Source organism: Plantactinospora sp. ZYX-F-223 (assembly GCF_039649625.1).
Lineage (GTDB): Bacteria > Actinomycetota > Actinomycetes > Mycobacteriales > Micromonosporaceae > Plantactinospora.
The window spans coordinates 1-46,167 of record NZ_JBDJAV010000060.1 but is presented as its reverse complement, the minus strand read 5'-3'; the positions used below and the strand labels follow the sequence as shown (position 1 = coordinate 46,167).

Here is a 46,167-nt window from a genome sequence, read left to right as displayed (position 1 = left end):
TAGAGCCCTCTCAGTGAACCTTTTTCAACCTCCCTTGCGGTCCGGCGGACCGCAAGGTCGGACGCGGTGCGTGAGCGCCGCGCGGTCCAGGTTGAAAAAGGTTCAATGTTCCCGTCCGTCGTGGCCTGTGGCTCGATGGCGAGTAGGACCCACGATGAGCAGACTGCCGACTGCAGTGGCGAAGGTGCCAGGCGATGGGACAGGGATTTCCTGGTCCGCTCCACCAGGGCCTACGCCGGCCGCTGGCCGCCGCGCCCGCGACGGGGGGAAAGACCGGCTCATCGGGGAGCACAGGTAACGGCTCTCGCAGGTAGGCCCTTCGTGCTCGCAAATGCGTGGACCTTGGGGTGCGGGGGGACGGGGTGAGCGGAGGCACAATTATTTGGCGATCGTTCCAGTTAGCCGTACGGTAGGCGCATGGCCCGTACCCGGGAGTTCGACTTTGACGCGGCGGTAGCCGCGGCCATGGAGGCGTTCCGGCGCAACGGCTACGAAGGGACCTCGATCCGCGACCTGACCAAGGCGACCGGCCTGGGCAGCGGCTCGATCTATGCCGCCTTCGGCAGCAAGGAAGGGCTGTACCTGGCCGCGCTCGACCTCTACCGGCAGCGGTACGCGACGCCACTGATCGACATGCTGCGCTCGGGCAACGACGCCCGAGAGGTCATCCGCGAGGTTTTCGTCGGCGCGGTGGATGAGATCGCCCGGGACGGGAAACGCCTGGCATGTCTGATCGTCGGCGCCACGATCGAGCGGACCCGGGACGACCCGCGGGTCGCCGAGCGGCTCCGGTCGACGACTCGATCGCTGGAGTCCGCCCTCTTCGACGTGCTCGCCGAGGGCCAGCTACGCGGTCAGATCCCGGCCGACCGCAGCGCCACCGACCTCGCTACGTTCCTGGTGACCAGCCTCCAGGGCCTGCGGGTGATGGGCGGGATCAACCCCGACCGGGCCACCTTGATGCGGTCCGCCGAGGTCGCGCTGAGTTGCCTGGACTGACCGGTTCCCCGGGCGCGGTCCGGCCTTTTGCCGTTCCCAAATCCTGTAACGCTCGCTCAAGATACCTTTTCGAAGGAAGAAGGATGAAACCGACAGGCGTAGGCATCATCGGGCCCGGCGCGTGGGCGTCGGTCTCGCACATTCCGGTGATCGCGGCGTCGCCGGCGTTCGAACTGCATGCGGTCAGCACGTCCCGTCGTAGCTCGGCGGAGGCTGCGGCGGCCAAGTACGGGGTGCCCGGATACGACGACCACCGCCGCCTTCTCGCCGATCCCCGGGTCGAGCTGGTCGTCGTCGCGGTCCAGGTCACCCAGCACTTCGAGCTGATCTCGGCAGCTCTCCAGGCGGGCAAGATGGTCTACAGCGAGTGGCCGCTCGCCAACGGACTGGCCGAAGCGGAGCGCCTCGCCGAACTGGCCCGCCGGGCCGGCGCCCGTACCGTGGTCGGGCTCCAGGGACGATACGCCCCCGAGGTCCAGCACGCCGCAGACCTGGTTCGCGACGGGTACGTCGGCGAGGTGCTCGGCACCACACTGGTCGGCTCCGGCATGGTCTGGGGCGGCGAGGTGGACAGCCACAACCAGGCCTACTGGTTCGACAACGCCAACGGCGCCACCCCGCTCACCTCCGCCACGCTGCACGCCCTCGACCCGCTGCATTTCGTACTCGGCGAGTTCGACACGGTCGCGGCCAACCTCGTGGTGGGACGCAAGGAGGCGACCGTCACCGAGGACGGCAGCAGGATCCCGGTCACGGTGCCCGATCAGGTCGCCCTGATCGGCACGCTCACCTCCGGTGCGGCCGCCTCGGTCTTCTATCGCGGCGGCGCGTCACGCGGCGAAAACCTCCGATGGGAGATCAACGGCACCGACGGCGACCTCGTCCTGACCTCGGCCTGGGGCAACATGCAAGTCGCCCAGCTCACCCTCGCCGGTGGCCGCGGCGCGGACACCACCGCCACCACCATCGAAGTTCCCGCGTCCTACTCGGACGGGATCCCCACGGACCTGGCCCAGACCCCGGCCGGAAGCGTCGCGCGGCTCTACGCGCAGTTCGCCCGCGACCTGGCCGACGGCACCCACACCGTGTCCGACTTCGAGCACGCTCTCAACCGGCACCGCCTCATCGACGCCGTCGAACGCTCCTCGCACACCGGCGTCGCCCGATCCCTGAAGGGACCAACCACCGGCCGGCGCCCTGGCGCCGGCCGCCCTGAACAGTCGGAGTCAATGACGTGAGAGCGATAGGGCTGCTGCGCCACGGCGGACCCGAGGTACTGGAGGTCGTCGAGCGGCCGACTCCGCACGCCGGACCGGGCGAGGTCCGGATCCGGGTACGCGCCGCGGCCGTCAACCCCGCCGACACCCTGATCCGGGCCGGCGTGACGCCTATCCGGCAACGCGGAACGGAACCGGTCATCCCCGGCCTGGACGTCGCCGGCACCATCGACGAGATCGGCTCCGGCACCAACCGCCGCCTCGCTATCGGCGACCGCGTGATGGCAATGGTCAACCCCACCCGCCCGGCCGGCGGCGGGTACGCCGAATGGGTCGTGCTTCCCGAGTCGTGGGTCGTCCCGGCACCGGCCGGGGCGAGTCACGCCGAGGCGGCCACGCTCCCGATGAACGGGCTCACCGCCCTGCATGCCCTTGACCAGCTACGCCTGACCCCGGGCAGCACCCTCGCCGTCACCGGCGCGGCCGGGGCGGTCGGCGGCTACGCCGTACAACTGGCCAAGGCCGCCGGGCACCGCGTGCTGGCCGACGCCGCCCCACAAGACGCCGACCTCGTCGCGTCGCTGGGCGCCGACCGCACCGTCGCCCGCGGGCCTGGGGTCGCCGATTGCTTCCGCGCGCTCACCACCGACGGTGTCGACGCGGTCGTCGACACCGCGATCATCGGCGCCCCGCTGCTCACGGCGATCCGCCGCGGCGGCTCCCTGGCCTACGTACGCGGCGTGCCGGACCACCCGGCGTTCGAGCGGGCGGCCGCGACGCGCGGCGTGACCCTCGTCTACGCCTACGTGCACGACTACGACGGGCGACGCGACAAACTCGACCTGCTCCGCCGGCTCGCCGACGAAGGACGGCTCAGCCTCCGAGTCGCCGACACCTTCCCGCCGGAGCATGCGGCGCAAGCCCATCGGCTCCTGGCGGCCGGCGGCGTCCGGGGCCGACTCGTCATCGAGTTATCAGGTTGACGAGTCGGTCGCCACGGCACCAGACCGGGATCGCGTCCCGGTGGCGGGACACCAGCCGGGGTCGACGCGGCCTACCGGAAGCCCTCCCATCGGGCGGGGTGTGCTGGCGGGTCGTGGTGGCCCAGTTCGCCGAAGGTGACAGGCCGCGACGGCAGCCCCGCCCGCCGACAACAACGCCCCACCTGCAACCGCCCCGGCTGCCACACAGGCGTCCAGCGGGGCGCCAGAGGCAGATTCCGGCGTGCCTTCAGGAACAGGTGGTAGCCACTGTCGCGGCGACGCTGCCGGTAGGCCAGCGGTTGCACCGGCCACCGGCAGCTTGCCCGTCGACCTCGTCTTTGGGCCGAAGGGTGGGGTGATCAGGCGGAGTAGCCGCGGGTTCCGATCCAGTTCGCCATGTTGATTGTGCTCATCCAGTAGCTGGCCGGACCGAACATCCCCGATGAGTCCGACACCTTCACCATGCGCCCGTCGTCGCTGTAGCCGACGAGTGCGATGTAGTGCCCGCCCGGGAAGTCATGCCACGTCCCGTCGGCATCGGTGGCGCCGCCGGCGATGTTCGCCACGATGGCGTAGCCGTTGCTGGTCGCCCGCACCACGTCGGCCTGGAGTCGATCCATCTGCGCGGGTGTCGCGTCCTGCCCCGGAATCATCCGGGTGCGGTACCAGTTGCTTCCGACCATCTCGTTGAGCACACGAGTCGTGTCCTCGGCGGAGTCAGTGCCGTTGACCGTGGTTCGCAGGCCCCGGGCAAGCTGGTCCTGGCTCACATCGATTCCACGAGCGCTGAGTGCGTTACGCACCGCGGCGGGCCCGCAGTAGTAGAAGTTGGGCTGATACTCGAAGGACGCGTCGAGCACTTTTTCTGCGGGAGCATCGGGCTGCGCCGGTTGTGACGGCTCGTCGGCAGGTGCCACCGAACGGGATTCAGGACCGGTCGACGCCCCGGTGTCCGGGTCGGCGGCGGCCGGAACAAGTGACTGCGCTGTGGCGCCGCTGGAGGTTCCCTCTGGCGGTTGGTTGAGCAGGGCTCCGGCTGTCGCGGCTGTCGCGGCTGTCACGACGGCGGCGGACAATAGGCCCAGCCTCTGTGCCCGGCGAAGGGCGCCAGGTCGGAACAGGCTACGCGGTGGTTCTTCGAGCATGCATGGTCTCCTTCCCATGCCGCCGACCGGGTTAGCTGACGGGTTCGGGCGGGGAAAGAGGATGCCCTACCTGGCCTCTTGGCCTACGGATTCACCCCAAGATGCGATGGGTCCCCGGCTCGCTGAAAGCGATTAGGCGGGCCCGATTCGACGCCATTGGTCAATGACTGACAACCGAATCAGGCGGCGCCGAGGCTACGAGGAGCCGATCAGGGATGCCAAACGCTCACCCAATCATGTGAGCCACCGCACTCACATCGCGTGCGTTCCCGGCCAGGTATACGCAGCGACGTAAAGGATGTTGGAAAACGTCACGAACGGGTCCTCCGGTGATACCGGCCGTGAAGGCGGTCGACCGTCTGCACGGCTTGGGTAGGCCGCTGTCGAAGCGCGAGTGCTCCTCGTCGCATGCGGCGTCGGTCCGTCCGGTACGAGATAGCGCCGCGCGGCTTGTACACGGACAGGATGGTGGTGACGAGCAGAAGCAGCAGCGCGGCGGTCCCGTGAAGCAGCGGCGAGGTTCCCAAGCCACGCAGGTCGTTTCCCGGCAACGCCGGGTCGGTGGCCGCTTGCGCGATGTGGCCGACTGTCTGCGTGTACATCAGCAGGACGGCGGTGGCCAGGATGTTCAGGATGAGTTTGAACAGAACCCAGTAGTGTCGGGTGAGGCCCCAACTGGTGCCTGATGCCTGGACGATTCCGGTCACGAGCGAGGCGATGCTCAGGGGCACGAGGGCGTACCAGGTGACCGGTTCCATCGCCAGGTAGGCGGCTCGTACCAGCTGCGTGTCCTGGTTGGCTAGCCCGACGGCGGCGAGGACGACGAAGACCAGGACGGCGCCGAGCCAGCCGACGGAGAACGTGACATGCGCGGTAAGCGCGAACCGGCGCAGGCGGGGACCCATCATCAATGAACCTTTTTCAACCTCCCCTTGCGGTCCGGCGGACCGCAAGGTCGGACGCGGTGCGTGAGCGTCGCGCGGTCCAGGTTGAAAAAGGTTCAATGGCCGCCCTCGGGCGGCATGTGACCGCCGGATGTGCCGGGCACGCCGGAGGTGGGGGTGTCACCGGTGGGCAGGTGACGGCTGGGGCCGTGGCCACCGCCGGCGAACATCCCGAGGAGGAGCAGCAGCACCAGCGCACCGATGCCGATACCGAACACTTTCACCCAGGCTGGGGTGGCTGCGCGGCTGGTGCCGGGATCGAGGGCGGCGTGGCCAGGTGAGTCAGGCATGGGTTCTCCGAGGCAGGGACGAGTTTGTCGTGATCCGGATTCGACCCCAGTTTTACGAGACAGACTGTCGCTGTCAAGCCAGATCGTCATCGGATCGTCATGGTGTATCCTGGTGACGTGCCTAGACTGTGGAACGAGACGATCGAGGCGCACCGGCGCGATGTCCGCGACGCGATTCTGGACGCGACCTGGTCGCTGGCGGCCGCGCACGGGCCGCTGTCGGTGACGATGTCGCAGGTCGCGGAGAAGGCCGGCATCGGGCGGGCGACGCTGTACAAGTACTTCCCGGACGTCGAGGCGATCCTGCGGGCGTGGCACGAGCGACACGTGGCCGGGCACCTCGACCAGCTCGCCGAGCGCCGCAACCAGCCCGGCCGGCCCGGCGAGCAGCTCAGCGCGGTGCTGGAGCACTACGCGCGCATCGTCCACGAGCGTGGGCGGCACGGCGGTGATCTTTCCGCGGTGTTGCATCGCGGAGAACAACTCGCACAGGCCCAGCGCGAGCTCCACGATCTGGTCCGGGACCTGTGTGCCGAGGCCGCCGCCGTAGGCGACGTTCGCGGAGATGTCGCGCCAGAGGAGCTCGCGGCCTACTGTCTGGGCGCGCTCACCGCAGCCGGCGGCCTGCCGTCCGAGGCGGCGGTGACGCGCCTGGTCACCGTCACCTTGACGGGGTTACGGCCGCCGGCGTGAACCACCGAGGCGACCGGTGATTCGGGCCGTACGGCTGCCCTGCGATTTGAGGTCGTGCGGCGCGGACAGGTCTCCGCCACGGTTGGTACCGAGTCAGCTCCGCCTGATCAGGTGTCCCACTGCGGCCATCATCTCCGCGGCCATCTCCTCCGTGCGGTCCTCGACGACGCCTTCGCGCATACAGTGCCGGGCGTGGCCGTCGAGCAGGCCGAGGGCCACCTTTGTCCAGTGCCGCCTGGATCGCGGAGATCTGGGTGAGCACGTCGATGCAATAGCGGTCGTCGTCGACCATCTTCTCGGGATTCGAGCCGCTGTCACCACCGCCGGCTAGGGCATCGCGAACGCGTGAGTTCCGCGCTGGGCTGGCGGTCCGCGACGCGGGTCCCCCGGTCCACGGCGTCGGCGGGCTCTTCCGGTCGACGTGCACCTCGCTGCCCGATCCGGGGTGACGTTGTCCGGAGAACAAGCCGGGCGGGTGGGCCGGGTACACCCGGCCCACCCGCCACTGAACCTTTTTCAACCTCCCCTTGCGGTCCGGCGGACCGCAAGGTCGGACGCGGTGCGTGAGCGTCGCGCGGTCCAGGTTGAAAAAGGTTCACTGATCAGCTACTTACCGCTGAGCATGCTCCGCATCTGGCCGATCTCCGCGGTCTGATCCGCCTTGATCTTCGCGGCCAGGTCCTTCGCGGCCGGGTTTTGGCCCTGCTGCAGTTCGGTGTCGGACATCTGCACCGCTCCCTGGTGATGCTGGATCATCATCTCCAGGAACATGCGGTCGAACTCGCCGCCGTCAGCCTTCTCCAGCGAGGCCATGTCCTGCTCGGACATCATTCCCGGCATCGCCCCGGTGGGGCTGCCGCCGTGCGTGCCATGCCCGCCACTCGACGGCGACGGCATGGGCACGCCCCAGTCTCGCAGCATGGCCGTCATCTGCTCGATCTCGGGCTGCTGCGCCGCCTTGATCTTCGCGGCGAGTTCCTTGACCTTCGGGCCGCTGGCCCTGGCTTCGCCGAGCTCAGCCATCTGCACCGCCTGCTGGTGGTGCGGAACCATCCCCTGAGCGAACGCGATGTCCGCCTGGTTGTACGCCACGGTGGCGGACGCGGTACCAGTGGGGCTGGCGGTGGCGGCGGCCTGATCGTCGCCGTGGCCGCCTCCGTGCGAGGCGCCGCCGCAGCCGGCGGCAAGGGCCACCGGCACGAGGGTGGCCACGACCAGCCCAGCGAGCCGGAAAACGTGTCGGTTGGTGCGCATGACGAAGTGACTCCCTGTAACGAGAACGAAAGATCGAAGGCAGGCGTGTCCGGCCGACCCGCCCGCAGCGGGCGGATCGGTACCGGCAGGGAGTCGGCCTAGATTCGCCAGATGGACAACGCGGTCAGTGACGGAGGGCCGCAGCCGCTGCCGTCCGCCGCGTCATTCGCCGCCGTTAGCGGTGACAGCGCTGGCGTGATGGATTGAAAGACGCTGGGTGCCGGGGTCAGAGCCGGTGCCGGGGCGGCCAGTCCGTGGCCCTGGGAGGTGAACTGGCACACCTGTCCGGGATGTCCATGCGGAGTCGTGGGACATGGGTGTTCCGGCGGGCATGCCTGGGCTCCGCGGTCGACCACCGCCTGCCCCACATCCCCGGGCGTCATCGCCTGGGCCACCGCCACGTCGGGCCCCGGCCCGCCCGAATCGTGGTGATGATGACCGCCGGGTGCAACCGTCCCGGCGAGCTGGTGCATGACGATCACGCCGACGAGGGCGCCGAGCAGGGCAAGCAGCCGAACCGATGACAGGCCCGCCGCAAGTACGCGGCCGAGCTGGTGTCGGGTCATGGCTGCCATCATGGTCATCGTAGCCAGCGGGGAATTCCGGCGTGCCGGCTGTCGCAACCACCACTCGATACGGGGATCGCTGTGGTCAACGGTAAGTCGATGTCGTAGCCGGCGCGGGCGTCGTCGGCGAGGGCGCTGCGGGCGTCGCGTGTACGCCATGGTCGCTGACCTGGGCGTCGAACCAGGCGTGCAGGGCGGTGACGATCGCCGGGTCGCTGGTGGTGTAGGTGATCCGGGCGATCGTCACCGGTCTCCTCATACTCGATAGTGATCTTCCCGGCGCTGTCGCGGAGGACGGCGAGTCCGGGAAAACGGCCGCCGTGGATGCTCGCGGGGTCGGTGAAGTCGCCGCGACGGAACCTGTCGGCTTCCTGCCGCAGGTGCTGGACCAGGTCAATCTGGCCGGCGTCCCGCGGGTCGTCGGCGACGACGGTCTGGACGCCGCCACCCTCGGCCTTGTGTGCCGCCGAGCCAGTCGTCGATCTTCACGTGCCGCGCGGTGAGAAGGGTGTCGCGGTCTGCCGTCACGAACCGATCGTCAACACCCTTCCCTCGCACCCACCGCCGGGACCCCGCCCGCGCCGCGACCGGCGCCATCGGTGTCCTGCGCGCGATCAGGCGGCGCGGCCGGCCTTGAGGCAGGCGGCGATGTCGACGACCCGGCGGGCCTGGTGGCGGGCCGCCTGCAGGATCACCTCACCAGGCGGGCCGTCGCCGACCACGTGGGAGGTGCCGTAGGGGTTGCCGGACTGGAACTGGATGGGGTCGGTGTAGCCGGGGGGCACGATGATGCCGCCCCAGTGGCAGAACGTGTTCGCCAGCGCCAAGAGGGTGGACTCCTGTCCGCCGTGAGCGGTGCTGGAGGAGGTGAAGGCCGAGTACACCTTGTCGGCGAGCTTGCCCTGGAACCACAGCGGGCCCGTGGTGTCAATGAATGCGCGCAGCTGGCTGGCCGGGTTGCCGTAGCGGGTGGGAGTGCCGAACAGCACCGCGTCAGCCCAATCCAGATCGTCGTGGCTGGCCTCGGCGATGTCGGCGGTGTCCTTCAGGTGTCGGTCCCACTCCGGCCTGGCGCTGACCGCCTCCGGCGGGGCGGTTTCGGCGACCTTGCGCAGTCGCACGGTGGCGCCGGCCTTCTCGGCGCCTCCGGCGGCGGCTTGCGCCAACGTGTGTATGGTGCCGGTGGAGCTGTAGTAGATGATCGCGACGTGCACGGGTTCCACGATCGGTTTCCTTCCTGTGCGGTTCTGACCGGTACGACGAGACAGCCCGACGAGATGTGAGGCGACGTGCGGACCTCACAATTCGGGGCGACGGTTCGTCGTGAGAGGTGAGCCAGATCGTCTGAAGGAGCCGGTGAAACCCATGACCAACCCGTCCGAGCCGGGACCCGGTCGGCCCGACCCGAGCCTGAGCGCGATCGTCGGCGAGCGGCGTCGGCTGACCAACCTCGCGTACCGGCTGCTGGGCTCCCTGGCCGACGCGGAGGACGTCGTACAGGAGACCTACGCCCGCTGGTACGCCATGTCCCCCCGGCAGCAGGAGGACATCGACTCTCCCGGCGCCTGGCTGACGACCGTTGCCAGCCGTATCTGCCTGGACCTGCTCCGCTCGGCGCGGATCAGGCGCGAGCGTTACGTGGGCGAATGGATCCCGGAGCCGCTGCCTGACCGGGCGGAGTGGATCAGCGGGCGGTCCGGCGGCGGCCTCGACCCGGCCGACCGGGTCACCCTCGACGAGTCGGTCAGCATGGCCTTCCTGGTCGTACTCGACGCGATGACCCCTGCCGAGCGGGTCGCGTTCATCCTGCACGACGTCTTCGGCTACCCCTTCGCCGACGTGGCCGCGATCGTCGGCCGTAGCCCGGCGGCATGCCGCCAGCTCGCCGCGTCGGCCCGCCGGCGCATCCGCGTCCCGCGGCCTGACCCGGGCTCGTCAGCCCGGCGTGCAGACGTCGTCCGGGCCTTCAAGCGCGCGTGGGAGGCCAAGGACATCGACGCACTCATCGGCCTGCTGGCCCCCGACGCCACGGCGACCGGCGACGGCGGAGGGTTGGTCACCGCCGCGCTCCACCCGGTCGAGGGCGCCGAGCAGGTTGCCCGCTTCTTCGTCGGCCGGCCCGCCGTGGCGGCCAGCGTAACGCTCCAGGAGTGCACGGTCAACGGTCAACCCGGACTGGTGGCTCAGCGGGACGGCGTCACCGTGTCGGTGATGGCGTTCGACGTCACCGACGACCGCATCAACCACATCTGGGCCGTACTCAACCCCGACAAGCTCCGCTCCTGGACCACTGAACCTTTTTCAACCTCCCCTTGCGGTCCGGCGGACCGCAAGGTCGGACGCGGTGCGTGAGCGCCGCGCGGTCCAGTTGAAAAAGGTTTACTGGCTGACAGCTCCGGAAGCGGCGGCCGTCGAGGCCCCGCGCTGGCCGCGTTGCCGGCGAACCTACGCGGCCGGATCCCCAAGTTCCCGCCGGCGCCCGCCCCGACCAAGGTGACGCTGCCCAAGGACGGGACGGCCAGCTTCTTCAGCCGCATCCCCACGACGCAGAAAATCGCTTTCATCACCATCGACGACGGCTGGGAGAAGAACCCGCTCGCACTGAAGCTGTTCCGCGCCGCGAACGTGCCGATCACGCTGTTCCTCGAGGTATCACTCTGCTGCCGCTCAGAAGCGCGAGGCCGGCCAACTAACGATCGCTGTCACAAACGACCCCACCAGCCGCTTCCAGGTTCAACTTCCGACGTGGATGCCCGGCCGGCGGCCGGGATCCGGTTCGTTCCGGCGGATGATTTCGCGTACCACCGGGGCCGTGTCGCCGCGGCCGAGGAGGAAGTAGCGGAACATGTGCACCAGGGGGCTGCCTTCGGCCCAGGCGAAGTAGCAGTGCGGTCGGACACCAGTGGTGTCACGCAGGGCGAGCAGGATCGCCGCGATCGCGTTCGGCGCGGCCGGGGACTCCGCACGCAGAACCCGGTGCCCGTCGACGTCGACACCCCGCACGGTCAGGGTGTCACTGAAGGCCGACGGGTCGACCACGTCGATCTCTAGGAACAGCACGTCGGCGCTGCCCGGCACCGGATTGTCGGTGCGCTGCTCGCGTTCCTTGCCGGCGTACTCGGCGGCGTCGCCAACCTGGCGTCGGTTTGCGATCAGGTTCAGCGCCCCGTCGTGCGCCAGGGAATCGGTGACGAACTGGCGGGCGGCCAGGTCGAACTCGATGCGGTCGGCCCGTAGCTCGGTGGTGCGGGATACCCGGGAGATCAGCGACACGACGATGATCCCGGCGATGAACACCCCGGAGATCGCGATCCCGTCGGGCTTCTCGACGATGTTGCTGGCCAGGGCGTAGAGCAGCACGGCGGTGAGCAGTCCGAACCCGGCCACGCCGAGGCGCTGCCGGCGGCGTGCCGCCGAGACGGTGACCGCGAAGGCGCCGGAGACCATCATCGCAAGGATCCCGGTCGCGTACGCGCCGGCCTGGGCGTTGACGTCGGCCCCGAAGGCGATCGTGATCGCCACGCAGATCACGGTGTAGACCAGCACCACCGGACGGACGGCGCGGCCCCACTCCGGCGCCATCCCGTACGACGGCAGGTAGCGCGGCACGATGTTGACCAGGCCGGCCATCGCCGACGCGCCGGCGAACCAGAGGATGAGAATGGTGCTGATGTCGTAGACGGTGCCGAACGCCTCGCCGAGCTGGTGGTGGGCGAGCCAGGCCAGCGCCCGGCCGTTGGCGTCACCGCCGGGCTGGAACTCGTCGGCGGGGATCAGCACGGTGGTGACGAAGCTGCTCGCCAGCAGGTAGACGCTCATGATGACGGCGGCGGCGGTGAGCAGTTTGCGGGTGTTGCGGATCCGGGATTCCAGCCGTTGCCGTTCGTCGGTGCCGTCCGCGGCGACCAGCGGCATCATGCTCACCCCTGTCTCGAACCCGGACAGGCCCAGCACCAGCAGCGGGAACGCCAGCAGGGCCGGCCCGGCCAGACCTCCGACGCCGTCGGTGGTGAGCGCGTCGGTCCACGCCGACAGCGCCGCGGGGGTGGTGACGACCTCGACCAGCCCGGCCAGGATGATCACCGTATTCATTCCGAGGAAGACCGCGACCAGCGGGATCGCCACGCTGACCGCTTCGCTGAAGCCGAGCAGGAACACTCCGCCCAGCACCAGTAGCAGGACGACGGTCAGCGCTACCTCGTGGCCGTGCAGGGCGGCCGGTAGGTACGGGTTCTCCACCACGTGCACGGAGGCGTCCGCCGCGGACAGTGTGATCGTGATGATCCACGACGTCGCGACGAAGCCGAGCAGGACCAGTACGAACAGCTTGCCCCACCAGAATGGCAGCAGGTTCTCCAGCATCGCGACCGAGCCGGCGCCGTGCGGGCTCTCCCGGGTCACCCGCCGGTACATCGGCAGCATTCCCAGCAGGGTCAACGCCACGATCAGCAACGTCGCCAACGGTGACACCGCCCCGGCCGCCAGTGCGGCGATCGCCGGCACGTAGGCCAGGCTGGAGAAGTAGTCGACTCCGGTCAGGCACATCACTTTCCACCAGGTGTGCGGCTGGGCGTGGGCCTCGCCCGCCGCCGGCCCGACCGGCTGTACCTGATGCCGTAGCAACCACCCCGTCAACCGGCCGGTCGGCGCCGGCTTGCTGCCGGGTCTTTCCACCACGTCCGGCACCGCGAGATCGCCGGTCACCCTCATCAGTCCTCCCCAGGACACGCACCCCCGCCGCGGCGGCCAGGACCGCCCGAGGCACCCGCTCATCGCCACATGCCGGTCCCTCGACGTGGACAGCCGTTTCGACCGGCTCGCCATGCTTATGGCAGTGGGCTGGCCTGGTCAACGACCACAGCCGTCAAGGAAGCGTCAAGATCGCCAGCACCGGGGTATGAGAGCTGTCAGACACCTTGCTTCCAGGGCGCTGGCACCTACCCTGCGACCGGATCGAGCCGTCGGCTTGTCGGCCGGGCCGGGCTACGTCTGGCAGCGGTAACCGGCCCGGGGTCCGGTATGCAAAGGGCGCCGGTCGCGGCCGGTCGCCTTCGGGCTGCCAGCGCGGCCGTGCCATGTCCCGGCGCCGTCGAGGCCCCGCCGGTACGAGCCACGCCGTGGCGACCCCACACCAGGAGCCGGTGGTGCCCGCTCGCGGTCGGGGAGGTCAGCGACGGGGTTATCCGACGTGTACCAGTGGCCGGCGGCTGGGATCGGGTTCGGCTTGGCGTAGTACCTCACGGGTCAGTGGTGCGATCTCGCCGTCGCCGAGGAAGAGGTACCGCAGCAGGTACATCACGGGGTTGCCCTCGGTCCAGGCGAAGTAGATGTGGGGTAGTCGGCCGGTGGTGTCGCGCAGGTGTAGGAGGAAGCCGGCGAGGGTGTTCGCGATGCTGGCGCCCTCGACCCGCAGGATGCGGTAGCCGAAGCGTTCCTCGCCGGTCACCACCAGGTCGGATTCGAACTCGGACGGGTCCCGTACGGTCACCTCCAGGAACAGCACCGGTTCACCGACGGGAATGTGGTTGTGCGCGCGTTGTTCGGCCTCCTTCTCGCGGTACTCGGTCTCGTCACGCTCATGAGGCTCGTTCGCGATGAGATGTAACTCGCCGCCACGCCTGATCACGTCGGTGGTGAACTGTCGGGCGAGGGCGTCGAGGCGCACGTCGGTGACGCGTAGCTCGGTCGCCCGCAGCGTCCGGGACAGGATCGAGGTGGCGATGATCGCCACGATGAACACGACCGCGATCCGCACGCCGTCGGGTCGTTCGATGATGTTGGCGATGGTCGTGTACCCGAGTACCACGGTGATGGCCCCGAACCCGAGCGCCGGGGCGGTCTGGTGGCGACGGCGGGCGGAGAGGGTGACAGCGAGCGCGGCCGAGCTGATCAGGACGAGGACGCCGGTGGCGTATGCGCCGCCCTGGGCGGTGACGTCGGCGCGGAAGATCAGGGTGATCAGGAACGCCACCAGGGTGAAGACGATGACGAGGGGGCGGATCGCCCGGGTCCAGTCGGGTGCCATGCCGTAGCGGGGCAGGTAGCGCGGGACGAGGTTGAGCAGGCCGGCCATGGCCGACGCCCCGGCGAACCACAGGATCAGCACGGTGCTCAGGTCGTATACGGTGCCGAAGCCGTTGCCGAGGTGGGCGTGGGCGAGGAACGCCAGCGCCCGGCCGTTGGCCTCCCCGCCCGCCTCGAACTCCTCATGCGGGATGAGCACAGTGGTCACGAAGCTGCTCGTGATCAGGAAGACGCTCATGATCACCGCGGCGGTGACCAGCAGCCGCCGGGCGCCGCGGATGCGTCCTTCAGGCTGGTCCGGGTCGTCGGCTGCCCGTCCCCGAATCAGTGGCATGACCGCCACTCCGGTTTCGAAGCCGGAGAGGCCCAGCGCGAGTCGGGGGAAGACCAGCAGCGCCACCACCAGGATCCCGAACGGGTCCGGATGTTCGTTGACCAGCAGGTGCCGCCAGTCGGCGACCAGGTGCGGTCGGCTCCACAGGTGTCCGAGCGTTGCCGTGATCACGATCGCGTTGAGTAGCAGGTAGGTCGCGACCAGGACGACCGCGATGCCGATCGCCTCCTTGAACCCCCTTAGGAACACCGCGCCCAGGGCAGCGATCAGCACCAGCGTCACCCCGACCTGCGCGTCCTGCATCGGCGCGGGCAGGTACGGGTTCTCGAGGATGTGGGCGCTCGCGTCGGCGGCGGACAAGGTGATGGTGATGATGAAGTCGGTGGCGGCGAAGCCGAGCAGCGCCAGTACCAGCAGCTTGCCTCTCCAGCGCGGTAGGAGGTGCTCCAGCATTGCGATCGACCCCTGCCCGTGCGGGCTCTCCCGGGCCACCCGGCGGTACACGGGCAGGGCGCCGAGCAGGGTCAGCGCCACCAGGACCAGCGTGGCGACCGGGGAGACCACGCCGGCGGCGAGCGCGGCGATGCCGGGCTGGTAGCCCAGGGTCGAGAAGTAGTCGAGGCCGGTCAGGCACATCACCCGCCACCACGACCGCTGGTGGGGAGTGTCCGGCGCCGTGTAGGGGCCCCGGACCCGGCCCGGTCGCATCCCCTGCAACAGCCAGCCGCGCAGCCCGGCACCCCTGGGCGCGCTCCGCCCCCGCACCGCCCGACCCATCCGCTGACAGCCCCCGTCCCCGGCCTTGTCGTACTGCCGACGCGCAGACATCGTGGCGCACATCGGTTCGACTTCGCCGGGAATCGGGTAAAGCGCCGCCGACGGCGCCGCCCATGATCACTCCCGGTGCGGCGGCAGCGCTCTGATCAATGACCCCCTCGCTACGAGAGCCCCAGGGGGTGCTGGCACACGCTTAGTTCCTGACCTCCACCCAGCACGATCCAGGCGCTCAGGACGCCGACGGTCTCCAGGTGCTGCCAGGAGTGGGCGACTCGAGGCCGACCGGGGCGTCCGGGGGAGGGCGGACCGCATGTCGGGGCCCATCCAGTAGATCGGACGGATCTGGGCGGCCGGCCCGCTTTGCCAGCGCGCAGTTGGCCGGCTTAGATGTCGAGGTCCTCCACGACCGGCTCGTCGTTGATGGTCCGCAGTGCGACCGCGTAGAGCTCTGCTGGCAGCAGCGCTTCGAGTTCCTCGACGGTGTCGACAACCGAGAACGTGGCCTGGGCCGGGGTCCGCATCCAGGCCTGGTCCGGCGACCAGTCACCGATCCAACCGCGCCAGCCGGTGGACCACTTCTTGCCGCGCTCCGCGTTGGGCCCGACCGGGGTGTGTAGCTCTGACCGGACGTGGTGCACGGCGAAGCGGCCCTTGCTGGTCCGGAACAGCGAGTATCTCTCCTCGCCCTCCCCGCTCGACGAGGTCCACTCGCCCAGCGCGGTGCCGAGGAAGCGCTTGACTACGGCGCGCCCGACGCCCACCTTTACGGTGATCTCATCGAAGCCGGCCTGCTTGGCCTCCTCGACCTGGACCAGTCGACGTAGTGCCGTGACGATCGCGGCCGACAGGTTGCTGCCCGTCAGTTCCTGGGCGCGCACCAGCAGCGGCAGGTCGTCGTCGGCGATGTAGATCGTTTTGTTCGGCATGTGCTCTTCACCTCTGGACAGGAGTCTACTCATACGTGTAAGACTACGTACATGCATACGTACACAGAAGTGCAGGCGTGCGTGGTCGAGGCCGACGGCCTTGCCGTAGCCACGGTTCGGTGGCCGACCCCGGTTCCCGTCTCCGCTATTCGTTGTTGCTAGGTACCGGTAGTCAGTGTTACTGTCTACCGGTAGTCAACACCGCTGACTACCTGGCGGGGAGGTGATCAATGGGCAAGCAGATGACGGAGATGCTCAAGGGAACGCTGGAGGGCATCGTCCTGGCGATCCTGGCCATGCGGCCCGCGTACGGCTACGAGATCACGGCGTGGCTGCGGGGGCAGGGCTTCTCCGACATCGCCGAGGGCACGATCTACGCCCTGCTGGTCAGGGTGGAGCAGAAGCGCCTCGTCGACGTGCAGAAGGTCCCGTCCGAGAAGGGCCCGCCGCGCAAGGTGTACTCCCTCAACGCGCAGGGCCGGGAATACCTCGAAGAGTTCTGGAGGACCTGGAGCTTCCTCACCGAACGACTGGAACAGCTCCACGAAGGAGGCAAGTAACGATGTCCGACGGTGAAAAGGGCGGCTTCATCTCGAAGGTGATCGGCCCGAAACGGCGGTGGCGGGAGTACAAGGCGCGGGTGAAGCAGCTTCCGCCGAATTACCGGACGGCGGTCGAGGCGATCGAGCGATACCTGATGCACTTCGGGCCGGTGACCGGCGAGAGCGCGGCCGCGCTGTTCGAGGATGTCGCCGATCTCTTCGAGCGGGCCGCGGCGGACGGGACCCCGATCCGCGAGATCGTCGGGGAGGACCCCGTGGAGTTCGTGGAGGAGTTGATCCGGAACTACCGGAAGGGCGGATACATCGACCGGGAGCGGGCCCGGCTGACCCAGGCGATCGAGAGCATCGAGCGGGCGGAGGAGAACAGGTGACGAGCACGCAGGTTCCGGGGCCGGCCATTCAGGTGCGGGGTCTGGAGAAGTCGTACCAGAAGTTGCATGTGCTGCGTGGCGTGGACTTCGAGGTGGCGCGGGGCAGCATCTTCGCTCTGCTCGGCTCGAACGGGGCGGGCAAGACCACGGTCGTGAAGATCCTGTCCACGCTGCTCAAGGCAGACGCCGGGACGGCCACCGTCAACGGCTTCGACGTCGCCTCGAAGGCGGCGCACGTGCGGGAGTCGATCAGCCTCACCGGGCAGTTCGCCGCCGTCGACGAGATCCTCACCGGGCGGGAGAACCTCGTCCTGGTCGCCCGGCTGCGGCACCTCAAGAACCCCGGCAGGATCGCGGACGAGCTGCTCGCCCGCTTCTCGCTGACCGACGCCGGGGCGCGGAAGGTGTCGACGTACTCGGGGGGCATGCGCCGGCGCCTCGACATCGCGATGAGCCTCCTCGGCAACCCGCCGGTCATCTTCCTCGACGAGCCGACGACCGGCCTCGACCCGCAGGCGCGCATCGAGGTGTGGCAGGCCGTCAAGAAACTCGCCGACCAGGGCACGACGGTGCTGCTCACGACGCAGTATCTGGACGAGGCTGAACAACTCGCCGACCGGATCGCGATCCTCCACGAGGGTCGGATCATCGTCAACGGCACCCTCACCGAACTCAAGCAACTGCTCCCACCGGCCAAGGTCGAATACGTCGAGAAGCAGCCGACCCTCGAGGACGTCTTCTTCGCCATCGTCGGCGCCGACGACAAGAACGACACCACCGATGACCGCGCCGTCGGCGCGGACAAGTGAAGGAACGACGATGACCAAACACTTCCTCGGCGACACCGCCGTCCTGCTCGGCCGATCCCTCACACACGTCACTCGCAGCGTGGACACCATCATTACCACCGCGATCACGCCGATCGCCATGATGCTGCTCTTCGTCTACGTACTCGGCGGCGCGATCAACACAGGCACCGACTCATACGTCAACTACCTACTGCCCGGCATCCTGCTCATCACAGTCGCCTCTGGCATCGCCTACACCGCGTTCCGACTCTTCCTGGACATGAAGAGTGGCATCTTCGAGCGATTCCAGTCCATGCCGATCGCCCGGTCGTCCGTACTCTGGGCACATGTGCTGACCTCGCTGGTCGCCAACCTCGTCTCGCTCGTGGTCGTCGTGGGCGTCGCCCTGCTCATGGGCTTCCGCTCCGGAGCGGGAGTACTGGCCTGGCTCGCGGTCGCCGGCATCCTCATCCTGTTCACGCTGGCGCTGACCTGGCTCGCCGTCATCCCCGGCCTCACCGCGAAGTCCGTCGACGGCGCGAGCGGCTTCTCCTACCCCCTCATCTTCCTGCCGTTCATCAGCTCGGCCTTCGTACCCACCGACACCATGCCCGGCCCGGTACGCGCCTTCGCCGAACACCAGCCGGTGACCGCCATCGTCAACGCCATCCGGAACCTGTTCACACAGCAGCCGGTCGGCACCGACATCTGGATCGCCCTCGCCTGGTGCGTCGGCATCCTCATCGTCACGTACGTCTCCGCCACCGCCATCTACCGCCGCAAGATCAGCTGACAGCGCCCTGACTCGCCCGGCCGGGCGCCGAGGTTCGTTGTCGACATCGTCGGACCGCAACCTACATCGCAAGGCATCTTTCACCAGCGGAGAACGCGCGGCCGGCAGAAACCGGTCCACCCGGTCAGGTCCGTATCATCACCGCCCTCGCCGCGACGGCGTCACCGACGCCGGCCCGAGCGTCACGACATGAAACAAGCGCTCGGTCCATCTGTGAATTAGGCGGCGGGCAATTCTCGTACCCCTACCCCGACAGCACCGAACCAGTGACGGGATTGTCGGTCGATACAGCGCGCGTCTTTCCAGAACTCCCGAATGAGCAGAAAGGACTACGTCATGGCAGGCACGACAAGCGGGGCCGCCGGACAGGAACACGATCGGCGCCGGACCCCGAACAACGGCGTGCGGGATGCCGGCGCACTCGCTGGCCCGGTTGGCTCGGGCAACGACTCCAGCACGGGTAATGGCGACTATGTCGAGGAGGGCTGGGGAAAGGTCGCCGACGCGTTCCACGCGAACTTCGAGGGAAACCCCGGCGAGATCGGCGCGGCGTGCTCCGTCTACGTGGACGGGCGCCCCGTCGTCGACCTGTGGGACGGCTTCGCCGACCGCGAGACGAAACGGCCGTGGGACGACGACACCATCGTCCAGGTCGCATCCACGACGAAGGGCGCGACCGCGATCTGTGCCCACATGCTGGCGCAGCGCGGTGAGCTGGACCTGGACGCCCCGGTCGTCGAGTACTGGCCGGAGTTCGGCGCTGCCGGCAAGGACCGGATCCCGGTGCGCTGGCTGCTGTCACACCAGGCCGGCCTGCCGGTCGTCGACGGACCGCTGACGTTCGCGCAGGCGTGCGCCTGGGACCCGGTCATCCGCGCACTCGAGGCGCAGAAGCCGCTGTGGCGGCCGGGCACCGAGCACGTCTACCACAGCATGACCTACGGATATCTGGTCGGGGAGATCGTGCGTCGGGTCTCCGGCAAGTCCCTCGGCACGTTCTTCGCCGACGAGATTGCCGCCCCTCTCGGACTGAGCGCGTGGATCGGCCTGCCCGAGGAACACGAGGAACGGGTGGCCAGGATCGAGTACGCCGCTCCGTTCACCATGGAGGAGTTCGTCGCCGGGATGATCGAGACGACCGGGCTCGATCCGGACACGGTCACCGCATGGATGACCGCCGTATGGGGTCCGGACTCGGTGCAGGCCCGCGCCGGCGAGCTCGGGGGCGCCCTGGACAACACGTCGGAGTACTTCACTACGCGTGCCTGGCGCGCGGCGGAGTTCCCGGCCGCGAACATGGTCGCCGACGCGCGATCGCTGGCACGGATGTACGCCGCCACGGTGAGCGACGTCGACGGTGTGCGGCTGCTCGAACCGTCGACGGTGGAGAGGATGACGGTCGTGCAGACGGACAAGACCCGGATGCACGGGCTGCCACCGGAGCTGACCGTCCCGGCCGACCGCTCCTTCTACATGTCACTCGGGTTCTGGCGGGCCTGCCCGCCGATGCCGATGCTCGGGCCGGGGTCGTTCGGCCATCCCGGATCCGGCGGATCGATCGCCTTCGCGGACCCCGATGCCGGGGTCGGCTTCGGCTACGTCACGAACCTCTGGTCCTTCCGTCAAGGCGAACCACGAGCATCGAACCTGGCCAAAGCCGTCCGATCCTGCCTCACCTGAACTGCTCCGGCCGGCCGCACCACGCCCCTAGCCTGTCGAACACCCCGACCCCTCGCTGAACGTCAATCCTGAAGTGGCGGCCACTGCCGCGCCTGGTCAGCCCATCCAATCGTCCAGGCTCGACGGTGGCCGCTTACCCACCCATGGACGGAACCGCACACCTGTGGCTCAGACCCTGCTGGTCAGGCAACCCTGCTTGCGCTACTGCCTCCGCTGCACCGCTTGCTGGGCACTTCCACTACCTCGTGTTACCGTATAGTGGTACTCGGTGTCACCGAGTACTGGTGTGGCCAGGAGGAACGGGGATGGACGACCTCACGGAGATGCTGAAGGGCACACTCGAGGGCTGTGTGCTTGAGATCATCGGCAGCGAGGAAACCTACGGGTACGCCATCACGCGTCGGCTGAACGAACTCGGCTTCGTCGACGTCATCGAGGGCACGGTGTACACCATTCTGCTGCGACTGGAGAAGAACGGACTCGTTCAGGTGACGAAACGGCCGTCCGGGATGGGGCCGCCGCGCAAGTTCTATGCGCTCAACGACGCGGGGCGCGAAGAACTCGGGAGGTTCTGGGTCAAGTGGGAGTACCTCTCATCACGAATCGACAAGCTCAAGGAGGGCGGGGAATGAATTTCTGGGAGACCATTACCGGCAGCGACCTCACCAGGGAATGGAAGGCGTTCGAAGCCCGGGCCGAGGCATTGCCGGCCGACTACCGGGCGGCATGGGGACAGATCGTGGTTCACCTCTTCCCCTACGGCGGCTTCACGGGTCGCAACCTGACACCGATCGCCGACGGCGCCCTGGGGCTGCTCGAGGAGACAGCGGCGGACGGGCAGAGCATTCACGAGGTGCTGGGTGACGACATCGCGGGCTTCTGCGCGGCGCTGGCCGGCGGCCAAGGAGCCCGGACCTATCGCGACCGGTGGCGCGAGCAGTTGAACAGGAACGTCGCAAGGAAACTGGGCCAGCTAGGAGGATGACGTGGGTATCCAGGACATCATCGAGGGCAAGAAGCAGTGGCGGGCGCACATGGCCCGGGTCAAGGCACTCCCACGGGACTACCAGATCGTCTACAAGGAGATACAGAGGTACTACTTGAAGGTCGGGCCAGTCGAACTGGTTGACGGGACGCTACTCTCGGGGATCCTCGATTTCTTCGAGGAGGGCGTGGCGGCCGGCAAGGGAGTCCTGGAGCTCGTCGGCAACGACGTCGCGGCCTTCTGCGACGACCTGGTGAAAGACTCGCGCACCTACGCGGACATCTACCAGGAATCGATCAGCGGTGAACCCGGTACGGCCGACAAGTAGCACCTGTCGAACCAGGCGCTGGCGGACGCTCCTCATCCACCGGGCTGCCCCTTTCTCCCGTATCCCCGCCAGCCCTGTTGCTCGGGGTGCACGCTATGCCGCCGCCCGCGCCTTCGTCAGCGCGGTCGGCTGGATCGCGACCGCTGTCGCCGACCATGTACCGGCCCGACATCAGAGGTACCATCGTGCGTAACGCCGGCGCCGTCGATGGCGATGTGACCCGGGGACAGCGACCGCACCTCCTCATCCTCCATGCCGGTACCGTGCCGCCGTCAGTAGTCGCCGGGCGACCGATTCGGCGCGGCTCGTTCCAGGGGCGACAATCCCGCGAACTGGTCCGAAGCCGGACCGTTCATGCCTAGTGTGGCCGGGTGGACAACGGCAAGCGATACGGGGCCGAGTTACTCGGCACGTTCCTACTGGTGTTCTTCGGCGCCGGGACCGCTGTCGCTGCTCTGGACACGGGTGGCGTCGTCGTGGTGGCGCTCGCGTTCGGGTTGGTCCTCCTCGCTCTGGTCTATGTCTTCGGGCCCGTCTCGGGTTGTCATGTCAACCCGGCGGTCACTCTCGGCGCGCTCCTCACCGGCCGGATCTCCCTGCCAGGAGCGATTGGCTACTGGATCGCCCAGGTACTCGGCGGCATCGCCGCCGGTTTCCTGATCTTCGCGTTATCGCACTGGGGCGATGTTCCCGACCAGACCGGCCACCTCGGCGCCAACGAATACGGCGCCACCATCAACCTGGGCGGCGCCCTCGTGTTGGAGATCGTGCTCACCTTCTTCTTCGTGCTGGTCGTGCTCGTGGTCACCAGCCGCACCGAGCAGGTCGGCGTGACCGGTCTGGCTATCGGACTCGCCCTCGGCACCTGCCACCTGGTCGCGGTCACCCTCGACGGCACCTCGGTCAATCCCGCCCGGTCGATCGGACCGGCCCTGTTCAACGGTGGTGCACCGCTGTCGCAACTCTGGGTCTTCATCGTCGCCCCGCTGATCGGCGGCGCCCTCGCCGCCGCAGCCTCCCCGCTCGCACTCCGCGCGGCCAGGACCGGCCCGCGCCGCCCGCAAGCCGGGGCCGACACCCCGTAGCGCCCGGCACCAACCGGCACCAACCGGTAGCAAGCTGTCATGCGGTTGTCGCATCCGCCTGAAGTTTGCCGATGACGACCGACCTGGCCAGCGGTCCGCAAGGTAGGTCCGGCCTTGCTCTGTGCCCGGTTGTCCGGATGTACTGTGCGGTTCCCGCTGCGGTCAGGGTTGGGCGGCTGGCGAGGCGAGGTCCGACGGCGACACCTTCTCGCCCTCGGTGATTCGGCGTTCGCTGACGAGCATCGGGCGCCCGCCCACGCGGTTGCCGGCGTGTGTGGTCCAGGTGAGGGCTCGTCTCGTTGGGTGTGGTCCGGCGCGGTGGGATCGGGCTGTCACCGCTGTTCGAGCTTGGGCAAGGTCAGGTCGGCTGCGGCCGCTGTTGACCTCAAGCCTGGTTGGGGTTGAAAGATCCAAGCCAGGACCACGATCTCTGATAGCCCATCCACCGGAGAGCACATGAGTACTGACACCGGCTTCTATTCGATCATCGACTACACGGTCGATGGACCTGACACGCAACGTGAACTCGTGGCTGCCTTCGCAGACATTCAGGAGCGGTGGGTCCGGTTCTATCCTGGGTACCGGTCGGCCCGGTTCCACGTCAGCACCGACGGCACCCGCGTCTACAACATCGTGCACTGGGCAAGCGAGGCGGACTACCGCAACTTCGAGGCGACCTCCGACACCGAAGGCCGGATGGCAGCTATCGGCAAGGCACTGGACGGCTTGTCCGGCAGGGCCGAACCCCGGATGAGCGGCGACCCCCGCTACGTCGTCGTCCGCGAGGTCGGTCCCGGTCCGCAGCAGACCGACGCCTGAACCCGACTCACCCGAGCATGTGCAGCGATCCAACGCTGCCCGCCATTCGAAGGTACCCATGAAGATCGAGATATACGCGGACATCCTGTGCCCCTGGTGCTACATCGGCAAGAGGCGCCTCGCCGCCGCTCTGGCCAAGATCGCCGACCGCGACCGGATACAGGTCGTCTGGCGTAGCTACGAACTCGCTCCGCAGGAAGGCAAGCTCCCCGGCCTGACGGCCGCCGAGGCGATGGCGGGCTGGTGGGGAGAACAGGCTTCCACCAGGATCATGCGGATCCGCGCACTTGGCGTGGCAGAAGGCTTGGAACTCAACCTGCACCGCGCGCGGCCGGTGAACACGTTCGATGCCCACCGGCTGTGTCACCTCGCCGCCGACCACGGTGTCGCCGACACGATGATGGAGCGCCTGCTCCACGCCTACCACACCGAAGGTCTCAACGTCGCCGAGCCGCAGACCCTCGAACGGCTGGGCAACGAGGCCGGGCTAGACCCAGCCGGCGTACGCACCCTGCTCCGAGGTGACGACTACGCCGAGCATGTTCGGGCCGACGAACGCCGGGCCGCCCAGCGCGGCATTACGGGCATCCCGTCGCTGGTGATCGACGGTCAACCGCCGGTTTCAGGTGTCCAGACCCCTGAGGAGCTACACCAGTTGCTGAACCAGCGCCTGGCCGCACTCGACTCCGCTGTACTTCGTAGATCGGACCATTCGTGAATGCCCGACGGAACGTCGCTGCGGACCTGCGTCCATACCAGACCGCGACGGCCACCGCCCGGCGACCGGCCTACACGACGACGGCCGCCGTCATCGAACCCGATCTCCGGGATTCGGAGAGCGAAACGCTCTCCGACCACCCGACCTCACCTAGCGTCATCCGACAAACAGCGAGAGTAGACATTGGACGGTGGTGACGGCACCGTAGGGGCCATCGTTAACGCCGAACGCGGCGCGCACTGGATCCTCACCGTCAAGGGCAACCAGGGGGCTGCGAAACCCGCTGCCCTCCTCGACGTGCGGGGAAGTGCGTCCGCAGGTCAACAGCGTGCGTCATCCGGCCGTGTGGGCGGTGCTGGACCGCGGTGCCTACGCCGCCCTGCGCGGCGAGTGATTCACCGACACTCCCACCCACACTTGGCGGAAGTCACTCGGCGGTCGCGTGGTGCCAAACCTTGATCGATGAGAGGACGAGCAGCGCGGCCAGTCCAAGAACGAGCACGGTATCGGGACGACGCCGAGCAGTAGGCCGCCCAGCACCGTCCCGGCGATCGAGCCGGCTGCCAGGACGATCGCGAGGCGGGCGCGCCGGCGTAGGACGGTGAAGCTGCCGTCGCGGCTGTAACGGGCGAAAGCGACAAGCATCGTCGGAAGTGACACAGCCAGCGTACGCGGATGCCGGGGTTGCCTACGCTCCCTGATGGCCAAGTTTCACCCACCTGGTATCCATCACGGGGCGCTCCGGCGAAACAGCCGCCGCCCGCCCAGCAGCAGCGCCGCTCCGCCGCCGAGCCCGGTCCCACCGATGATCAGCCCGTCCCGCAGCCCAGTTTCCTGCCGCCGCACCATTTCTTCGTAGCCGACCAGATCGGCGCGTCCATTAACGACGATGCGGCACAGGTCGCCTGGGCGCATAACTCCGCCATCACACGTCGGTGGTCCGCCATCGGCGCTAAGTAGCCCGCCGCACAACGCGACCAGTCCGGCGATTAGAGCACCGAACCCGAAGACCTGCATCAGCATGCCAACCGGCCCCATCCAGAGCCCCTTCGGGTATCGTCCGCCAGCCATCGCGACCCCCTCTGCGGCTAGGAGGGTCATCTGCCACTCCGGTGAACATCGACCCGCCGACGCCATGGTGACAACAACCGCTGAAATGTGCCACCTACGGCTCACAGTCACAGCCAGCCGCCGTGTGCGGCCACCAGCCGGACGCAGTCAGTCGCTGTGCCCGCCCAGCCGGATCGGGTGGACGGCGCCGTCGTCGTGGCGCAGCACGGCGATGTGGCCGCCGTGCTGCGCGGCAACCGTCTCATGCTCGTCGCCGAGCTCCAGGCTCGGCCGCGTCCGTCAGCAGACCACCTTCCTGGCCAACGGCTTGACCCCGACGATGCGCTGGAAGCTGGACCAGGCCGGCGGCACCACCACCGCGGACGCCGCCGGCAACAACACCGGCACGGTCGGCGGCGCGGTCACCTGGTCCGCCGAACGCAGCGGCGCGGCGTCGTTCACCGGCAGCACCGCGGCTTCGATCGTCGGTCAGCCGCCGGTCGACACCACCCGGGCGTTCACCCTGACGGCCTGGGCCAAGCTGGCAGTCAGGGGACCGATCGGCACGTCATCGCGATCGGTGGTGATCTCAACAATTCGGCGCTGAAACTCTTCTACGACAAGGCGGCCGACTCCTGGCGGCTGACCATGGCAGTCCGGAGAGCGGATGGCACGGTCGGTTTCCAGCCCAGCACCTCCACCACCGGGTCCGCCACCTCGGACTGGCAGCACCTGGCGGGCGTGGTCACGCCGGCGACCACGCCCGGCGGCACCAGCACCGCGCAGCTATATGTCCACGGCGCGGTCAAGGGGGCGCTCTCGACCACGGAACAGTTCAACAACCAGGCATCGATCTGCGTGTCGGCGCTCAAACGGCGGCGTCCGGGTTGTTCGCCGGTCTCATCGACGATGTTCACGCGTCGGGGGCCGTCGGTAGCATTGGCCGGTGCTGTTCGGAAAGAACCTCGGGAAGAGCTGCGACGAGCTGATCGACGCGGCGGCCAGGCGGGACGCGGACGGGTTCCACAAGACATTGGAGCGGATCGCCGGCGCGACGACGAAGGCGAAGCCCGGCGAGGTGCAGGAGGTGCTGGGCAGGCTCGCCCCACTGCTGGCGGAGATCCCGATCGGCATGGGCGGCGATCTGGCCAAGGTGGCCGGCGGCATGACGGACTTCGGCGGCGATCCGATGGTGGTGCTGCCGACGCTGGTCCGCCGGGCCACTGACGCCATGGAGCGAGCGGCACGGTTCGCGACGGCGTACGGCGAGGCATGCGGTGACCTGCCGGACGCCGAGGATCCGAGCCTGATCGAGGCGACCATCGAGCGGTTCGTCGGCGCGGCGCCGCAGGCGGGCCTGTCCGAGCGCGAGGCGTACGGCTTGGTGGAGGCGTGGTTCGCTGGCGGCGATTGGGTGCAGCCGGTGCTCTACCTGGCGCAGCGCAAGGAGGTGCGTACGGCGCTGCCCGAGCGGGCGCGCCTCACCCCGGCGATCGACGCCACCCGGGAGCACATCGGCACCGCGCACTGGTTGTACGGGCTGCTGCTGGTCGTGGACGACACGCCGCTGACCGTGCTGCACCGGCCGACCGGCCGGGGCTACCGGGTCACGATCAGCGGCATCGGTGACAACTTCCAGCTGCACACGCTCCTGGCCGCGAGCCTGATCGGTGACGAGTCGCGCGGGCTGCTGCCGGGCGAGCGGCCAAGCCCGGCCGCGATCGCTGCGGCCACCGACGGCGAGGACCTGACCCCGGCCGGTGGCATCCGCGGCCAGTTCAACCTTGTCGACGCGTACGGCGAATGGATCTGGCACGAGGGGCGCCCGGCGGACATCCCGCTGCTGGAGGGCGAGCGGATTGTCGTCCTCGATCCGCCCCCGTACGCAAGGTCATGGAACGCCGGCCGGCTCTACCCGCTGATGCGTCCGAGCCTCACCGTGGATCGCATCCTCGCTGGCGACGAGGCGGCGCACTGGCTCGGGATGGTCAAGTCGTCCCAGCGCTGAGGGCGGCCAGCGCCCATCAGGCGTCGGCCGTCAAGTCACGGACGTGGCGCAGCCCCGGTTGGCCGGCCAATACGACCTCGCCGACCGGGGTGAACCCGGTGCGCCGGAGCACCGCGAGCGAACCGGCGTTGTCCAGCGCGGCCCTGGCGACTAGCCGGCGCAGCCCGTACCCGTCACGGGCCAGCGCGCATACCCGGCGGACCCCGTCGGTGGCGATGCCCCGCCCGGTCGCCCGTTCGGCCACCCGGAAACCGAGCTCGGCGCCACCGTCGGCGACGTCGACCAGGTTGAACCGGCCCAGCACCGCTCCGTCGTCGTCCACCAACACGTGGAAGTGGTGCAGGCCGGCGGCCTGCTCGGCGAGAAGTTCGGCGTGGCGCTGGGCGAACCCGGTGAAGTAGTCGTCGCCCCGGTCCGGCACCGACCGCGCGAAGAACGCCCGGTTCTCCCGCTCGAACCGGAGCAGCGTGGGGGCGTGGTGGGCGTCGAGCCGCTGGAGTTCGGGCATCACGTCACCGTAGCCGACCGGCGGGGAAGGCCGCTCAGGACCCAGTTTCGAGGTGCCACACGTCCGCGCCGCCAGCGCGCGATCTCCGGCACCGACACACCCTGAGCGAACCACCCGGCCGCCTGCCGCCGTACCCTTCCCGCTTCGCCCGCCCCCGCGCAGACAGACCACCACCATCGGGGTATCTCATACCATCGATCTACCCCGGGTCTCACGCATTACACCGATCACCACATCGGCCGAACCTGGCCTTTCAAGATCTATATCCGCCGGACGACACCACCTACGCAACCGTTTCGGCTGGCGCCGAACTGTTCTGCGCGGCGGTGAGATTCTGGGTGGCATGACAGACCTCGACGTCAAGGCAAATCTCCATCGATACCTGCGGGAGGCGCGCGAGGCGCTGCTCGGGAAGCTCGACGGGCTGTCGGAGCACGACGTGCGGCGCCCGCTCGTGCCGACCGGCACGAACCTGCTCGGGCTGGTCAAGCACCTGGCCACGGTGACCGCAGGGTATTTCGGCGAGGTGTTCGACCGCCCCTTCCCCGAACCTGTCGTGGGTCTGGACGAAGACGCCGAGCCGAACAGGGAGATGTGGGCCACGGCCGACGAGTCCCGCGACGACATCATCGGCCTGTGGCACCGTGTCTGGGTACACGCGGACGCCACGATCGAGACGCTCCCGATCGACGCGCCCGGCTCGGTGCGGTGGTGGCGACACGCGCCGGTGACGCTGCATCTCATCCTCGTACACGTGCTCGCCGAGCTGAACCGGCACGCTGGGCACGCCGACATCGTGCGTGAACTGGTCGACGGCCAAGTCGGCTGGCGGTGGCCCGGCGACGACGTGGTCGATCGCGACGAGGCGTGGTGGGCCGCCTACCGCGAGAGGCTGGAGTCCACCGCGCGCGAGTTCGCCTGAGGACGCGGTCCTTGCGCAACCCGCCGATGCTGTCCAATCCGTCCGGGAAACCGTTTGCATCATGCCAGCGGCCGTCCCAGCCCGAAGCCAAGGTCACAGGCACGGATTGCCGCCGAGCGAACGTCACCGATCGTGAGGGCAGACAGCGCGGACGAGCCGTTGTCAGTTCGTTGTGCGACCTCCTGCCGAGGATGCTGCTCCGAACTACCCGTTCGCTGGCGGCCGATGTGCCACCTCGATGGCGTAGGTGTCGGTCATATCGATGTCGGTGACCGCCCGCATAGTGGCCGCGTGCCCTTCCCGCTCGTGAAGCAGGCGTACCAGGAGGTACAGGGCGCTCTTGTCACCGCGCTGGGCACGCTCACGTAGTTCACCGTCGCGGCCTTCCTCGTACAGAAACCGGTCCAGCCTGCGTCGTGCGTGCACGTCAATCTCGGCTCGATCGACCAACTCGCGCAGCAGCCCGGCCTTGACGAGCAGATCCATGTGCCACAGGTGCGCGTTATGCCGGTAAGGGTCACGGCTGTAACACTCGGCGAACTCACTGACCGCGGCGATCGCCGTAGCCCAGTCACCGCGCGCTTCGGCTGCTTCCGCCGATGCTTGGTCGAACCGCGATCTCACCGCATCAGTATGCCTCTGGTTGCAGTGCACTCATCTGCCACAGAGCGTGCGCGGCAGCCAGCCACAGACAGGTCACGCAGCGCGGCAGAGTTCGGCCGACATGCGGCGTTCGGTCGTGCCGAGGAGCGGATGCGGACTGGCTGGTCGTCTGCAGACACCGGAGTTCGCTCTGCACACGCTGGCCGACACGGTGCCGTTGGCCGGTCGTATCCTCGTCCGGTGACGGATGAGCAGGCTACGGAGAATGTCATCGATCGCCTGTTGCTGGCGTTGGCGGCGCAACTCGACACGTCTGCCCTGGCGCCTGGTGCGGTCGAGGCACTCGCCGATCTGAGCAGAGCCGAGGCTCATCTGATCTTCGGCCAGGCGGGCCATCTGGTGCACTACGGCGCGGACACCGAACCGCTGCAGACCCTCATACACGCGATCTCGGCCATGCAACGCCGTGAGGCTCCGGAAGATGCCGCGGTCAGGCCGGGTGATGCAGTACGACTCGTGGGTGAGTTGCCGGAGAGTCTCGCCGGGTATGACGAGACGTGGCTCCGCGAGACCGTATTCGTCGTCCGCTACGTCGGTAGGAGCCCGATGGTCGACGTGCAGTCGCAGCTGACCGAGGATTACGTGATCGCAACGGTGCCGGCCGCCAGCGTGGAGCCCTTGCGGAGGTAGCGCATCCCGCGGCACCGCCGCATCCGCTCGGGTGCGACTGTCGTACCCGCGTCAGGTCGATACGTCGGCGACAACCATCATGGCGGAGACGCCGACGAGGGTAAGGCGTGTCCGCCCACGTATCCGCTCATCAGCGTAAGCCGGCTTGAGTCACGCTCGGGGTCGGTGCCTCGTCCGTCGTCTGTCCCTGCATAGCCGTAATGGGGTTGGGCCCAGCAGCGCGTAATCGGATTGGTGAGACGACGGGTGGGGCTGCCCATGATGAGCGTCGAGGTGACCGTGGTCCCTCAACGCCGCGTGGGGCTCGCCCGACCCTGCTTGGCGGGCCGCCTTCTGATCTCAGGCGGCGAGGGGTGTCACCGTGGGATGTGTGGTGCCGTGGGCGGCGATGACTGGGTTCCAGGGTTGGCCGGTGGTGATGACGGCGTGCAGGTGCCGCAGGACCGCCGCGGCGATCACGGCTCGGGCCTGGGTGACGGTGAACTTGTTCTGCGCTCTGGTGGTCAGGTGGGTGAACCGGACGGCGTAGACGGGGTTGGCGCGTTGCGCGCTCCAGACCGCTCGCCAGGCCGCCAGCCGCAGTCCGGGTCGGCCCTGACCGGTCAGTTTCGTGCGGCCGACGAAGTTGCCAGACAGCTTCTCCCGTGGTGCCAGGCCGGCGTGCTTCACCAACGCGTGGGCGGTCGGGAACCTGTTCGGGTCACCGGTCTGGGCCAGGATCGCTGCCGCACCGATCGCGGATACGCCGGTGATCGAGGTGGCCAACTCGGTCAGCCGAAGCTCGTCGAGGATCGTCGTCATCCGCAAGGGGAGGTTGAAAAAGGTTCAGTGACCAGATGAGGCGCCGGAGCCGTCCGCTCGTGCCGAGTTGAGTGCGCTGCCGCCGATCCCGGGGTAGATATAGGCGCGACGCGGCGATACGGCCCGCACTACTCTTTACGCCGATGACGGATAACAGGTGCAGCGATTTTCCGGCCGATTGCGTCCAGCGTGCGTACCTATATCTGGTACGGAACGTCGAGGTGACTGGGCCGCCGTTCACGCCCAGCGATGCAGCTCTGATGGCGTTCAACCCCGACGAGGTAACAAGGCTGATAGGACTTCAGCCGACCGAAGCATGGTACTCCGGCGATCCGGTACCGGGAACATCAAGATCACGACGGTTCAGCAGTTGGACGTACGGCCTGCCAGAGGTACGCAACTACATCACGGAAGAGGTCGTCGTTTCCCTACTGGAGGCCATCGAGCCGTACGCCGGAGGTATCGACACGGCTTGCCGCACCTTGGGCATGCGTGCCGGCATCATGGTGGTCATCACCATGCACGGCGACCGCAACACCGCCGATGGTGGACTTCACGTGTCCACCGCGGCCATCACGTACACCTTGCAGACCCTGCGGCGGCTGGCCAAGCTGGGTGTGTCCGTAGAGCACGACCAGTACGTTCTCTTACCCGACTAGCGAACCCGCCGCCGCATGCAGCATTTAACTGCCGCAGATCGGGCTCGATGCAACGGGAGGAATAGTCAAGACCTGTGGACGAGCTGTTTGCCCGAGATGCCGCTCGGGGCTGACGGGAATGCTGGCGGCATCGACCGCCATCTGTGCCACGGGCCGTCACGAGCTCGACCGGTCAGGGGCAGTCCCAGACCAACGTGACGTGGTCGTGGTGCCGCGAACACTGGAGGACGTAGCCAACGCCGCCGTAGTCCCCGTCGCGCCATCGATGATCTTCGGTATCATGGAAGACCTGCAGAGCCTGACCCAGCTCAAGGTGCTGGAGGCGGTGCACCTGGCTAGGTGGGGCTGGCCGCCGGTTGTGGCTTGTCCCGGCGCAGCTCGATCGAGTAGAAGCTGGAGACCTGGATCATCGTGTCGCCGGTGCAGGTGTAGCGCTCCGGTTCGATGCTCATCGATATCTGTCCACCGTTGGTGTACCTGCCGTTGCGGGTGAACTTCCAGTTCCCCTTCACCTTCGGGTTGCTGTAGAGCAGGAAACCGTCGTCGGTGGTCCGGTAGCTCAGGGTGCCGCCGCCGGAGGTGTGCTCCTCCCAGCGTTCGCCCTTGTATACGGCCGCGCCGACGATCCGGCCATCGAAGGTGATGGTCAAGGTGCCGTCCGCCCGATAGGTCTTCTTCTGTCCGCCGCGGCTGACAAACTGCACCGGATGACCGTCGATCTTGAGGTCCCGCTGCTGCGACGTTGCCGTCCAGGAGCCGAGGACGCAGGGATCGATGCCGGGCGGCAGGGTCGGGGTGGGGGTGGCGGCCGGGTCGGTCGGGGAGCTTGTCGGGGTCGGGCCGGCGCCGGCCGGGGTGCGGCCCGGGCCGCCGTCGAGCAGGCTGAAGCCGGCGAAGGCGGCCAGGATGACGAGTACGAGGGCCGCGCCGACCATCGCCGGTCCGCGTACCCGGGATCGCCGGGAGGGCGGGATCTGCGTGGCCGGCGGCTGCTGGTCGGCTACCGGGAGGGTTGGCTCGCCGGCCAGGGCCAGGGTGACCGGGGCGCCGTCCGGGACCTGGGGGGTCGGATCCTCGCCGGCGGCAGGCTGCGCCGTGGTGAGCAGGCCGCCTTCGGCGACGACGAGTTCGGGCTGGTCGACGCTGGTGGGAGCGAGGTCGAAAGCGCGGTGCAGCGTGGTGGTCACGGCCGGCATGCGGGTGGAGCCGCCGGCCAGGAAGACCGCGCTGAGGTCGCTGGCGTCGATGCCGGCAGTACGCAGGGCGCTGCGGGCGGTTTCGATGGTGCGGTCGAGTACGGGTGCGGCGAGTCGGTCGAGTTCCTCGCGGCCGAGCGGGAGTTCGATGTCGAGCAGCGGTACGTGGATCAGGGTGCTGCTGGTCCGGGCGAGCATCTCCTTGCCGGCGCGGACGTTGTCCCACAGCTGGCGCCTGGCCCGCCGGTCGGACAGAGTGGACGGTTCGACCAGCTTGGCCCAGGCCTCCGGGGCCCGAGCGGAGAGCACCGTGCCGAGGTGGTTGAGGATGGCGGCGTCGATGTCAAGTCCGCCAGAGTCGGGGCGGCCCTCGGTGGCGAGGACGTCAAAGCCGTGGGTGGTGCGGCGGAGCACGGTGGCGTCGAAGGTGCCTCCGCCGAAGTCGTAGACCAGGGCGCAGGTGCCGACCGCGATCCGATCACCGGCCACCGCGATCAGCCGGTTGGCGGCGGCGATCGGCTCGACCATCAGCCGGACTCCGGGCAGTACGGTCTCGGCGGCGGCGAGCAGGGTGGCCCGGCGTTGGTTGCCCCAGGCGGCCGGGTAGGTGAGCACCGCCTCGTTGATCGGCGCGTCGGCGGTGCGGCTGGCCTCGTCGGTGACCCGTTCCAGTACGGCGGCGATCAGACGCTCGACCGGTACTTCCGTTTCGCCGAGCAGGACGATGCGGTCGTCGATGCAGCGCTTCGGGTGCGGTTCGAACCATTCGGGGTGGGCCAGGCCGGTGTGTTGGGCGTCCCGACCGACCAGCAGCCGGCCGGACTGGTCCGCGCAGACCGCCGAGGGCAGCAGGGGCGAGCCGTCGAACAGTAGCGGCCGGGGCTCGCGGCCGGCGTTGGAGAGCACCGCGACCGTGTTCGACGTGCCAAAGTCGATGCCGAGCCGGATCATGCCTACGCCCACCGGAACTACGTTATACGGTGCCGTCACTGGGGGACCCGGCAGAACAGGGCCACCTGAACCTGATCGTGTGTGGCCCACTCCACCCGTCCTGCATTGACAGTCTCGGGCGCTATGCCGGCGAGGTGTTGAGGGTCTCCCGGTCAGTAGGGACCGCGCGGTACAGGGTCACCCGTTCAACAGCCTGCCGTTGTGTAATAGATAGAAGCGACCGAACCCGGAGCGACACTCGGTACGTGCTGTCCGGGCAGGCGCGCAGCGGGTGCCGGTGGTGGTGCGGCGCCGGGATCTGGTGCACGATCCGGACGGTCGGCACCTTGCCGCCATGCGAGGTCCCGAAGACGAGGAAGGGCTCAGCACATGAGCGAGGACCAGGGCCTCACGCCGCTGCGCTACGACCAGACGGGTCTGCGAGGCAAGCTCGCCCAGGTTCTCGTCGAGGAACCCACCGATGAAATCGATTGGCCCGCCGGCCTACCGGCGGGGATCCGAACGGTTGTCATCCTTGACGATGAACCAAACCCACATCACACCTTGCGGGTGCACCCGCCGGACGACCCCAGGCGCATAGCCTTGGTCGTATTCGACCAGTTGGCGCTCCGCGAAAATCTATCGGAGACGTGAGGATCATGGACCCGCGACGCGTCGCGCTCAACCGCCGGCACAGCAGGGAGATGGGTTTGCTGTTCGCGGGATTCCTCGACACCCATCCAGATGTCGAGTCCGAAGTTGACGGAGCCGAGATGACGGCAGACCAAGATGCCGCGTGGAGTGCCTACAGCGCTGAACTTTTCGGTCGACAGCAGGCCGAGCGATCTGCACTCGCGGACGAGATCGAGGCCGAGCAGCGACGGCGTGGCGGCGGGTGTCCACCGGCGGCGGCCAGCCGTGGCGCTACGTCTTGAGGAGATCCAGCAGAGTCGATTGGTAGTAGGTCTGCCACGACGACGACCCGCTCCAGGCCGGCTTGCGCGTCCCGTACGCGCGTTCGAGCGTGAAAAGGCCGTGGCAGGTGGCCAGGATGCGCCGGGCCCGTTCCGGGCCGACCTGTTCGGCAGGCGCCGCGACGACCCGGTCGATCGCGTCGATGCGTACGTCGTCGGAGATCTCGAACTGGTCGAGCGGATAATCGAACACCAGCCGGTACGGCTCGTGATAGCGCATCGACCAGTCGCGTAGCGCCAGTGCCCAGTCCTCGACCAGGGCAGTGGGTCGACGTCCAGTGGGGGGCGTCACCTCGGCGACGAGATCCTCGACCAGGGCCTCGTACACGGCCTCGATCATCCCGCGTCGGTTTCCGAACTTCGTGTAGACGCACATGGTCGAACGACCCGCGGCGGTCGCGACCTTCCGCACGGTCAGGTCGGTGATGCCCGTGCTCTGCAGGACGTCCCGTGCTCCAGCGATCAGCCGATCGCGCACGCTCGGCTCGTCCGGTGGGTTGTCGACCCGCTGCCTGGTCATCTGCCGCCGCTTCGCCCTTTGGGGTCCGTTGCCGATTCGTGTCCTGTGCTTCCACCCGCCAGGCGCGAGCATAACAGGCGTTATTAATAACACTCGTTATGGAGGAAGCACATGCTCACTGCACGGCTATACCGGCTCGCCTCCGCCGCTGGGCTGACGAGCGCCGCCATCCTGCTCGTGAACACCGCCAAACGCGCCGGAGTCATTCCCATCACGGACGCCACCCAGCTGATCGCCCCGCTGGCCCAGGTTTTCGCGCTGGTGCTGATCACCGCACTCTTCATCGCGTACGGACGATCGAGCGGCCCGTTCGGCACCATCGGATTCGCACTGAACTTCGTCGCTCTCGCCGCCCTGGTCGGCGTCGAGTTCGTCATCAACCTCGTCTTCGCGCAACTGCCAGACGCGACGATCGCCGACCTGCGGGCCGGCCCGCTCGGCGTCGCCCTGACCGTGGCTTCTGTCCTGTTCCTCGTCGGCACGTGGACATTCGGCGCAGCGCTGTGGCGGATTCCCGGCCCGGCCCGGCCAGCACTGGCGCTGTATGCGGTCGGTGCCGTCCCGGTGGCACTGCGCGCCGCCGTACCCGAGGTCGCGCTTCAGCTCGGACTGCTGCTCCTCGCGATCACGATCACCTGGCTCGCGGTCGGCCTGTGGCGGAACGCCGAAGGCGTGTCCACCGCACCGGTATGACCCGAACCCGCCGGGCCGCCCCGACCAATGAACCATTTTCAACCTCCCCTTGCGGTCCGGCGGACCGCAAGGTCGGACGCGGTGCGTGAGCGCCGCGCGGTCCAGGTTGAAAAAGGTTCAATGACGGTCGAGGCGGCACCCCGACCCGCGGAACCGCCCGCTCGCTACACACCCACGGCCCGGATGGGCACCCCGGCGTCGAGCGCCGTGAGGCCCGGCGGCGGGAATCGCGGTACGCCACACGGGTGATTCCCCCGCCCCGCGCCTGCCGCGATAGGCGGCCTCCGGGAACGCATGCTGGCGGAATGTGGCCGGCTCCTCCCGTGGACCGCCTCACATATCGTGGTCCAGTCAGTTCGCCGGACGGGAGGCCGCTGTGTCAGAGGTACTTCTCGACCTGGAGCCCGTCCCGGGCATCCGAAGTCCGGCCGCCTTACGATGACCACCGACGGGCGCACGCACCTGGACCGATGCTGGTTGAGTCGACCATCACGTTCCAGACCGGCTCGGCCAACTCGCCCCACAGGTGGGCCCAGTCCGCTGCGATGGCTGACCAGCGCTCGGGATCGGCTCCGTTCATCGCCCCCCTCGGGATGTCCCGGGTGCGGACCCATCCCGGAGCCGTTCGGTGAGCCGGTCGATGCCGGATCCCGACACCGTCGACAGGCCCTCCGGCCTCCCCATCGCCGCGAGGAGCAAGTCTGCTGCCGGTCCTCGCACCTCGGCTGTCCCGGTCTCGGTTGCCCAATCCGCGTCGGCGGCGACGAGCCGCAGGTCGGCGACCCGTTTGGGTGCGCCGGTGAACCGGTTGTCCAGCACATAGTCGAGGGCCGCGACGGCGAGTGTGACGGGCATGGGAAGGGGCCGCCGGAGCGGTCGTGCGATGTCCTGGCCGTGAACCAACACATCGACCAGTGGATCCATCGGGCCGCTTCCGGGCATCCGGCGGTCTGATCCGGCAGTTTCGCGTAGCTGGGCGATCAGTTCGTCGGGAGTGAATCTGGCCGCCCTGTCCCGCGCCTGCCGGGCGGTCATCCGGTGGAAGTTGCCCCGCGCCCGGATCGCGCCGATGATCACGTCGGGCATCGTCGCCCTGGTCGGGATCGTCAGGTGGGCGACCAGGTCGTGTACGGTCCAGCCCTGGCACAGCGACGGCACGAGCCAGTCGGCAGGATCGAGTTGTTCGAGGAAGGCGCAGAGTCGCAGTCGTTCGGTTTCCACTGCGAGGAGAATGTCTTTCTGGTCCATCTTCACTCCCACTCGAGCCGTTGCTGGTATGGCGTGTCGTGGCGATGCATGTGTACGCTGTACACATCCGGATGTTCACAACGTACACATGCACGGAGAGGTGGTCAAGGCGTGGATCGGTACCACCACGGGGACCTCCGAGCCGCCCTGGTCGAGGCCGGGATGGAGATGGCCCGAGGCAAGGGCTCCAGCGCCCTCGGCGTCCGCGAACTCGCCCGCGTGGTGGGTGTGTCACCCAACGCCGCCTACCGCCACTTCACCAATCTGCGGGCGCTCGTCCTCACCGTCGCACAGGAGGCCCGGCGTCGCCTCTCCCGCGCGATCCTCGACCGAATGAACGCTACGCCCAGCGGAGCCGACCTCACCGAACGGTCACTGGCGCACCTGCGCGCCTTCGCCCTCGGTTACATCCATTTCGCCCGGTCCGAACCCGGCTGGTTCGCACTCACCTGCGAATCCCAGGAGCCACCTCCCGACGCGGAGACGGACACCTCGACCGACGCGCCACCGTCTCCCCACGAACTTCTCCTCAACGCCCTCGACGCCATGCTCGAAGCCCGCCTGATAAGCCCGGAACGTCGTGTCAACGCCGAATGGAGCTGCTGGTCGACAACCCACGGGTTCGCGATCATGGCGACCAACGGTCCGCTGCAAGCGGTGGACCCCGATACCATCGCCCGTCTCGCCGACCAGGCCATCGACACCCTGATCAGAGGGCTCCAGGCATGAAGTCCCGACAGCGAGCCCGGGCCCGGAGGACAGGTCTGTGGAGCCTCCTCCTGAGACCACCGGACAACACCCATATGTACGCACCCATCTAATAGCCGCCGGGCGGGCGTCACGGACCGTGACGGGCTACCAGGTGCCGCGATGCCCGGTCGTGCCGATGTGGGGATGCGTCGATTCGATCACGACTATCGACGATCATCCGTAACGGGCTCGCGACGTTGGCGGTGGCAGGACGTTCTCGGGGGATGTGCCGCCGTTCGGTGATGGTCCGGGTTGGTCGTGCGTCCTCGTCGTGATCCGACGGAATGTTCAACTCGTCAGCGTGGGCGCCGCGCGCCGAACTGTGCTCCGATTGCCAGGAGCGTGTGGCGGAACGCGGCGCTGCACCCGTCGGGACGTGGCATCCACCTTCCGGGACGCTGCCTATTGCCGGCGCCGGTACGCCAGCCATCCCATCGCGGCGAACCACGCATGGACTTCGACCACGCCGGCTCGCTGGACGAGGCCGGCGATCCCGTGTTCGGCGCCGTCGGCGGTGGCCTGGAACGTCATGAAGAACGCGACGAGTAACACCAGGGTGAGCGGGCCGCCGAGGAGCAGCAGGGTGCCGAACCGTCGCCAGTCGGGGATGCGACGGAAGTAGAGACCGGCGAGCGGGAAGCTGACGATCGGGGTGCCTAGCGCGAGGAGGAAGCCCAGCATGTGGGGCATGACTGCTTCGAGGTTGAAGACGCCGCACACCACCTGACCCGCACCAGTGCAAGCGAGCAGCACGAAGACGGTGCGGCGCAGTGTCGGCCGTCCTGCGGTTCGGGCAGTGCGGAAGACGCCGACGAGGCCGGCGATCAGTATCAGGCCGGTGACGACGAAGGCAGTGTTCAGGTACGGGGCGGTGGCGCCCATGCCCAGCCCGCTGATGGGCTGGCTGATCGGGGAGTAGTCGGTGAACCGGTGGTCGAACAGGGTGTAGCCGGTGCTCGCGAAGCCGAGGACGAGCCAGGCGAGCGTGAACAGAACCGGCCCGGCCACGGTGCCGAGTGCGAGCCACTGAGCTGATCGGACGGGCCGGTCGAGGACATCAGTACGGGGTGTCAACACAGTAGTCATGGCATGACTATACATTTTATGACTAGAGTCGTGTCAACGGCTACGCTCAACGGATGTCCGCACCGCGCCGCTCCGTCCTCGCACTGGCTCTGCTGTCGATGCTCGTCGAGGAGCCGATGCACGCGTACCGGATGCAGCAACTGATCAAGGAACGTCGCAAAGACGACGTGGTCAACGTGAGTCAGCGCAACAGCGTTTACCAGACCATCCAGCGGCTGGTCCGCGACGGTCTCGCGGAGATCGCATCGACCGAGCGCGCCGAGAACCGACCGGAACGCATCACGTACCGGATCACCGACGCTGGGCGGACGACGCTGGGCGAGTGGCTGCGCACCATGCTGTCGACACCGGCGCCGGAGTACCCGGAGTTCCCGGCTGCGCTGTCGTTCCTACCGAACCTCGCCCCGCCGGACGCTATCGCCGCACTGACCAACCGCGTCGCCCGGCTTGAGGAGCGACTAACCATCCTCGACGCGGAGATCGCCCAGGTCGCCAGGTTCCTGCCCAGGCTGTTCGCTATCGAGTCCGAGTACCAGCGCCAGGTCGTGGCAGCCGAGTTGACCTACGTCCGGAACCTGGTCGAGGATCTGCGGGCCGAACGAATCACCTGGCCGTTCGTCGACGGCGCCCCGGCCTGGCCCGGCTGACCCGAGCTCACGCGGTCGCGTCCTGCGGTCGCCAGCCATCCCTGCCACCAGCCATTCAAGATCAAAAGCGACTCTCTTGCCGCGATTCGCGCTGTCGCCCACACCCGGCCCGGTGGTCGGATGGGGCGATCGGGCAAGCGTCTGAGCGACCTGCCCCGATGTCAACTCTCGGGGAATGCGCCGCGATGGCGGCAAACGTCTGCTCTCTCGTGATCAGCTGGTCCCGAAGCAGTTCTGTCTCGTCCGGTTGAAGGTTGCAGATGATCAAGACACTGAATCTTTTTCAACCTCCCCTTGCGGTGCGGTGGACCGCAAGGTCAGACGCGGTGCGCGAGCGCCGCGCGGTTCAGGTTGAAAAAGGTTCGCCGGCCAGCGACCCGCAGGGTAAGTCCGGACGGTGCCGAGCGAGCGTGTCGGAACTTTACACTGCGGTTATCCGGGCGAGGACGAACTGTGCCCCGACGCCGTCTCGCTGCGAATTCCCTGGTTTGGGCGCGGGTGTAAGTGTCAGCCGCTGCGCCATGTCGATGTCAGTGGCCGGCGCCGACGTCCGGTGCGGGGCGCTGCGCCGTGATGGGGCGGTCAGTGTGCGTCGGCGAGGTCGGCGAGGCGAAGCCCGATGGTCTGGGCCCCAAAGGGCTGACGGTCATGGACCGGGGTGCGTAGCGGTCAGCTCGCCGTATCCGGGAAGGGCTGACCCTCGACGATGGCGCGCAGGGCGGCGACGTGGCCCTGGTAGGCGGCGCGGCCGACGTCGGTGAGGTGCAGCCACACCCGTTGCCGGGTGTCGCGGACGGCTTTGCGTTGGGCCACGTAGCCGGCGTCCATGAGGACGGCGACCTGCTTGCTGAGCACTGAGGCGGAGACATCGAGGTGTTTCTGGACCACGCTGAACTCGACTTCGCTGGCGGTGTCGAGCAGCGCGCAGATGCGCAGCCGGTGTGGTGCATGAATGGTGGTGTCGAAGTCGTCGATGGCCTCGTCGGAGGGCCGGGTCACGATCGTTTCCCGTGTACGTGTCCGTGTAGCAGGCGTAGGCCGATCATCAGCCCGGCACCCGTGATGGATGGTGGCAGCATGACGTAGACGCTGTTGGTGACCAGGAAGGCGATCCCCGCGGCCATGAGCAGCAGCATCATCCCGACGGCCAAGAACGCGACGCCACGGAGGGATACCTCGCGCGGCCGTGGTGCCATCCCCATTCTGTTGCGCCAGACGATCGCCGCCCAGGGAACCACCGCGCCGTACACGCAAAGCATGCCGATCATGATCAGCGTCCAGGCATAGTTGGGCAGCACCCAGGCGGGCTTGGCCAGCGCGCCGGCCAGCGTGAACGGCAGCACGGCGAGCACGAAGGCAGTGCAGGCATAGTGCCACCACGGAAACGGGGCCGTCATCGCAGAGGTGGCGGCAGTCTGGACCTGCGCGACGTCGGCGAGCGCAGCCCGCGCTTCGCCCGGAGTGGGATGAGGGGTACTCGTCTCCGTTTCCATGATGGAAACTCTAGCCGTCTGTTTCCAGCGTGGCAACTGTAGTCTTTCCGTTTTGGCAACGAACCCTGTTCGGGCCGTACCGGGTTGGGCACGGTGACCCGTACGCCGACAACAGACACCGGTCGGGCGGCCCGAGACCGCACCGCATCAGGCCAGCCGTGCAGGCTCTGTTGCGTTGGGTGGCAGCATGATCGAGTCCGGCTTGCCGGTATGGTCTGCTTGGCCGGGTGCGGTTGCTGTCTCGTGTCCGGGTCGAACCGCGAACGCAACAGCGCCGCGGTGGCATCTTTACAGCAACAAACAGGCAAGCCGGTACAGGACACTTTCCTGGAACGTCCCGGTGTGCCCACCAACGGCGGGCACACCGGGCGTGCGAGAGCAGCGGTCAGCTGACGCTGATGCAGCTGTAGGGGACCCAGCCCAGTACGCCGAAGAAGTAGACCGCGGCGTAGAAGTCACCACCACCGCAGAGGGTGTGCGGGGTGCCTACGGCGCCCTGGAAGAAGCCGCCGTAGCAGGGCGCCGACGAACCGCTACCAGGTCCGGGCCAGAGGTAGCCCCACGCGGCGCTGCTGGTGCTTGGCTGAGCGTGGACGTAAAGGATGTCGGTGGAGATGTTGGTGACTGTGCAGGCATCGGCGGCCGTCACCGGAGCCGGCGCTCGCCGGCTCTCATCGGCACCGCCGTCGGCTCGTGCCGGAGCGGCGCCGAGCAGTACGAGCGACGTGGCGAGTGCGGTGACAACCCCGCAGATCGTAGCTCGGTTCCGGAGGGATGATCGCTTGGTCATAAGTGCCTCCCTGGCTCTTTGACGACCGGTACAGCGAGTGGGTTAGGAAGATTCGCGAACCGAGGGATCGGTCCCGCTTTCCTACAGATGCTCGACATCGCCCCGCTGATGCGTCCGACAAGGATCGTTCCGAGCCAGCTTCTGGCACGGCACACCTTGACCGTGCATGACGGGCGAGGGTGGCGCGTTCGGCGTCGATCGGGTCGGATTTCGCCCGGCCCGGCGCGCGGCGGGCAGGTGAGTTCTGATCTCAGTGGTCAAGAAGGTCGTAACCAGGACGGACGAGGTTTTCGGCACCCGCAGGCCCGTACTGGGTGCCGACAGCGCAGGTAGCCGTGGCCTCACAGGGTCGGCGTTGTCGTAAGGTCCCGGGCATGGCTGACGCTGTCGTGGTTCCTGGCCTGTGGTTTGGACCGGCGGCGCCGTTGCTCATGTACGCCGGCGACGTGGCCGAGCGACGTGGCGCGGCGGTGCACCGGCACTCGTGGTCGCAGGAGCCGCCAGAGTTGTCCGACCCGCAGGTGGAGCGCTGGGTGTGTGGCGAGGTCACCCCGCTGCTTGACGCAGTGAGCGGCAGTCTCGACATGACCCTGCGCTACGCGAAGATCGCCAACCGGACCGTCGCCGACGAATACTTCGCCGTCACCGAAAAGGTCGAAGCCCTCTACCAGCAAGGCAAACCGCTACCCGCCGACACGATCGGGCCACGGATGGCCTGCCTACGACGCGAACACCACCGCCTCCTCGGCAACGGCTACTGCACCCGCCCACCCGAACTCGACTGCGCCTTCGAAGCCATCTGCGAAACCTGCACCTAACTTCCAGACCAGCCTCGATTTCCGACCGGTCCTGCAACGCCAACGCGACCACGCCGCCGAGCACCAGCAGACCCACCGCGTCGACCTGTTCGACCGACTCCTCACCCAGATCGACCGACACGCATCATGATCAGCTTGACAACAATTACCTGCATAATGCCGATGAGCGGTTGCCGACACCAGGACTACTGTGCACCGGTCCTGGCGGGGGCGGCCACTGCGGTCGCGTCAGCGCCTAACGCTGTGCGGAGGAAGTCCACTTGGGCGTCCAGGAGGCACGCGGCGACGCTTTCGCTGACCATGTGGGTGCCGGAGGGTAGTGGCAGCACGTTGTGCGGCCGACCGGCGGCCAGTAGCTTCGCGGATAGCCGCAGCATGTGCGCCGGATGGACGTTGTCGTCCAGCAGACCGTGGATCAGCAGCAGCGGCCGTCGAAGTTCAGGAGCGTAACGCAGCAGCGAGTCCCGGTCGTAGGCTTCTGGGTTGTCATCGGGGTGGCCGAGGAAACGCTCCTGCCAGTGGGTGTCGTACAGGCGTTGGTCTACGACTGCCGCGCCAGCGATCGCGGCGTGGAACACATCGGGGCGGCGCAGCACGGCCAGCGCCGCAAGGTAGCCGCCATAGGACCAGCCCCGGATTCCGACGCGGGTCAGGTCTAGCTCCGGGTATCGGCGTGCCGCCTCGTGCAAGCCGTCGACCTGATCCTCCAGTGGAGCGCCGCCGCGTTTCCCGTGCACCAGACGCTCCCAGCGAGGGCCGCGGCCTGGGGTGCCACGCCCATCGACAATCACCACGGCGAAGCCCTGGTCAGCAAACCACTGCGAGGTCAGATACACCGACTGCGCGGCGAGTACCCGCTGAGCTGCTGGCCCACCGTATGGGTCCATCAGCACTGGAAGCGGGCCGTCTCCTCGCCGATGACCGGTAGGGAGAAGCACGGCGGTACGCAGCCGGAGCGGGCCGGCCTCGAACAGGTCGACCCGAGGGGTTAGCGGTGGCGTCTGGGCGCGGCTGGTCAGCCGGGCCGAGGAATTGTCGAGGGGCCGCACGGTGACCTGCGGGTCCGGCTCGTCTAGATTGCGGCTTATGAGGACGGTCGTACCGCCCGCTCGGTGCCCGTGGTGCACGCCGGAAGTCGTCAGCTGGGACAGCCCGGCAGCCGCAGACCAGGTCCACACGTGCCGCTCGGTCGACTCCGTCGAACCGGCGAACAGCACGGTGTTTCCGTCGACATCGAGAATCTCGTTCACCTGAAGGCCGGGCGGCGTGACCGGCTCGCCGCCGACGAGTAGGTGCCGAGTGTCATCGATGTCGGTCGTCCAGACCAGAGCGCCGTCGGCGGTACGTGCTGGCACGCCAGGCACCAGCGATACCCAGGCCGGATCCGTCTGTTCGTGTTCGACGCGGCTGGTCCCGGTGTCCGGATCGACACGCAGCACCCGGACACAGGTCTGGGACCGGTTTTGTACGGCGATGGTCAAACCGCTGCGGTCCCAGCTGACAGCGGTGAGGTACTCGAACCCCTTCCGGTCCCAGTCGACCTCGACTCGGCTGCCGTCGAGGCCGAGGACAACCAGGCTGACATCCGCGTTGGCGGTACCCGCGGCCGGGTAGCGCATGGTCACCGGAGCGGCGGTGGGGTCGGCGAGGTCCGCCACATGCCACACCTGCACACGACTCTCATCTACTCTCGCCGCGACCAGGCGCTGACCGTCCGGGGCCCACCACCAACCCCGTCGGCGGTGCATCGATTCGGCTGCGACGTGCTCGGCGAGTCCGTAACTCACCTGCGGGGCCTCCGGCGCGGCCAGGGTTCGCGCGCCGGTGCCGTTGATGTCGACGAGGTGCAGCCCACCGCCGCTAACGTATCCGATGAACCGGGCGGTCGGGTCCGGCCGGGGATCGACCACGCCGTCGGCGGACGGAAGGATCCGGGTAACGCCGGTAGCCGGGGCGAGCACCACCAGTTTGCCGCCGAGCGCGATCGCGACCATCGACTGGTCAGCATCGCAGCTGTACTCGGTGACCCCGCCACCGGACTGGCGAGCTCGCTCCCGGCGGCGCCGCTCAGCCGCAGGCAGGTCACCGCCGTCGAGAGCCAGCTCGCGTGGGTCCAACAGCAGCCGCTCGGTCCCCGCAGTCACGTCGTACACCCAGAGACATGAGACTGGGTCGTCGCCAGCACACGTGCGCGTAAACATCACCTGACGTCCGTCCCCACGTATCTGGAACCGCTGAGGCAGACCGAGGGTGAAACTGCGGGTACGAGCCTGCAACTGAGGAAAACTCACGAATAACCCTTCGCCGTACGACCGGACACGCAGCATAAATCGGCGACGGCAGACGGCGAACAATGTCCAGAGCCGCTTAACCACCGACCAAGCCTTGGTGGAGGTGCGCCAGTTTGGCTCAGGCTGTTGGACCGTTCAGCCGCGTAATCAGCCGATCCTGGACGGGCGGTGCCTCATCCAGGAAGGCGACCAGCCACGCCACGACCCCGCCGGGTTCGGCGATGCGATCGGGCCACGGAACATCCTGCATCCAACCCGCTAGATCCGGCCCGACCACCTCGGCGAACAGGTCCAGCATTCGATCCGGCACCGGCTGTGCGGTTGCGCACAGCCAGCTCAGCGCTGCGGCGAATCGCACGTCGGGCGTGTTGGCCGCGTCGGTCCACAGCTCACTGGTCCACGTGACCACGTCCGGGTCGCCGTGCTCCACCGCCAACTGCGCGAGAGCCAACACCAGACTGATCCGTACGGTTTGGGACGTCTCGGCCGCGAGCCGCGCCCGCAGTGCGGCCGGTACCTCAGGCGGTGGCCACAGTGCTCCGGCGAGCGCGTACGCCGTGTTCGCCCGCACCAGCGGGTCAGGGTCGTCCAGCAGTCGGATCAACAGCGCCGCGTCGGCCGTGACCGCCTCCCGCGCCGCCTGTTGGGTCCATACGACCGGGCGCCCGTATCCGTCGATCATCAGATCGTCCGGGTCATCGGCCACCTGGAACAGATCCGTCCGCAGGTCGGTCCCGAAGTGGTTGCGATGGCCGGCCTCGGCCGCCAACTTCAGCACCCGACCGCGGCCGTGCGTCCCAGGATTGGCGGCGATACGGAGCAGAAACGGTACCGCTAACGCGAGCGCGGTGTCGCTGTTGCCCTGATGCCGCACCTTGTTCCAGAGATCGACGAGGCCATGACGGGCGGCAGCGGGGTCCGGGGTGTACAACACCTGCAGCATCGCCGGCACGTCGTCGGCCGGCCCGTACGCGTGGCTGAACCTGGCCCAAGGCACACGATCCAACGTCAGCTCGCCGGTAGTACGGAGCTCCGCCATGACCCGCCGGACGTCCTGCTCTCCACCCGGCTCACTGATCTCGATCACACCGCGATGATGCCGCATGCGAACGACAATTCCGGCTCTCGTGACCTGCCTGTCGATCGCGGTCCAAACGCAGGTGCGGCTGCCGCGAGGTGTGACGCAGCGTCAGATTGCCGGCCGGGCC

General features: G+C 68.0%; 51 protein-coding genes, 1 pseudogene and 1 riboswitch. Of the genes and pseudogenes, 27 read left to right on the top strand and 25 right to left on the bottom strand.

Features of this window, described 5'->3' with window-relative positions; genetic code table 11:
* The first annotated feature begins 417 nt into the window (after nt 1-417).
* From AAH979_RS37535 to AAH979_RS37525, 3 genes are all read left to right on the top strand, one after another.
* Entirely contained in the window at nt 418-999 is a 582-nt protein-coding gene (locus tag AAH979_RS37535; protein WP_346262893.1) for a TetR/AcrR family transcriptional regulator, read from the top strand.
* Nucleotides 1,000-1,082: 83 nt separating this feature from the next.
* Nucleotides 1,083-2,237, top strand: coding sequence for a Gfo/Idh/MocA family oxidoreductase (locus AAH979_RS37530; protein ID WP_346262892.1), 1,155 nt, complete (start codon nt 1,083-1,085; stop codon nt 2,235-2,237).
* Complete coding sequence (locus AAH979_RS37525) at nt 2,234-3,199, top strand: NADP-dependent oxidoreductase (protein ID WP_346262891.1); 966 nt, start codon at nt 2,234-2,236, stop codon at nt 3,197-3,199. Before AAH979_RS37530 ends, AAH979_RS37525 begins: the two co-directional genes overlap by 4 nt.
* Before the next feature lie 359 nt (nt 3,200-3,558).
* Here AAH979_RS37525 and AAH979_RS37520 read toward each other — a convergent pair whose 3' ends face one another.
* The 3 genes from AAH979_RS37520 to AAH979_RS37510 all read right to left on the bottom strand — a co-directional run bounded on the left by AAH979_RS37520 (nt 3,559) and on the right by AAH979_RS37510 (nt 5,668).
* Nucleotides 3,559-4,344, bottom strand: a complete 786-nt coding sequence (locus AAH979_RS37520) for a C39 family peptidase (RefSeq protein WP_346262890.1) — start codon at nt 4,342-4,344, stop codon at nt 3,559-3,561.
* Nucleotides 4,345-4,349: 5 nt separating this feature from the next.
* A riboswitch (cyclic di-AMP (ydaO/yuaA leader) is annotated at nt 4,350-4,493 on the bottom strand.
* A 162-nt stretch (nt 4,494-4,655) separates the two neighbouring features.
* On the bottom strand, nt 4,656-5,252 hold the full coding sequence (locus AAH979_RS37515) for a DUF2269 domain-containing protein (protein ID WP_346262889.1): 597 nt from the start codon (nt 5,250-5,252) through the stop codon (nt 4,656-4,658).
* A gap of 92 nt (nt 5,253-5,344) precedes the next feature.
* On the bottom strand, nt 5,345-5,668 hold the full coding sequence (locus AAH979_RS37510; RefSeq protein ID WP_346262888.1) for a hypothetical protein: 324 nt from the start codon (nt 5,666-5,668) through the stop codon (nt 5,345-5,347).
* Nucleotides 5,669-5,695: 27 nt separating this feature from the next.
* On the opposite strand from AAH979_RS37510, the gene AAH979_RS37505 reads away from it, so the two are divergent.
* Entirely contained in the window at nt 5,696-6,271 is a 576-nt protein-coding gene (locus AAH979_RS37505) for a TetR/AcrR family transcriptional regulator (RefSeq protein WP_346262887.1), read from the top strand.
* Between the two features lie 93 nt (nt 6,272-6,364).
* On the opposite strand, the pseudogene AAH979_RS37500 reads toward AAH979_RS37505, so the two are convergent.
* The 4 genes and pseudogenes from AAH979_RS37500 to AAH979_RS37485 all read right to left on the bottom strand — a co-directional run bounded on the left by AAH979_RS37500 (nt 6,365) and on the right by AAH979_RS37485 (nt 8,338).
* Nucleotides 6,365-6,698 (bottom strand): annotated as a pseudogene (locus AAH979_RS37500) (metal-sensitive transcriptional regulator).
* A 179-nt stretch (nt 6,699-6,877) separates the two neighbouring features.
* A complete protein-coding gene (locus AAH979_RS37495) occupies nt 6,878-7,525 on the bottom strand; it encodes a DUF305 domain-containing protein (RefSeq protein WP_346262886.1) in 648 nt (215 codons plus the stop codon).
* Between the two features lie 98 nt (nt 7,526-7,623).
* The gene (locus AAH979_RS37490) at nt 7,624-8,100 is read right to left on the bottom strand and encodes a DUF6153 family protein (RefSeq protein WP_346262885.1); all 477 of its coding nucleotides are present in this window, start codon (nt 8,098-8,100) and stop codon (nt 7,624-7,626) included.
* 76 nt (nt 8,101-8,176) lie between these two features.
* Complete coding sequence (locus AAH979_RS37485; RefSeq protein ID WP_346262884.1) at nt 8,177-8,338, bottom strand: hypothetical protein; 162 nt, start codon at nt 8,336-8,338, stop codon at nt 8,177-8,179.
* Here AAH979_RS37485 and AAH979_RS37480 point away from each other — a divergent pair.
* The gene (locus AAH979_RS37480) at nt 8,319-8,594 is read left to right on the top strand and encodes a hypothetical protein (protein ID WP_346262883.1); all 276 of its coding nucleotides are present in this window, start codon (nt 8,319-8,321) and stop codon (nt 8,592-8,594) included. The genes AAH979_RS37485 and AAH979_RS37480 overlap by 20 nt on opposite strands.
* Before the next feature lie 111 nt (nt 8,595-8,705).
* Here the strand turns inward: AAH979_RS37480 and wrbA are convergent, their stop codons facing one another.
* Nucleotides 8,706-9,314, bottom strand: coding sequence for an NAD(P)H:quinone oxidoreductase (wrbA, locus tag AAH979_RS37475; protein WP_346262882.1), 609 nt, complete (start codon nt 9,312-9,314; stop codon nt 8,706-8,708).
* Between the two features lie 142 nt (nt 9,315-9,456).
* Here wrbA and sigJ point away from each other — a divergent pair, with 142 nt between their 5' ends.
* A complete protein-coding gene (gene sigJ, locus AAH979_RS37470) occupies nt 9,457-10,443 on the top strand; it encodes an RNA polymerase sigma factor SigJ (RefSeq protein ID WP_346262881.1) in 987 nt (328 codons plus the stop codon).
* Between the two features lie 381 nt (nt 10,444-10,824).
* Here sigJ and AAH979_RS37465 read toward each other — a convergent pair whose 3' ends face one another.
* The 3 genes from AAH979_RS37465 to AAH979_RS37455 all read right to left on the bottom strand — a co-directional run bounded on the left by AAH979_RS37465 (nt 10,825) and on the right by AAH979_RS37455 (nt 16,152).
* A complete protein-coding gene (locus AAH979_RS37465) occupies nt 10,825-12,801 on the bottom strand; it encodes an amino acid transporter (protein ID WP_346262880.1) in 1,977 nt (658 codons plus the stop codon).
* Nucleotides 12,802-13,270: 469 nt separating this feature from the next.
* Complete coding sequence (locus AAH979_RS37460; protein ID WP_346262879.1) at nt 13,271-15,277, bottom strand: amino acid transporter; 2,007 nt, start codon at nt 15,275-15,277, stop codon at nt 13,271-13,273.
* A 332-nt stretch (nt 15,278-15,609) separates the two neighbouring features.
* Entirely contained in the window at nt 15,610-16,152 is a 543-nt protein-coding gene (locus AAH979_RS37455) for an EXLDI protein (RefSeq protein ID WP_346262878.1), read from the bottom strand.
* Between the two features lie 230 nt (nt 16,153-16,382).
* Between AAH979_RS37455 and AAH979_RS37450 the strand changes: the two genes are divergently transcribed.
* The 11 genes from AAH979_RS37450 to AAH979_RS37400 all read left to right on the top strand — a co-directional run bounded on the left by AAH979_RS37450 (nt 16,383) and on the right by AAH979_RS37400 (nt 24,282).
* A complete protein-coding gene (locus AAH979_RS37450) occupies nt 16,383-16,712 on the top strand; it encodes a PadR family transcriptional regulator (protein WP_346262877.1) in 330 nt (109 codons plus the stop codon).
* Between the two features lie 2 nt (nt 16,713-16,714).
* Nucleotides 16,715-17,086, top strand: a complete 372-nt coding sequence (locus AAH979_RS37445; protein WP_346262876.1) for a DUF1048 domain-containing protein — start codon at nt 16,715-16,717, stop codon at nt 17,084-17,086.
* Entirely contained in the window at nt 17,083-17,895 is an 813-nt protein-coding gene (locus AAH979_RS37440; protein ID WP_346262875.1) for an ATP-binding cassette domain-containing protein, read from the top strand. The genes AAH979_RS37445 and AAH979_RS37440 overlap by 4 nt, the downstream gene beginning before the upstream one ends.
* A gap of 10 nt (nt 17,896-17,905) precedes the next feature.
* Nucleotides 17,906-18,667, top strand: a complete 762-nt coding sequence (locus AAH979_RS37435) for an ABC transporter permease (protein WP_346262874.1) — start codon at nt 17,906-17,908, stop codon at nt 18,665-18,667.
* A gap of 336 nt (nt 18,668-19,003) precedes the next feature.
* Nucleotides 19,004-20,347 (top strand): serine hydrolase domain-containing protein, encoded by a 1,344-nt coding sequence (locus AAH979_RS37430; RefSeq protein WP_346262873.1) that lies wholly within the window; start codon nt 19,004-19,006, stop codon nt 20,345-20,347.
* A 305-nt stretch (nt 20,348-20,652) separates the two neighbouring features.
* Nucleotides 20,653-20,979 (top strand): PadR family transcriptional regulator, encoded by a 327-nt coding sequence (locus AAH979_RS37425; RefSeq protein WP_346262872.1) that lies wholly within the window; start codon nt 20,653-20,655, stop codon nt 20,977-20,979.
* A complete protein-coding gene (locus tag AAH979_RS37420; RefSeq protein WP_346262871.1) occupies nt 20,976-21,332 on the top strand; it encodes a DUF1048 domain-containing protein in 357 nt (118 codons plus the stop codon). The genes AAH979_RS37425 and AAH979_RS37420 overlap by 4 nt, the downstream gene beginning before the upstream one ends.
* A gap of 1 nt (nt 21,333) precedes the next feature.
* Complete coding sequence (locus AAH979_RS37415) at nt 21,334-21,660, top strand: DUF1048 domain-containing protein (RefSeq protein ID WP_346262870.1); 327 nt, start codon at nt 21,334-21,336, stop codon at nt 21,658-21,660.
* A gap of 371 nt (nt 21,661-22,031) precedes the next feature.
* A complete protein-coding gene (locus AAH979_RS37410; RefSeq protein WP_346262869.1) occupies nt 22,032-22,745 on the top strand; it encodes an aquaporin in 714 nt (237 codons plus the stop codon).
* A 456-nt stretch (nt 22,746-23,201) separates the two neighbouring features.
* Complete coding sequence (locus tag AAH979_RS37405; protein ID WP_346262868.1) at nt 23,202-23,564, top strand: antibiotic biosynthesis monooxygenase; 363 nt, start codon at nt 23,202-23,204, stop codon at nt 23,562-23,564.
* Nucleotides 23,565-23,622: 58 nt separating this feature from the next.
* Complete coding sequence (locus tag AAH979_RS37400; RefSeq protein WP_346262867.1) at nt 23,623-24,282, top strand: DsbA family oxidoreductase; 660 nt, start codon at nt 23,623-23,625, stop codon at nt 24,280-24,282.
* Between the two features lie 729 nt (nt 24,283-25,011).
* Here the strand turns inward: AAH979_RS37400 and AAH979_RS37395 are convergent.
* Nucleotides 25,012-25,383: a hypothetical protein gene (locus AAH979_RS37395; protein ID WP_346262866.1), complete on the bottom strand. Its 372-nt coding sequence runs from the start codon at nt 25,381-25,383 to the stop codon at nt 25,012-25,014.
* Between the two features lie 277 nt (nt 25,384-25,660).
* Here AAH979_RS37395 and AAH979_RS37390 point away from each other — a divergent pair, with 277 nt between their 5' ends.
* A complete protein-coding gene (locus tag AAH979_RS37390; RefSeq protein ID WP_346262865.1) occupies nt 25,661-25,939 on the top strand; it encodes a hypothetical protein in 279 nt (92 codons plus the stop codon).
* Between the two features lie 7 nt (nt 25,940-25,946).
* Here the strand turns inward: AAH979_RS37390 and AAH979_RS37385 are convergent, their stop codons facing one another.
* On the bottom strand, nt 25,947-26,249 hold the full coding sequence (locus AAH979_RS37385; protein WP_346262864.1) for a hypothetical protein: 303 nt from the start codon (nt 26,247-26,249) through the stop codon (nt 25,947-25,949).
* A gap of 29 nt (nt 26,250-26,278) precedes the next feature.
* Between AAH979_RS37385 and AAH979_RS37380 the strand changes: the two genes are divergently transcribed.
* Nucleotides 26,279-27,340, top strand: a complete 1,062-nt coding sequence (locus AAH979_RS37380; RefSeq protein ID WP_346262863.1) for a hypothetical protein — start codon at nt 26,279-26,281, stop codon at nt 27,338-27,340.
* Nucleotides 27,341-27,356: 16 nt separating this feature from the next.
* On the opposite strand, the gene AAH979_RS37375 is transcribed toward AAH979_RS37380, so the two are convergent.
* On the bottom strand, nt 27,357-27,848 hold the full coding sequence (locus AAH979_RS37375) for a GNAT family N-acetyltransferase (protein WP_346262862.1): 492 nt from the start codon (nt 27,846-27,848) through the stop codon (nt 27,357-27,359).
* A 343-nt stretch (nt 27,849-28,191) separates the two neighbouring features.
* On the opposite strand from AAH979_RS37375, the gene AAH979_RS37370 reads away from it, so the two are divergent.
* On the top strand, nt 28,192-28,770 hold the full coding sequence (locus AAH979_RS37370) for a DinB family protein (RefSeq protein ID WP_346262861.1): 579 nt from the start codon (nt 28,192-28,194) through the stop codon (nt 28,768-28,770).
* Between the two features lie 204 nt (nt 28,771-28,974).
* Here the strand turns inward: AAH979_RS37370 and AAH979_RS37365 are convergent, their stop codons facing one another.
* Entirely contained in the window at nt 28,975-29,394 is a 420-nt protein-coding gene (locus AAH979_RS37365; RefSeq protein WP_346262860.1) for a hypothetical protein, read from the bottom strand.
* Nucleotides 29,395-29,613: 219 nt separating this feature from the next.
* Between AAH979_RS37365 and AAH979_RS37360 the strand changes: the two genes are divergently transcribed.
* Nucleotides 29,614-30,063 (top strand): hypothetical protein, encoded by a 450-nt coding sequence (locus tag AAH979_RS37360; protein ID WP_346262859.1) that lies wholly within the window; start codon nt 29,614-29,616, stop codon nt 30,061-30,063.
* A 339-nt stretch (nt 30,064-30,402) separates the two neighbouring features.
* Here AAH979_RS37360 and AAH979_RS37355 read toward each other — a convergent pair whose 3' ends face one another.
* A complete protein-coding gene (locus tag AAH979_RS37355) occupies nt 30,403-30,864 on the bottom strand; it encodes an IS110 family transposase (protein ID WP_346262858.1) in 462 nt (153 codons plus the stop codon).
* A 143-nt stretch (nt 30,865-31,007) separates the two neighbouring features.
* Between AAH979_RS37355 and AAH979_RS37350 the strand changes: the two genes are divergently transcribed.
* Complete coding sequence (locus AAH979_RS37350) at nt 31,008-31,523, top strand: DUF4279 domain-containing protein (RefSeq protein ID WP_346262857.1); 516 nt, start codon at nt 31,008-31,010, stop codon at nt 31,521-31,523.
* A 335-nt stretch (nt 31,524-31,858) separates the two neighbouring features.
* Here the strand turns inward: AAH979_RS37350 and AAH979_RS37345 are convergent, their stop codons facing one another.
* Nucleotides 31,859-33,682: an Hsp70 family protein gene (locus AAH979_RS37345; RefSeq protein ID WP_346262856.1), complete on the bottom strand. Its 1,824-nt coding sequence runs from the start codon at nt 33,680-33,682 to the stop codon at nt 31,859-31,861.
* A 357-nt stretch (nt 33,683-34,039) separates the two neighbouring features.
* Here AAH979_RS37345 and AAH979_RS37340 point away from each other — a divergent pair, with 357 nt between their 5' ends.
* Nucleotides 34,040-34,303 (top strand): hypothetical protein, encoded by a 264-nt coding sequence (locus tag AAH979_RS37340; RefSeq protein WP_346262855.1) that lies wholly within the window; start codon nt 34,040-34,042, stop codon nt 34,301-34,303.
* A 270-nt stretch (nt 34,304-34,573) separates the two neighbouring features.
* On the opposite strand, the gene AAH979_RS37335 is transcribed toward AAH979_RS37340, so the two are convergent.
* Nucleotides 34,574-35,101 carry a TetR/AcrR family transcriptional regulator gene (locus tag AAH979_RS37335; RefSeq protein ID WP_346262854.1) on the bottom strand — a complete coding sequence of 176 codons (528 nt, stop codon included), beginning with the start codon at nt 35,099-35,101 and terminating at the stop codon, nt 34,574-34,576.
* A gap of 153 nt (nt 35,102-35,254) precedes the next feature.
* Between AAH979_RS37335 and AAH979_RS37330 the strand changes: the two genes are divergently transcribed.
* Nucleotides 35,255-35,836, top strand: coding sequence for a hypothetical protein (locus AAH979_RS37330; RefSeq protein ID WP_346262853.1), 582 nt, complete (start codon nt 35,255-35,257; stop codon nt 35,834-35,836).
* A gap of 576 nt (nt 35,837-36,412) precedes the next feature.
* Here the strand turns inward: AAH979_RS37330 and AAH979_RS37325 are convergent.
* Entirely contained in the window at nt 36,413-37,057 is a 645-nt protein-coding gene (locus tag AAH979_RS37325) for a maleylpyruvate isomerase family mycothiol-dependent enzyme (RefSeq protein WP_346262852.1), read from the bottom strand.
* 75 nt (nt 37,058-37,132) lie between these two features.
* Here AAH979_RS37325 and AAH979_RS37320 point away from each other — a divergent pair, with 75 nt between their 5' ends.
* Entirely contained in the window at nt 37,133-37,813 is a 681-nt protein-coding gene (locus tag AAH979_RS37320) for a TetR/AcrR family transcriptional regulator (RefSeq protein WP_346262851.1), read from the top strand.
* A 423-nt stretch (nt 37,814-38,236) separates the two neighbouring features.
* Here AAH979_RS37320 and AAH979_RS37315 read toward each other — a convergent pair whose 3' ends face one another.
* A complete protein-coding gene (locus AAH979_RS37315) occupies nt 38,237-38,920 on the bottom strand; it encodes a DUF998 domain-containing protein (RefSeq protein ID WP_346262850.1) in 684 nt (227 codons plus the stop codon).
* A gap of 53 nt (nt 38,921-38,973) precedes the next feature.
* On the opposite strand from AAH979_RS37315, the gene AAH979_RS37310 reads away from it, so the two are divergent.
* A complete protein-coding gene (locus AAH979_RS37310) occupies nt 38,974-39,567 on the top strand; it encodes a PadR family transcriptional regulator (protein WP_346262849.1) in 594 nt (197 codons plus the stop codon).
* A 669-nt stretch (nt 39,568-40,236) separates the two neighbouring features.
* Here AAH979_RS37310 and AAH979_RS37305 read toward each other — a convergent pair.
* From AAH979_RS37305 to AAH979_RS37295, 3 genes are all read right to left on the bottom strand, one after another.
* On the bottom strand, nt 40,237-40,566 hold the full coding sequence (locus tag AAH979_RS37305) for a transcriptional regulator (protein WP_346262848.1): 330 nt from the start codon (nt 40,564-40,566) through the stop codon (nt 40,237-40,239).
* The gene (locus AAH979_RS37300) at nt 40,563-41,060 is read right to left on the bottom strand and encodes a hypothetical protein (RefSeq protein WP_346262847.1); all 498 of its coding nucleotides are present in this window, start codon (nt 41,058-41,060) and stop codon (nt 40,563-40,565) included. Before AAH979_RS37300 ends, AAH979_RS37305 begins: the two co-directional genes overlap by 4 nt.
* A gap of 385 nt (nt 41,061-41,445) precedes the next feature.
* A complete protein-coding gene (locus tag AAH979_RS37295; RefSeq protein WP_346262846.1) occupies nt 41,446-41,850 on the bottom strand; it encodes a hypothetical protein in 405 nt (134 codons plus the stop codon).
* Nucleotides 41,851-42,224: 374 nt separating this feature from the next.
* Between AAH979_RS37295 and AAH979_RS37290 the strand changes: the two genes are divergently transcribed.
* On the top strand, nt 42,225-42,668 hold the full coding sequence (locus tag AAH979_RS37290; protein ID WP_346262845.1) for a hypothetical protein: 444 nt from the start codon (nt 42,225-42,227) through the stop codon (nt 42,666-42,668).
* Nucleotides 42,669-42,853: 185 nt separating this feature from the next.
* On the opposite strand, the gene AAH979_RS37285 is transcribed toward AAH979_RS37290, so the two are convergent.
* Complete coding sequence (locus tag AAH979_RS37285) at nt 42,854-44,821, bottom strand: prolyl oligopeptidase family serine peptidase (RefSeq protein ID WP_346262844.1); 1,968 nt, start codon at nt 44,819-44,821, stop codon at nt 42,854-42,856.
* 256 nt (nt 44,822-45,077) lie between these two features.
* Nucleotides 45,078-46,046, bottom strand: coding sequence for a HEAT repeat domain-containing protein (locus tag AAH979_RS37280; protein WP_346262843.1), 969 nt, complete (start codon nt 46,044-46,046; stop codon nt 45,078-45,080).
* Nucleotides 46,047-46,167: the final 121 nt, after the last annotated feature.

What these genes read in the sequence shown, in the direction of transcription:
- AAH979_RS37320 (WP_346262851.1), top strand. Translation starts at nt 37,133, where the DNA reads ATGTGTACGCTGTACACATCCGGATGTTCACAACGTACACATGCACGG.
- AAH979_RS37405 (WP_346262868.1), top strand. Translation starts at nt 23,202, where the DNA reads ATGAGTACTGACACCGGCTTCTATTCGATCATCGACTACACGGTCGAT.
- AAH979_RS37295 (WP_346262846.1), bottom strand. Translation starts at nt 41,850, where the DNA reads ATGACCAAGCGATCATCCCTCCGGAACCGAGCTACGATCTGCGGGGTT.
- AAH979_RS37515 (WP_346262889.1), bottom strand. Translation starts at nt 5,252, where the DNA reads ATGATGGGTCCCCGCCTGCGCCGGTTCGCGCTTACCGCGCATGTCACG.
- AAH979_RS37370 (WP_346262861.1), top strand. Translation starts at nt 28,192, where the DNA reads ATGACAGACCTCGACGTCAAGGCAAATCTCCATCGATACCTGCGGGAG.
- AAH979_RS37490 (WP_346262885.1), bottom strand. Translation starts at nt 8,100, where the DNA reads ATGGCAGCCATGACCCGACACCAGCTCGGCCGCGTACTTGCGGCGGGC.
- AAH979_RS37355 (WP_346262858.1), bottom strand. Translation starts at nt 30,864, where the DNA reads ATGACGACGATCCTCGACGAGCTTCGGCTGACCGAGTTGGCCACCTCG.
- AAH979_RS37435 (WP_346262874.1), top strand. Translation starts at nt 17,906, where the DNA reads ATGACCAAACACTTCCTCGGCGACACCGCCGTCCTGCTCGGCCGATCC.
- AAH979_RS37340 (WP_346262855.1), top strand. Translation starts at nt 34,040, where the DNA reads ATGAGCGAGGACCAGGGCCTCACGCCGCTGCGCTACGACCAGACGGGT.
- sigJ (WP_346262881.1), top strand. Translation starts at nt 9,457, where the DNA reads ATGACCAACCCGTCCGAGCCGGGACCCGGTCGGCCCGACCCGAGCCTG.
- AAH979_RS37450 (WP_346262877.1), top strand. Translation starts at nt 16,383, where the DNA reads ATGGGCAAGCAGATGACGGAGATGCTCAAGGGAACGCTGGAGGGCATC.
- AAH979_RS37460 (WP_346262879.1), bottom strand. Translation starts at nt 15,277, where the DNA reads ATGTCTGCGCGTCGGCAGTACGACAAGGCCGGGGACGGGGGCTGTCAG.
- AAH979_RS37530 (WP_346262892.1), top strand. Translation starts at nt 1,083, where the DNA reads ATGAAACCGACAGGCGTAGGCATCATCGGGCCCGGCGCGTGGGCGTCG.
- AAH979_RS37420 (WP_346262871.1), top strand. Translation starts at nt 20,976, where the DNA reads ATGAATTTCTGGGAGACCATTACCGGCAGCGACCTCACCAGGGAATGG.
- AAH979_RS37495 (WP_346262886.1), bottom strand. Translation starts at nt 7,525, where the DNA reads ATGCGCACCAACCGACACGTTTTCCGGCTCGCTGGGCTGGTCGTGGCC.
- AAH979_RS37520 (WP_346262890.1), bottom strand. Translation starts at nt 4,344, where the DNA reads ATGCTCGAAGAACCACCGCGTAGCCTGTTCCGACCTGGCGCCCTTCGC.
- AAH979_RS37425 (WP_346262872.1), top strand. Translation starts at nt 20,653, where the DNA reads ATGGACGACCTCACGGAGATGCTGAAGGGCACACTCGAGGGCTGTGTG.
- AAH979_RS37455 (WP_346262878.1), bottom strand. Translation starts at nt 16,152, where the DNA reads ATGCCGAACAAAACGATCTACATCGCCGACGACGACCTGCCGCTGCTG.
- AAH979_RS37510 (WP_346262888.1), bottom strand. Translation starts at nt 5,668, where the DNA reads ATGACGATCTGGCTTGACAGCGACAGTCTGTCTCGTAAAACTGGGGTC.
- AAH979_RS37535 (WP_346262893.1), top strand. Translation starts at nt 418, where the DNA reads ATGGCCCGTACCCGGGAGTTCGACTTTGACGCGGCGGTAGCCGCGGCC.
- AAH979_RS37290 (WP_346262845.1), top strand. Translation starts at nt 42,225, where the DNA reads ATGGCTGACGCTGTCGTGGTTCCTGGCCTGTGGTTTGGACCGGCGGCG.
- AAH979_RS37310 (WP_346262849.1), top strand. Translation starts at nt 38,974, where the DNA reads ATGTCCGCACCGCGCCGCTCCGTCCTCGCACTGGCTCTGCTGTCGATG.
- AAH979_RS37315 (WP_346262850.1), bottom strand. Translation starts at nt 38,920, where the DNA reads ATGACTACTGTGTTGACACCCCGTACTGATGTCCTCGACCGGCCCGTC.
- AAH979_RS37465 (WP_346262880.1), bottom strand. Translation starts at nt 12,801, where the DNA reads ATGAGGGTGACCGGCGATCTCGCGGTGCCGGACGTGGTGGAAAGACCC.
- AAH979_RS37300 (WP_346262847.1), bottom strand. Translation starts at nt 41,060, where the DNA reads ATGGAAACGGAGACGAGTACCCCTCATCCCACTCCGGGCGAAGCGCGG.
- AAH979_RS37445 (WP_346262876.1), top strand. Translation starts at nt 16,715, where the DNA reads ATGTCCGACGGTGAAAAGGGCGGCTTCATCTCGAAGGTGATCGGCCCG.
- AAH979_RS37350 (WP_346262857.1), top strand. Translation starts at nt 31,008, where the DNA reads ATGACGGATAACAGGTGCAGCGATTTTCCGGCCGATTGCGTCCAGCGT.
- AAH979_RS37400 (WP_346262867.1), top strand. Translation starts at nt 23,623, where the DNA reads ATGAAGATCGAGATATACGCGGACATCCTGTGCCCCTGGTGCTACATC.
- AAH979_RS37395 (WP_346262866.1), bottom strand. Translation starts at nt 25,383, where the DNA reads ATGACCCTCCTAGCCGCAGAGGGGGTCGCGATGGCTGGCGGACGATAC.
- AAH979_RS37430 (WP_346262873.1), top strand. Translation starts at nt 19,004, where the DNA reads ATGGCAGGCACGACAAGCGGGGCCGCCGGACAGGAACACGATCGGCGC.
- AAH979_RS37330 (WP_346262853.1), top strand. Translation starts at nt 35,255, where the DNA reads ATGCTCACTGCACGGCTATACCGGCTCGCCTCCGCCGCTGGGCTGACG.
- AAH979_RS37375 (WP_346262862.1), bottom strand. Translation starts at nt 27,848, where the DNA reads ATGCCCGAACTCCAGCGGCTCGACGCCCACCACGCCCCCACGCTGCTC.